This window comes from Sorangium sp. So ce887 (assembly GCF_051521455.1).
Lineage (GTDB): Bacteria > Myxococcota_A > Polyangia > Polyangiales > Polyangiaceae > Sorangium.
Window position 1 is genome coordinate 9,006,840 of sequence record NZ_CP150354.1, and the last position, 57,671, is coordinate 9,064,510.

38 protein-coding genes (2 of these 38 cut by a window edge) are annotated in these 57,671 nt (G+C 71.4%); 17 read left to right on the top strand and 21 right to left on the bottom strand.

What is annotated here, in order from left to right; all coding sequences use genetic code 11:
* Positions 1 to 463, top strand: partial view of a DNRLRE domain-containing protein gene (locus WMF36_RS33655; RefSeq protein WP_437574881.1) — the 3' portion only. 2,705 nt of this gene lie to the left of the window's left edge; 463 of the gene's 3,168 nt are visible here — the last part of the coding sequence; the start codon falls outside the window, past its left edge; the stop codon is at positions 461 to 463.
* A 705-nt stretch (positions 464 to 1,168) separates the two neighbouring features.
* Positions 1,169 to 4,042, top strand: a complete 2,874-nt coding sequence (locus WMF36_RS33660) for a Kelch repeat-containing protein (protein WP_437574882.1) — start codon at positions 1,169 to 1,171, stop codon at positions 4,040 to 4,042.
* A gap of 157 nt (positions 4,043 to 4,199) precedes the next feature.
* Here WMF36_RS33660 and WMF36_RS33665 read toward each other — a convergent pair whose 3' ends face one another.
* Positions 4,200 to 5,621, bottom strand: coding sequence for an AAA family ATPase (locus tag WMF36_RS33665; protein ID WP_437574883.1), 1,422 nt, complete (start codon positions 5,619 to 5,621; stop codon positions 4,200 to 4,202).
* A 310-nt stretch (positions 5,622 to 5,931) separates the two neighbouring features.
* A complete protein-coding gene (locus WMF36_RS33670) occupies positions 5,932 to 8,637 on the bottom strand; it encodes a hypothetical protein (protein WP_437574884.1) in 2,706 nt (901 codons plus the stop codon).
* Positions 8,638 to 8,900: 263 nt separating this feature from the next.
* On the opposite strand from WMF36_RS33670, the gene WMF36_RS33675 reads away from it, so the two are divergent.
* Positions 8,901 to 9,842, top strand: a complete 942-nt coding sequence (locus tag WMF36_RS33675; protein WP_437574885.1) for a PEGA domain-containing protein — start codon at positions 8,901 to 8,903, stop codon at positions 9,840 to 9,842.
* Positions 9,843 to 9,852: 10 nt separating this feature from the next.
* On the opposite strand, the gene WMF36_RS33680 is transcribed toward WMF36_RS33675, so the two are convergent.
* The 3 genes from WMF36_RS33680 to WMF36_RS33690 form a co-directional block, all read right to left on the bottom strand.
* A complete protein-coding gene (locus tag WMF36_RS33680) occupies positions 9,853 to 11,382 on the bottom strand; it encodes a serine/threonine-protein kinase (protein WP_437574886.1) in 1,530 nt (509 codons plus the stop codon).
* Positions 11,383 to 11,613: 231 nt separating this feature from the next.
* On the bottom strand, positions 11,614 to 11,811 hold the full coding sequence (locus WMF36_RS33685) for a hypothetical protein (RefSeq protein WP_437574887.1): 198 nt from the start codon (positions 11,809 to 11,811) through the stop codon (positions 11,614 to 11,616).
* On the bottom strand, positions 11,808 to 12,896 hold the full coding sequence (locus tag WMF36_RS33690) for a zinc-binding dehydrogenase (RefSeq protein WP_437574888.1): 1,089 nt from the start codon (positions 12,894 to 12,896) through the stop codon (positions 11,808 to 11,810). The genes WMF36_RS33685 and WMF36_RS33690 overlap by 4 nt, the downstream gene beginning before the upstream one ends.
* A gap of 65 nt (positions 12,897 to 12,961) precedes the next feature.
* Between WMF36_RS33690 and WMF36_RS33695 the strand changes: the two genes are divergently transcribed.
* Positions 12,962 to 13,891 carry a LysR family transcriptional regulator gene (locus WMF36_RS33695; protein WP_437574889.1) on the top strand — a complete coding sequence of 310 codons (930 nt, stop codon included), beginning with the start codon at positions 12,962 to 12,964 and terminating at the stop codon, positions 13,889 to 13,891.
* 169 nt (positions 13,892 to 14,060) lie between these two features.
* Here WMF36_RS33695 and WMF36_RS33700 read toward each other — a convergent pair whose 3' ends face one another.
* Positions 14,061 to 15,311 carry a trypsin-like serine protease gene (locus WMF36_RS33700; protein ID WP_437574890.1) on the bottom strand — a complete coding sequence of 417 codons (1,251 nt, stop codon included), beginning with the start codon at positions 15,309 to 15,311 and terminating at the stop codon, positions 14,061 to 14,063.
* Between the two features lie 52 nt (positions 15,312 to 15,363).
* Positions 15,364 to 17,019 (bottom strand): ricin-type beta-trefoil lectin domain protein, encoded by a 1,656-nt coding sequence (locus WMF36_RS33705; protein ID WP_437574891.1) that lies wholly within the window; start codon positions 17,017 to 17,019, stop codon positions 15,364 to 15,366.
* Between the two features lie 912 nt (positions 17,020 to 17,931).
* Here WMF36_RS33705 and WMF36_RS33710 point away from each other — a divergent pair.
* The 3 genes from WMF36_RS33710 (at position 17,932) to WMF36_RS33720 (ending at position 19,766) form a co-directional block, all read left to right on the top strand.
* Entirely contained in the window at positions 17,932 to 18,273 is a 342-nt protein-coding gene (locus WMF36_RS33710; protein ID WP_437574892.1) for an ADP-ribosylglycohydrolase family protein, read from the top strand.
* A 98-nt stretch (positions 18,274 to 18,371) separates the two neighbouring features.
* Positions 18,372 to 18,767, top strand: coding sequence for a GFA family protein (locus tag WMF36_RS33715; RefSeq protein WP_437574894.1), 396 nt, complete (start codon positions 18,372 to 18,374; stop codon positions 18,765 to 18,767).
* 261 nt (positions 18,768 to 19,028) lie between these two features.
* A complete protein-coding gene (locus tag WMF36_RS33720; protein ID WP_437574895.1) occupies positions 19,029 to 19,766 on the top strand; it encodes a DUF4336 domain-containing protein in 738 nt (245 codons plus the stop codon).
* Between the two features lie 314 nt (positions 19,767 to 20,080).
* Here WMF36_RS33720 and WMF36_RS33725 read toward each other — a convergent pair whose 3' ends face one another.
* Positions 20,081 to 20,692: a Dps family protein gene (locus WMF36_RS33725; protein ID WP_437574896.1), complete on the bottom strand. Its 612-nt coding sequence runs from the start codon at positions 20,690 to 20,692 to the stop codon at positions 20,081 to 20,083.
* A 202-nt stretch (positions 20,693 to 20,894) separates the two neighbouring features.
* Here WMF36_RS33725 and WMF36_RS33730 point away from each other — a divergent pair, with 202 nt between their 5' ends.
* Both WMF36_RS33730 and WMF36_RS33735 read left to right on the top strand, forming a co-directional pair.
* Positions 20,895 to 24,752 (top strand): serine/threonine-protein kinase, encoded by a 3,858-nt coding sequence (locus WMF36_RS33730; protein WP_437574897.1) that lies wholly within the window; start codon positions 20,895 to 20,897, stop codon positions 24,750 to 24,752.
* Between the two features lie 177 nt (positions 24,753 to 24,929).
* Entirely contained in the window at positions 24,930 to 26,588 is a 1,659-nt protein-coding gene (locus WMF36_RS33735; protein WP_437574898.1) for a formylglycine-generating enzyme family protein, read from the top strand.
* A gap of 147 nt (positions 26,589 to 26,735) precedes the next feature.
* On the opposite strand, the gene WMF36_RS33740 is transcribed toward WMF36_RS33735, so the two are convergent.
* Complete coding sequence (locus tag WMF36_RS33740; RefSeq protein ID WP_437574899.1) at positions 26,736 to 28,037, bottom strand: hypothetical protein; 1,302 nt, start codon at positions 28,035 to 28,037, stop codon at positions 26,736 to 26,738.
* Between the two features lie 305 nt (positions 28,038 to 28,342).
* Here WMF36_RS33740 and WMF36_RS33745 point away from each other — a divergent pair, with 305 nt between their 5' ends.
* A complete protein-coding gene (locus tag WMF36_RS33745; RefSeq protein WP_437574900.1) occupies positions 28,343 to 29,566 on the top strand; it encodes a hydroxymethylglutaryl-CoA synthase family protein in 1,224 nt (407 codons plus the stop codon).
* Positions 29,567 to 29,735: 169 nt separating this feature from the next.
* Here WMF36_RS33745 and WMF36_RS33750 read toward each other — a convergent pair whose 3' ends face one another.
* Positions 29,736 to 30,158: a hypothetical protein gene (locus WMF36_RS33750; protein WP_437479433.1), complete on the bottom strand. Its 423-nt coding sequence runs from the start codon at positions 30,156 to 30,158 to the stop codon at positions 29,736 to 29,738.
* A 469-nt stretch (positions 30,159 to 30,627) separates the two neighbouring features.
* On the opposite strand from WMF36_RS33750, the gene WMF36_RS33755 reads away from it, so the two are divergent.
* Complete coding sequence (locus WMF36_RS33755; protein ID WP_437574901.1) at positions 30,628 to 34,296, top strand: DNRLRE domain-containing protein; 3,669 nt, start codon at positions 30,628 to 30,630, stop codon at positions 34,294 to 34,296.
* Positions 34,297 to 34,324: 28 nt separating this feature from the next.
* Here the strand turns inward: WMF36_RS33755 and WMF36_RS33760 are convergent, their stop codons facing one another.
* The 6 genes from WMF36_RS33760 to WMF36_RS33785 all read right to left on the bottom strand — a co-directional run bounded on the left by WMF36_RS33760 (position 34,325) and on the right by WMF36_RS33785 (position 42,615).
* A complete protein-coding gene (locus tag WMF36_RS33760) occupies positions 34,325 to 35,794 on the bottom strand; it encodes an NCS1 family nucleobase:cation symporter-1 (RefSeq protein WP_437574902.1) in 1,470 nt (489 codons plus the stop codon).
* A gap of 84 nt (positions 35,795 to 35,878) precedes the next feature.
* On the bottom strand, positions 35,879 to 37,267 hold the full coding sequence (gene preA, locus WMF36_RS33765) for an NAD-dependent dihydropyrimidine dehydrogenase subunit PreA (RefSeq protein WP_437574904.1): 1,389 nt from the start codon (positions 37,265 to 37,267) through the stop codon (positions 35,879 to 35,881).
* Between the two features lie 3 nt (positions 37,268 to 37,270).
* Complete coding sequence (locus tag WMF36_RS33770; RefSeq protein ID WP_437574905.1) at positions 37,271 to 38,674, bottom strand: FAD-dependent oxidoreductase; 1,404 nt, start codon at positions 38,672 to 38,674, stop codon at positions 37,271 to 37,273.
* A gap of 30 nt (positions 38,675 to 38,704) precedes the next feature.
* On the bottom strand, positions 38,705 to 40,108 hold the full coding sequence (hydA, locus tag WMF36_RS33775) for a dihydropyrimidinase (RefSeq protein WP_437574906.1): 1,404 nt from the start codon (positions 40,106 to 40,108) through the stop codon (positions 38,705 to 38,707).
* Positions 40,109 to 40,294: 186 nt separating this feature from the next.
* Positions 40,295 to 41,167: a nitrilase-related carbon-nitrogen hydrolase gene (locus tag WMF36_RS33780; RefSeq protein ID WP_437574907.1), complete on the bottom strand. Its 873-nt coding sequence runs from the start codon at positions 41,165 to 41,167 to the stop codon at positions 40,295 to 40,297.
* Positions 41,167 to 42,615, bottom strand: coding sequence for a CoA-acylating methylmalonate-semialdehyde dehydrogenase (locus WMF36_RS33785; protein ID WP_437574908.1), 1,449 nt, complete (start codon positions 42,613 to 42,615; stop codon positions 41,167 to 41,169). Before WMF36_RS33785 ends, WMF36_RS33780 begins: the two co-directional genes overlap by 1 nt.
* 664 nt (positions 42,616 to 43,279) lie before the next feature.
* Here WMF36_RS33785 and WMF36_RS33790 point away from each other — a divergent pair.
* Both WMF36_RS33790 and WMF36_RS33795 read left to right on the top strand, forming a co-directional pair.
* Positions 43,280 to 43,708, top strand: a complete 429-nt coding sequence (locus WMF36_RS33790; RefSeq protein ID WP_437574909.1) for a hypothetical protein — start codon at positions 43,280 to 43,282, stop codon at positions 43,706 to 43,708.
* A gap of 73 nt (positions 43,709 to 43,781) precedes the next feature.
* Positions 43,782 to 46,118 (top strand): Rv1355c family protein, encoded by a 2,337-nt coding sequence (locus WMF36_RS33795; protein ID WP_437574910.1) that lies wholly within the window; start codon positions 43,782 to 43,784, stop codon positions 46,116 to 46,118.
* A gap of 60 nt (positions 46,119 to 46,178) precedes the next feature.
* Here the strand turns inward: WMF36_RS33795 and WMF36_RS33800 are convergent, their stop codons facing one another.
* Both WMF36_RS33800 and WMF36_RS33805 read right to left on the bottom strand, forming a co-directional pair.
* Positions 46,179 to 46,559: an STAS/SEC14 domain-containing protein gene (locus WMF36_RS33800; RefSeq protein WP_437574911.1), complete on the bottom strand. Its 381-nt coding sequence runs from the start codon at positions 46,557 to 46,559 to the stop codon at positions 46,179 to 46,181.
* Between the two features lie 86 nt (positions 46,560 to 46,645).
* Positions 46,646 to 48,781 carry a hypothetical protein gene (locus WMF36_RS33805; protein WP_437574912.1) on the bottom strand — a complete coding sequence of 712 codons (2,136 nt, stop codon included), beginning with the start codon at positions 48,779 to 48,781 and terminating at the stop codon, positions 46,646 to 46,648.
* Between the two features lie 468 nt (positions 48,782 to 49,249).
* On the opposite strand from WMF36_RS33805, the gene WMF36_RS33810 reads away from it, so the two are divergent.
* Positions 49,250 to 50,035, top strand: coding sequence for a TerC family protein (locus WMF36_RS33810; protein ID WP_437581989.1), 786 nt, complete (start codon positions 49,250 to 49,252; stop codon positions 50,033 to 50,035).
* A gap of 167 nt (positions 50,036 to 50,202) precedes the next feature.
* The gene (locus tag WMF36_RS33815; RefSeq protein WP_437574913.1) at positions 50,203 to 50,664 is read left to right on the top strand and encodes a response regulator; all 462 of its coding nucleotides are present in this window, start codon (positions 50,203 to 50,205) and stop codon (positions 50,662 to 50,664) included.
* A gap of 68 nt (positions 50,665 to 50,732) precedes the next feature.
* Here the strand turns inward: WMF36_RS33815 and WMF36_RS33820 are convergent, their stop codons facing one another.
* From WMF36_RS33820 to WMF36_RS33830, 3 genes are all read right to left on the bottom strand, one after another.
* Positions 50,733 to 52,847: a S9 family peptidase gene (locus WMF36_RS33820; protein ID WP_437574915.1), complete on the bottom strand. Its 2,115-nt coding sequence runs from the start codon at positions 52,845 to 52,847 to the stop codon at positions 50,733 to 50,735.
* Positions 52,848 to 52,996: 149 nt separating this feature from the next.
* A complete protein-coding gene (locus WMF36_RS33825) occupies positions 52,997 to 53,755 on the bottom strand; it encodes a ferritin-like domain-containing protein (protein ID WP_437574916.1) in 759 nt (252 codons plus the stop codon).
* Entirely contained in the window at positions 53,752 to 54,951 is a 1,200-nt protein-coding gene (locus WMF36_RS33830; RefSeq protein ID WP_437574917.1) for a hypothetical protein, read from the bottom strand. Before WMF36_RS33830 ends, WMF36_RS33825 begins: the two co-directional genes overlap by 4 nt.
* A gap of 274 nt (positions 54,952 to 55,225) precedes the next feature.
* Between WMF36_RS33830 and WMF36_RS33835 the strand changes: the two genes are divergently transcribed.
* Complete coding sequence (locus tag WMF36_RS33835; RefSeq protein ID WP_437574918.1) at positions 55,226 to 56,752, top strand: deoxyribodipyrimidine photolyase; 1,527 nt, start codon at positions 55,226 to 55,228, stop codon at positions 56,750 to 56,752.
* 263 nt (positions 56,753 to 57,015) lie between these two features.
* Positions 57,016 to 57,671, top strand: the 5' portion of a protein-coding gene (locus WMF36_RS33840) for a VTT domain-containing protein (protein WP_437574919.1). The gene runs 19 nt beyond the window's last position; the window shows 656 of its 675 coding nt (coding positions 1–656); the start codon lies at positions 57,016 to 57,018; the stop codon falls past the right edge of the window.

Sequence of the window (57,671 nt, forward strand, 5' to 3'; positions counted from 1 at the left end):
GCAGACGTGCTCCGATCTCCGCGACAGCCCGGGGAAGATCCGGGCGGCCGTCCCGTGCGCGGCCGCGAGCCTCACGCCCATCACCACGAGCTGGGAGCGCTACCACGGCGTCTGCCCGCCGGGGACCAAGGCCCGGTGGGAATACCTCACCTACAGGACGGTCACCCCGGCTGACTCGAGCGTCGAGCTCTTCGTGCGATCGGCTGACGACCCCGCCTCGCTCGACGCCGCGACCGTGACGCTCGCCGCGACCGCCCGCGCCACGCCCGCCGACACCCAGGTGTGCGATGAGACCTCGACGCCGCCGTGCGCGGTCGATCTCGCCGACCTGTTCGGAGAGCTGCCGGAGGCGCAAGCGAATTACCTGGAGCTCCAGGTGAGGCTCAATCCGACGAGCGACGGCACGGGCGGAGTTCAGGTGCAGGATTGGGAGATCGGCTATTCGTGTCCCGACGCGGAATGAGCCGGGGTAGGACCGCGAGATCTCCGGTGGACGCGCGCCACGTCATCCTCTCGCACCAAGCCCTGCGCACTGACCCGCTCCGCCGTCATCGCGTGAGCTGACCGCTCATCGACCCCCCGCGTCCCCTCCCGCGCGCGAGCCGCCTCCCCCGCGCGCCTCTACATCGCCGCCTTCCGCCGGCCTCGCCGCCTCCGTGGCGGCGTCGCCGCCCCGGCGTTCGTCCGCGCTCGCACCGCCCCTGCCCCCACCGCTCGTGCTCGTCGCTCGGCCGGATCCGCCGGAGCGCCGCTTCCCCCTCCTCGGTCACGCGCAGCGTCGCCACGTAGCTCGCCCTGCGCTCCGCGAACCGCTCGCACTACGCCTTCCAGCACGCCGCCAGCTCGAACCTCTCCGGTCGCGCAAACCCCTCGTCCAGAAGCCGCGCCCTCTCGACGCGCGCCCCACGGAACACGCGTCATCGACCGGGCCTCCGCGTGAACCTCGGGTGATCGCCGCGTTCGGCTCGTCGGGCGCGCGAGGCCGGTCGACCGTCCGGCTCCCACGGCCACAGCACTGGAGAGGGCGCGGGGACCGGAGGGGCCCACGATGGCGCGCCAGGCGCCGTCCCCGCGGGGCTTGATACGGACGGAAACTCCACGGTTCCCTGTCCGCCGCGGCGGTCGCTTTTTGTTGACAGCCAAGTCGCTGAGGCCGCTATCGTCTGATGTGCGTTCAGCCTCATTCTTGCATCGCCTCGCCCCCGTCCTGCTCGTCGCGCCGCTCGGATGCACTGGCGCCGATGCCCCGCGAAGCCGCGCAAAGGAGCACGGCATCGGGGCGGCTGTCGCCGCGCTCACCGCGCCACGCTGGGACGCGGCGCCGCCGATGAACGTCGCCCGGAACAGGCACACGGCGACACGTTTGCTCGACGGGAGGGTCCTCGTGGCGGGCGGAGCGAGCGCCACGGCCGAGGTGTACGACCCCGCCACGACCACATGGACGCTCGTCGCGCCGATGAGCACGCCGCACACGGACCATACCGCGACGCTCCTTCCGGACGGCAGGGTCGTCGTGGCCGGCGGCGTGACCGACGCCGTCGAGATCTACGACCCCGCCACGGGCACGTGGACGCTCGCCGCGCCGCTCCTCGCGCCGCGCGAACGCCACACCGCGACGCTCCTGCCGGATGGCCGGATCCTCGTGGCCGCCGGCGAGTACGAAGAGTGGGTGATGAGGTCGAGCGAGATCTTCGATCCCGTCACGAATACGTGGACCGACGCGGGGTCGATGGCGCTGGTGCGCTCCTCCCACACGGCCACGCTCCTGCCGAACGGCAAGGTCCTCGTGGTGGCCGGGGTGGACGCCTCCGGCGAGCCCATCGGCAGCGCGGAGCTCTACGATCCGGCCACGGGCACGTGGACCGCCGCGGGCTCGATCCAGAACCGGGAAGGGCACACCGCGACGCTCCTCGGGAATGGCAAGGTGCTCGTCGCCGGCGGTTATACCGATTACGGCGGTGAGGGGTTCACCTCCACGAACCGCAGCGCGGCGCTCTACGATCCGGCGAGCAACACCTGGACGCCCGCGACGCCGATGAACGTCACCCACCACAGGCACACGGCCACGCCGCTCGCCGATGGCCGGGTGCTTGTCGCCGGCGGCGGCGCGCTCACGGAGGTCTACGATCCGGCGAGCGGGAGGTGGTCGCTCGGCAAGTACCTGAACTCGGGCCGGAGCGGCCACACCGCCACGGCGCTCGCGGACGGACGGGTGCTCGTGGCCGGCGGCGGGAGCACGAGCGCCGAGCGGCTCACCCTCGCGGTCCCGGGCGATTCTTGCCTCTTCGCGGGCGAATGCGCGAGCGGCTTCTGCGTCGACGGGGTCTGCTGCGATGCCGCGTGTGACGCGGGCTCGTGTGACGCGTGCGCGGTGAGCGCGGGCGCGACGGCGAATGGCACCTGTACGCCGCTGAGCGGCGCCGTTTGCGGCAGCGCCGACGGCTGCACGGCGAACGGCGTCTGCCAGGCGGGCGCTTGCGTCGGGGATGCGCCGGTCGGCTGCGTGCCCGCGTGGACGCCGACCGGGGACATGCCCGTGCCGCGACACGACGGCACGTGGGCCGAGCTCGCCGATGGCCGCGTGCTCGTGGCCGGCGGGCACGACAACGACTGGAACGATACCCTGTCCGCGAACCTCTACGATCCGGCGACGAACGCCTGGAGCGACGTCGCGCCGCTCTCGCACGCGCGCCGCAAGTCCGCGTCGATCCGGGTCTCGACCGGCGAGATCCTCGTCGTGGGCGGTGATTCTCCGTCGACGGCCGAGGCCTACGATCCGGCGAGCGATACGTGGACGCTCACCGGCGCCATGGTCGCGCACCACGCTCCGAGCGTCGCTCTCTTGCGGCTCCCCGACGATCGTATCCTCGTCGTGGGCGGCGGGACGGCGGTCGCCGAGCTTTACGATCCGGCGACGAAATCCTGGGCTGCGACGGGCTCGCTCGGCGCCTCGCGGTCGGGGCATTCGGCGGTCCTCTTGCACAACGGGAAGGTGCTTGTGAGCGGTGGCGCGGGCAACCCGGCGACGGCGGAGCTTTACGACCCGGCCACGGGGACGTTCTCCCCGGCCGGGACGCTGACCTTCGCGCATTCCGGGCACAAGGCGACGAGGCTGCTCGACGGCAGCGTGCTCGTGGTGAGCGGCAGCGGCGCCGATCGGTATGACCCGGCCACGAATACCTGGACGCCCACGCAGGCGTTGCTCATGCCGCCCGCCGATTTCACGGCGACGCTGCTCGGTGATGGTCGGGTGCTGGTCACGGGCGCGCCGAACGTCCCGCACGCGCAGGTCTACGAGCCGGCGACGAATGACTGGACGGTGACCGGGCCCCTGGACGTCGCGCGCCGACGTCATACGGCCACGCTGCTCGGAAACGGAATGGTGCTCATCGCGGGCGGCAAGGAATGGACGGGCGGCAGCGAGTGCACCCTCCGCAGCGCCGCTGTGTATAACCCCGTGACGAATGGCTGGTCGACGGTGCAGAACCTGAGCAGGCTACGCGACGCTCCGTCGTCCGTGCTGCTCGATGGCAATCGCGTCCTGGTCTTCGGAGGCTTACGGGCAGGTTGCTCGTCCGGAGACGGCGACCCCGAGGCGCATGGAAGCGCGGAGATTTACGAGGGCGGCGTCACCCCGGAGGGCAGCGGCGGAAGCGGCGGCGCGGGCGGCTCCGGCGGAATGGGCGGCTCCGGCGGAACCGGAGGCGAGGGAGGGAGCGGCGCCGGTGGAATGGGCGGCGCGGGCGGTTCCGACGGAACCGGTGGCGAGGGAGGAAGCGGCGGCGAAGGCGGCGCCGGCGCCGGCTCCGGTGGAATGGGCGGCGCGGGCGGAATGGGCGAGGCTGGCGGCGGCACCGGCGGCATGGCCGGCTCCGGCGGTCAGGGCGGTATGGGTGGCGTGAGCGGCACCGGCGGCACCGGCGGCGGCGAGGAGCCGGGCGGCGGCTGCCGCGCCGTCGGCGGATCCGCGGAGAACGGCGGGCGCGGCTTCGCGGTTCTCGTGGCCCTGGGCGCCGTCCTCGCGCGCCGCCGCAGGCGCTGAAACGCAGAAGGCCCGCGAGGGCCCGCAGTGGCCGCCCTCGTCGTCAATCCGCATTCCCTCGCCACCTACAACGCCCTGAAGACGGACCCAACGCCGCAAGCTCGAGCAGCTCGCGGCCGAGATGCTGCTGTCCGCCGAGCTCGGCGTCTGGGGGTGATCACGCGGGGCAGTGGGCTTGAGCGCCGAGGAGGCTCCGGGTGAGCGGCCCCCCGTCGACGAGGAGCTCGTGCAGCGCCTCCCTGAGGTGCTCCTCGCCGACCGAGATGCCGCGCCCCGCGTCGGCCGCGAACAGCGCCGCGCGCCTCAGGAGCTCGCGAATGAATGCCGCGCTCACCCCCTCGGTCCGCGCGATGAGCGGCGCGAGAGCGTCGCCCCTGAGCGAGAGGCCACGCCCGTAGAACGCGAGCAGCTGCCGCCGGCAGTCGGCGTCCGGCAGCGGGATCTCCACGGCGAGATCGATCCGCCCCGGCCGCGTCGCCAGCGCCGGCTCCAGGGCCTGCGGGCGGTTGGTGGTCAAGAGGAAGATCACGTCGGTGTCCTCCGCGAGGCCGTCCATCTGGTTCAGGAGATCGAAGAGCAGCGGAGAGCGGCAGCTCGAGTCCGCGCTGTCGCGGTCCTGGGCGATGATATCGACGTCCTCGAGCACCACGAGCGAGGGCTGGAGCGACCGCGCCATCGCGCAGGCCTCCCGGAGGAGCTTCACCCCGAGCCCGGTGAGGAGCAGGGTGGTGCGCTCCCGCATCTGGCCCGCCAGGTACATCGCGGTCAGGGTCTTGCCGGTGCCCGGGGGTCCGTAGAGGAGCAGCCCGCGCTTCAGATGTCGCCCCGAGGCGAGCAGGGTCTCTCTGTGCCGGGAGAAGCCGATGGTCGACCGCTCGAGCCGCGCGAGCAGCGCTTCGGGCAGGATGAGCGCGTCGCGCTCGATCCGCGGGAGGCTCTGGAGCTCGATCTTGGTCCCGGGCGAGAAGCCGTCCGTGGTCTCGCTCAGGGTGACGACGCGGCTGCGATAGACGTTGAGCCGGCGCATCAGGACGCGGAGCTCGGCGAGGAGGCGCTGGGCGCGCTCGTTGTCCCCCGCCATCACCTCGACGGTGAGCTGGCTGCGCCGGAACCCGGCGTCGCCGGGGCCGCGCACCAGCAGCGCGAAGCGGTCGCCCCCTTGGCCGAAGAGGTAGATGCCGCTGGCGACGCAGACGATGACGCGCTCCTCGTCGAGGCGGACGTTGCGGTACTGCACGGGCCCCTGCGAGGGCGGCGCTCCGCCGAACCCGGGCATCGCCGCGGGCGGCGAGAGGAGATCGGGGAGGCTCACCCCCCGGAACATATCGCCGCCGGAGACCCCGAGTAGCTCGGAGGTAAACCCGCCGTTGCGGAGGTGGGCCTCGATCGCGAGCTGGAAGTTCGGGTGGTCCGAGGCCGGGAACTCCTCGGCGACGACGGGGAGGGTGCGGGGGTCGGCGCCGAAGTGCCCGCGGAGGAGGCCGAGGAAGAACGGCTCCTGCGCGGCCTGGGCCGCCGCCATCGCGCCCATCAGATCGGTGAGAGAAGGGGTGGGGTTCTGGGGCTTGTCGTTGTCCATGGTCCTGTCGCCAGCGTGGGGTGGACAGGTTATCACGAACGGGTGAAGACGACCGCCGGTCGTCGCGGAAGACTCTTATCGAACTGGCTGAGAAAGCCCCGCAGGATGTGGCATCTGGACGTTCGCGAACGCTGACGTTGGACACCGCAGTTCGCTGGGCGAGCTCCAATCCAGCTATTCAGGAGACCGAAGCGTCTCGACGATTGACAACAACTCGGTGATCCCACAGGCGCCCGCCGTGCCGACGCGCCGCGCTCGCTGCCGGCCGCTCCGCGCGAGCCGCCGCGCGGAGCGCAGCGCCCCGAGGCGCTCAGCCGCTGTTGGCGCGCCGCACGGCGACGCCGACGCCGGCGGTGCTCCAGCAGCCGCCCATCGTCCACGAGAGGGTGGTGTTGGAGTTGGCCACGAGGTAGCCGGCCAGCGCAACCATGGTCGCCGGCTCGGTCAGGCGCAGGTTCATGGTGGAGGTCGCCGCGGTGGGGCTGATGGTGGGGCTGGCATTGCCGGCGCGCGCCGCCATCACCGTGTACACGAACGAGCCGGTCGCGCTGAAGTTGGTGCTGACCCCCCGGGACGCCGTGCCGCCGCAGTCCGTCGCGCTGGCGTGGGTGCCTGTCGAGGTGGCGCTCGCGAACGAATTCGACTGGTGCACACCCTTCAGCTCCACCACGTTGGCGAAGTACACGCCCCAGGTGTTCGAGTTCGCCAGCTGCACCACCACGGGCTTGTTGCCGGTGGCGGCCGGAAGCTGGCTGTCCAGGAGGTAGTAGATGTGCGCCGCGGCGTTGTTCTCGCCCGACACCCGCTGCGTGTTGAAGAGCGTCATCGGCGTGCCGTCGTAGGTGACGCTCACCGGCACGAGCGAGTTCTCGGAGGCGACGACCCCGACAAGGATCATGCGATCGTGGTCCCGCGGCGTCTGCAGGGCGTGGTTCACGTTGATGATGGGCGCCGAGTTCCCGATGGTGCTCAAGGTGCCGGTCGTGCCCGAGTTGACGACCACGATGTCCGGCGAGACGACGCAGTTGCCGTTCGAGCAGATGGTCCTCGTCCCCGAGCACACGTGGCCGCAGTCGCCGCAGTTGCTGGCGGTGCCGAGCTGGGTCGTGCAGCCGGCGCGGGGGTCGCCGCAAGCCTTCCAGCCCGGGTCGCAGGTGGGCACGCAGGTGCCGGCCGTGCAGGCGGTGGCGCTCGCGTTCGCCTGGAGGCACCGGGTGTTGCAAGCGCCGCAGGCGTTGATGTCGCCGGAGGTGTCCTTCTCGCAGCCGTTCATTCCGTTGCCGTCGCAGTTGCGCCACAGGCCGCTGCACACCGGGCTGCAGCCCGACGAGCCGCATTGATTACTGGCGACGTGGGCGCTGGCTCCGCTCTCGCACACGAGGTTGCAGCCGAGGCAGTTGCTCTCGTCGCTCCAGAGGTCGATATTGCAGCCGTTCCTCGGTACCCCGCAGTCGTCGTACTGCGCGCTCGTGCACACCGGGTTGCAGGTGCCGTCGAGGCACTGATTGCTGGTGGTGTGGATTGTGTTGCACTGGGTGCCGCAGGCGCCGCAGTGCCCCTCGTCGGTCCTGACGTTGGCCTCGCAGCCGTCGGTCACCGAGCTGTTGCAGTTGCCGTAGTCCGCCCTGCAGCCGACGAAGGAGCACGCGCCGCTCTGGCAGGTCGCGGTGGCGTTCGCGTAGATGTTGCTGCAGTTGACGCCGCCGGCGGCCGCGCAGGCGCCGCAGTGGGTCTGGTTCGAGTTGACGTTCGTCTCGCAGCCGTTGTCCGGATTGCCGTCGCAGTCGCCCATCCCGCTGTCGCAGGTCCTCACCTCGCAGGCGCCGCCCTCGCACTTGGGGGTGCCGCCGGCGATGGTGCAGGTGTCGCCGCAGCCGCCGCAGTGGCCGAGGCTCGTCTCCGTGCTGGTCTCGCAGCCGTTGTCGTAGCCGCCGCCGCAGTCGGCGAAGCCCTGCTCGCAGCTGTCGATGGCGCAGCCGGTGGCCGTGCATTTGCCGGTGCCGTTGGCGACCGTGCACAGGCCGCCGCACGTGACGCAGTTCTCCGGATCGGCGGCCAGATCCACCTCGCAGCCGTCCTCGGGGTCGCCGTTGCAGTCGCCCCTGCCGGCCGGGCAAATCGTCTCGCCGCACACGCCGTCGCGGCACCAGGGACTGCCGCCCGCCGTGGGCATGCACTCGACGCCGCACCCGCCACAGTTCAACACGTCGCGGGTGGTCGCCCTCTCGCAGCCGTCGCCGACCAGGCCGTTGCAGTCGGTGAAGCCCTCGTCGCACTCGACGTTGCACTCCGACGCCTCGCAATAGGCGTCTCCGTTCGCGGCCGGGCACAGCTCGTCGCACCCGCCGCAGTGGCTCGAGCTCGTCGATGTGTTCACCTCGCAGCCGTTCTCGGGATCGCCATCGCAGTCGGCGTAAGGCGCTTCGCACTCCTTGACCTTGCAGGCGCCGCCCTGGCACTCGGCCGTCGCGCGCGGCAGCGCGCACTCCTGACCGCAGCCGCCGCAGTTGTCCGCGTCGACGCGCACGTTCACCTCGCACTCCCCCTCGGCCAGGCGATCGCAGTTGGCGTAGCCATCCGAGCAGGTGGGGCCGCACACCCCGCCGATGCAATCGTCGCTGAGGCAGTCCCTGCTCGAGCGGCAAATCTCGCCGTCCTCGCAGCCCTCGCAGTCGGCGCCGCAGTCCACGTCGCTCTCGGTGCCGTTGAGCACGCCGTCGGTGCAGGTCGCCCCGACGCAGAGGCCCTCCTGGCACACGCCGCTCTCGCAGTCGCTGGCCTGGTCGCAGCCCTGGTCGGTCACGCACTTCTTGTCGCAGCTGCCGCCGCAATCGACGTCCGACTCCGAGCCGTCGAGGGCGCCGTCGGTACAGTGCGCCGGCAGGTCGGGGTTGGGCCCCGGCGCGAACTCGAAGTCGGGCACGCTGCACGAAGCGGCGGAGATCCCCGCCGTCAGCGCGGCGGCCGAGAACGCGCGGAGCAGCGCGAAGCATCGCAGAAAGCTCGGGGTCGACATGCAACGACAAAAGTATCATTCGCTGGCGGATTTCGCGGCCACAAATCGAGACAGCGTTGGCCTCCCCGCGCGGAGCCCCGCCGGCACGCTCGCACCTCCGACCACGACGCGGCGCGGCGTCGCGCGCGGCGAAGGCCGCGCCGCGCCGCCACGTTGACAGGAGCGGAGGCGGCAAGTCACTATGGCAAGCTCACTATGGCAAGCGTCGCATGAGGAATTTTCCACGAATGTTCCGCGTCGCAGCGGTGAGGAATTTTCCACGAATGTTCCGCGTCGCAGCGGTGCTGCTGCTGCTCGAGGCGCCCGCGCTCGCCCAGGACGCCGACGAGCTCAAGCAAGCTCGCGCGCAGTTCCAGCAGGCGACCGAGCTCGAGCAAGCGGGTAACTGGGCCGCGGCCCTGCAGCAGTTCCGCGAAGTCGGTCAGGTGCGGATGACGCCGCAGGTTCGCTTCCACATCGCCGTGTGCGAGGAGAAGCTGGGGCGGCTCGTGGCCGCGCTCGGTGGCTACGAGCTGGCGCTCGCGGAGGCCGACGCCGTGGGGCCCGATTTCCGGGCCGAGGTCGAGCAGTCGATCGGCCGGCTGCGTGCCCGGATCCCGAGGCTCGTCATCGTACGCGGCAAAGGGGCGGCCTCCGCGGCCGTGGCGCTCGACGGCATCGCCCTCGGCGGTGCGTCCATCGGCGTCGAGGTGCCGCTCGATCCCGGCCCTCACGCGCTCACCGCCAAGGCTCCCAATTACAAGCCGTTTCAAGCGACGGTGGAGCTGAAGGAGGAGGGGGTGACGCGCGTCGAGGTGACGCTCGAGGCGTTGCCGCAAGAGCTGCTGATCCAGGCGGGCGCCTTGCCGGAGAAGCCGCCGTCCAAGGTGGTGCCGTACGTCATCGGGGGCGTCGGCGCCGCGAGCCTGATCGGCTCCGGGGTGCTGTTCGTGCTCCGCCAGGGAGCGCTCCAGGATCTGGAAGACGCCTGCGGCCCGGCCGGCAAGTCGTGCCCGCCCTCCATGGAGTCACGCTACGACGAGCTCAAGTTCTATCATTACGGCGCGCAGGTGGCGCTCGGCGTCGGCGTCGCCGCGGTCGGCACGGCGACCGCGATCTTGCTCCTTCAGAAGAAGAAGCCAAAAGAGCCCGAGAAGACCTCGCTCCAGCTCGTGCCCGTCGCGGGCGGCTCCGAGCTAGGCGCGCGTCTCTCAGGAACATTCTGAGAGAGTCGCGTCAGAACCCCGGATCGTGCTTCCACGACTTGGGCGGCGCGGGATCTGGCGTCGGGCTCGGCGACCGGATCGGCTCGGCGGGCTTGTTCTGACGGCGGGGCGGCGCGCTCGCGGGTGACACCGGGAGCGGAGCCGGCGCCGCGCTGGCCGAGACGGAGGCAGAGGGCTCGCCCGGGGGCGCGCCGAGCTCGGTCGCAGGGGGCGCCGCCTCGGGAGGCGCGGGCGCTGGGACGGCGGGCGCGGCGGGCGCGGCGACGGAAGGAAGAGGGGCGGGTGCGTCGGCGCTCCGGAGCAGCAGTACGGCGAGCACGCCGGCGGCGAGGAGACCGAGGATCACGACGGCGCGCAGCCCGCGGTTTTTGGAGCGCGCGAACGGCGGGATCTCGTCGTCGGGCGTGCTCCTTCCCGCCTCGCCCGGGGTCGCGCCGCGGAGGTTGACGGTCCTGAAGGCGCTCACCGCCGAGTGACCCGTGCCGGTCACGTCGGAGATGCCGAGGTTGTTGCTCAGCTGATTGCGGTCGGCGCGCTCCAGCGCTTCGGAGAGGGCCACGCGCGTTTGCTGTTGCTGCTCCTCGAACAGCTCGCGGATGAACGTGGCGACGTCCTCGTCGGTGGCTCGCTGGCTGGGCGGCAGCGCCTTGTCGAGCGCGCGCAGCAGCTCGTTGGCCGTGGCGTAGCGCTGGTCGCGCTCTTTTTCGAGCGCGCGCAGCAGCACGGCCTCGAGCGACGCCGGGTAGTCGGGCTCGAACTCGCGCGGCGCCAGCACCGGGTCCGGTGACGAGATGGCGAACAGCGTCGCGCCCTCGGATTCCTTGCGGAACGGGTGTTTGCCGGTGGTGAGCGCGTAGAGCACGATGCCCATCGCGAACACGTCGACGCGCCGGTCGATCGCCTCGCCGCGCACCTGCTCCGGCGCCATGTAGCTCACCTTGCCCTTGAGCTGGCCGGCCTGCGTCGTGCTGTCGTTGAGCGCGGTGGCCTTGGCCACGCCGAAGTCCACCACCTTGGACACGCCGTCGTACGTGACCAGGATGTTCTGCGGGGAGATGTCGCGGTGCACCAGGCCGACGAGCGCGCCGCTCTTGTCCTTGAGCTCGTGCGCGGCGTGCAGGCCGGCGCAGGCCTGCGCCACGATGCGCACGGCGATGGGGACCGGCATGCCGTCCCGCCTCTTCGCGGTCTTCATCACCTGGTTGAGCGGAACGCCGTCGAGCCACTCCATCGCCAGGAACAGCACGCCGTCCTGCTCGCCGAGATCGAGGATCTCGACGACGTGCGGGTGGCGGATCTGTGACGCGAGCGACGCCTCCGCGAGGAACATGCGCTCGAACTGGTCGTCCTCGGTCAGCGTCGGCAGCATCGTCTTGACGGCGACGATCTTCTGGAAGCCGCGCGTTCCCTTCAGCCGCGCCGCCCACACCATGGCCATGCCGCCTGCTGCGATCGGCAGCAGCAGCTCGTAACGACCCAACACGGACCCGGGGCCGAGCTCGGCCGGGGAGTTGGGTAGGACGTTTGGCGCAGGATTCACTGCTACTCGGAAGGCTTGCTACGTTCCCTGACTGTACGAGTGTGCGGTCACACCAAGCGAGTGCCTAGCGATAAGAAACACGGCGGAGACAAATTGCGACCATCGCACCAATACCCCCTCTTGCTTACATTCACCGACAGCTGGCGGCGGCGCTTCGCGGGTGGGCAGCTGCCGCCAAAACTTCGCTAAGAAGTCCAAACGCTGTCCGAAAGTCAAGCCTCTCTTATCCGCCTACCATCGTACAGCCTCGTTGTACGCACGGGTGGAGGTAACGCCCATTCTGAGATCCACCTGGTTCCATGAGAGGTGGAACGTCGATGAGCCGCGGCCTTCAGCCTCCGGCACCGGCGTCTCGTACCGTTCACTGTACCTGGCTGAGCTCCTGGATCGCGCGGGCGTGGGCAGGGCGTCGAGGAGATTGAGCTTCATCGCATCACCGTTGCCACGTCCGCTTCGAGCACGATCTTCCCGACGAAGCCGCCCGCGCGGTGCGCCGCCAGCGCCGACGCGGCGTCGCGGAGCGGGATGCGCCGTGCGATCTGTGGCTTCAGCTGATGGGTGGCGAGCAGCTCCACGAGCGCTCCGAGATCGTCGCGGAGCTCTCGCCAGAAGCGGCGAGGCCGGAACATGTGGTCTGCGCCCAGCGTGCCGCGTCCCCACACATCGAAGAACGTCGACCTTCGCCGACCCGGCGTGACGCTCCACATCAGCTTCAGCGCGATGAACTCGAGAAACCCTCGCCACGCGGAGCCATTCGTCCTGCCCAGCGACGCATTGCCATAACAGACGAGGTAGCCACCGCGGCGCAACATCGCGAACGAGCTCCGCAACGACGCAGCGCCTCCCACGTGATCGAACACGGCATCGACGCCGGCCGGTGCCAGCGCGCGAACGTCCTCGGGCACGCGCTCACGCGTGAAGTCGACGACCTGCGCGCCGAGCGCCTCGACCGCGGAGCGCTGTGACGGTCGACACGTCCCGATCACGTGCACGCCTGCGAGCCGCGCGAGCTGCACGAGCAGGCTGCCTACGCCTCCTCCCGCGCCGAGCACGACGACGGTCTGCCCCGCACGAACGCGCGCGACGCGGTGAAGCATCTTGTAGGCGGTGAGCCCATTGGTGATGAGCGCATCGACCTCTGCAGCGTCGAGCGCGTCGGGCACGACGACGAGCTGCTCCGCGCGCAAGACGACGCGCTCGGCCCACGCGCCGAAGCCGGTGAGCGTGGCGACGCGCTTGCCGAGCAGCGCGTCGTCGACGTCCGGACCGAGGGCGACGACACGGCCGACGATGTCGTACCCAGGCACGAACGGGAACGCAGGCTGACCGGGGTACCGGCCGCGCAGCATCTGCACTTCGGCGTAGGAGACGCCGGTCGCTTCGGTGGCGACGAGCACTTCGCCCGCGTCCGGCGCGACCTCGGGTCGTTCGCGTACCTCCAGCCCTTCGGGCTCGATCAGGCCAGGGATGAACAGCGCGAAGCGCGGTGTCGGTGCGGTGTCTGCGTTTTGCATGGTGCTATGGTTCGTCTTGCACGAACGCCTCGCAACGCGGATCGCTGCAACGCAGGAAGGCAAAAATGCAAGACCAGGAGAGCGAGCGATGGGACGACGTTCGCGTGTTCCTCGAGGCGTATCGCCTGCTCAGCCTCGGGATGGCGGCGTCGCGCCTGGGCGTCGACACCTCGACGGTGAGCCGCCGGCTCGCGGCGCTCGAGCGTCGGCTCGGCGTGCGGTTGTTCGCGCGATCACGCGAGGGACTGCTGCGTACGGTCGCCGCCGAGCAGCTGTTCGAAGCGGCGGAGGCGATGGAGGCGGCGCATGCGCGCTTGTCGCGAGATGCGTCCAGCGTGGAGGCGAACGCCGAGGGCACCGTGCGGCTCACGCTCGACCCGGGGCTCGCGGAGTTCTTCGTGGCGCCTGCGCTGGCGCGCTTCCGCGCGAAGCACCCGCGCATCGACCTCGAGCTCGACGCGTCGCCGATCCCGCGCGACCTGAGGCGACGAGAGGCGGACCTCGCGCTGCGATCGTCGAAGCTCGCGGGGTCGGATCTCGTGACGACGAAGATCTCGGTCGAGACCTGGATGGCCGTCGGCGCGCCCACGCTGATCGGCCGGCTCGGAGCGCTGTCGTCGTGGGACGCGGCGCCGTGGATCACCTGGGACCGCGACATGTCGAGCTACGCCCCCGCGCAGTGGATCGCCAAGCATGCGCCGCGCGCGCCGACGCCGCTGAGGACCAGCCACTTCGCATCGCAGATCGTGGCGGCGGAGGCGGGCCTCGGTCTCGCGTTGTTGCCAGCGCCGTACGCGCGGCGTCCGACGCTCGAGCGCGCGCGAACCACACGCGCGTTGGCGGCATCGGTCGAGTCCTGGCCACGCAGCGAGCTCTGGCTCGTCGCGCCGCGCATCCTGCGAGACGTGCCGCGCGTCGCTGCGGTGTGGACCTTCCTCGTGGAAGAGATGCGCGCGATCGTCGGAAGCTCCACGAGCCGTGCGCGCGGACGCTGAGCGCGAAGGCCCTTTACGCTCGCGCCACGAGCCCTATCACCCCTTCATACGGCTCTCCGAGAAGGGGTCGTTCGCGCCACCACCCGAGCTTCCGCCCAAGGCCCCGCAGGCTGGCAGGCTGTGGAGTAAAAGCGGCTTCTCGATGCATGGATAAGTTGCTGCTACAGCGTCACTTTTCCAGGAGAATCTCGGTCGGCCGCCCGCCTCGCCCACGCCCCGAGCGCCGCCTCGCCCACGCCCCGAGCGCCGCCACGACGAGCCATCCGCGCCGCCGGCGCGCGGCCTCGCCGTCGCCGCCGGACGGTCGGAGCGCGCATCCGCCGGGCTCCCCGGGCGCGCCAGCTTCAGGCCCGCCCGCCGCGGCCTCGCCGTCCGGCGGGGGCACGCAATCCGCGTCGATGTCCGGGCAACCCGGGTCGCAGGCCCCGTCGGGGCCGCAGCGGTCCGGGCCGGCGCAGTCGGGATCGACGGGATCGACGCACGCGACCGCGCAGATCCCATCCTCGCCGCAATGCGCCTCTGCGCAGTCCGGATCGGTCAGGGTCGGGCCGACATCGCACGACGCGTCGCAGATCCCGTCGCCGCGGCACGGATCGCCCGCCTCGATGCGGTCGATCTCGGGCTGGATGAACGCCTCGATCGCCGGGGCGTCCGCGCGGGCGCTCACGCCGTCGATCTCGCAGTGGGCGTCGCCGTAGGAGATCACGCCGGCGACGCGCTCGACGCCCCCCCGCGCGAGGAGCACGGGGCCGCCGGAGTCGCCGAAGCAGGTGTTGGCGCCGGGGCTCCGCGCGTAGAGCTGGGTGGCGTCGATGGGGCCGCTGTCCGTGTCCAGGCCGACGTCGTCCGCGGGCCCCACGGCGGCGATCGGGAACGCGGCGACGCGGCGCGCGAGCGAAATGCCCGCCTCGTCGATGCCGTGCCCCACGAAGGCGAGGCGCGGGCCCACGTACCGCGGGCCGCCGTCCATGGTCTCGCGCAGGAGCGGCGCCGGGGCGACCGGCGCCGCGGCGGCGAGCTCGACGATCGCGAGGTCGCTGGAGAAGGTCGCCTCGTCGAAACCCGGGTGCCGCACCGCCGCGACCGCGCGGACGACCGCCGGCGGCCGCGCCGCGCCCGGGCGGAGATCCTCGCCGAAGTAGATCCGGGTGATCCCTCCGCCGGGCTCGGCGCCGGGCTCGAGGCAATGCGCGGCGGTGAGCACCACGCGGCGCGCGACGAGGACGCCGGAGCAGAAGGCGCCGCCCTCGTCCCCGACGCCGACCGCATAGTCGCGCGCCGCATCGAGCGCGCCGCCGAGGATCGCGGCCCGATGCTCGCCGACGCGCTCCGCCGCGCCCTCGAGCGCGTCCCGGGGAGCGCAGCCGGAGAGGGCGGTGAGGGCGAGGAGCGACAGGGGCCAAAGGTGCCTTCCCGACATCGTGAACCTCACCGCCTCTCGCCGCCTCGGCACCTCACCGCCTCTCGCCATCTCAGAAGCCGATGCCGGGCTTCATCCAGCGCTGCGCGCGCGCGCCGTCGCATTCCCAGACCTGGACGTTCGTCCCGAGATCGATCGCGCCGCCGCTCACGTCGAGGCAGAACATGCTTCTGAGCAAGCTCCGCAGCTCGCCCCCCGGCATCCAGAACCACCGCTGGGCGTTGCTGCCGTTGCACACGCCGATCTGGACGTTGGTGCCGGACTGGATGTCGGCGCTTGTGGCGGCGGCGACCTCGAGGCAGCGGTCGTCGGCGACGGCGCTCCGCAGCTCGTTGCTCGGCGAGACGAACCACTGCTGCCCGTTGCCCTCGTCGCAATCCGAGATGGCCACGTTGGTCCCCGGGGTCGAGCTGGCGCCGACGACGTCGAGGCAGCGGTTCCAGTACAGGTCGCTCTGGATCTCGATGTAGTCGCGCCACTTCTGGGCGTCCGAGCCGCTGCAGGTCCCGGTCTGCACGGCCGCGCCCTCCGCGGTGCTGCCGCCGGCCACGTCGAGGCAGAGGTTCGCGGCCAGCGCGCTCCGCAGCTCGCCGCTCGCGTTCCGGGTCCACTTCTGGGCGTTCGTGCCGTTGCACTCCCAGGTCTGCACCTGCGCGCCGGGCGTCGTGTCGCCGCCCGACACGTCGAGGCAGCGGTCCGGGGCCACGCTGCTCCGCAGCTCGCCGCTCGGCGTGAGCAGCCACTCCTGGGCGCTCGTGCCGTTGCAGCCCCAGGTCTGCACCGTCGCCCCCTCCTCCGTGCTGCTGTTCGACACGTCGAGGCAGCGGTCCGCGGCGACCCCGGTCCGGAGCCGCACGCGGCGGCCGTACATCGCCTCCACCGCCCAGATGTCGCCGGTCGACAGCCCCACGCGCTGCGACGAGAAGGTCGACCCGTCCTTCTTCGTGATCGTGGGCTGGCCGTTGGCGGAGAACGCGAAGGCGTCGTATTGCATGATCGAGCCGAGGTCGTACGGCCCGAGATCCACGCCGTCGCTGCGATCGAGGTGCGTGAAGAAGTTGTGTTGGTGGCCTGGATCGATGTTCTCGAAGTGCACCGTGATCGTCTCGTCGCGATCGGCCCTCGTCTGCTCGTGGTACAGGCCGACGGCGTGCCCGATCTCGTGGATGGTGCTGCCGGTCAAGCAGCCGTCGGCCAGGTTGATGAACTGCTGGCCGCCGCTCCGACCCACGCTGGACGAGCACCCGGTGCTCGGCTGGAACGTCACGTAATCGACCTCGGTCGTGCGGAGCTTGAACCGGAGCGGCGTCACGGACTGCACGTGAGCGATGGCGTCGTTCACCCGGGCCTGGTTGGGCAGGCTCGCGTCGATCGTGTACGGGACGACCCCGCCCGGCCACCGGGAGGCGCCGTCGAGCCGCGCCGCGGAGCGCTCCTGCCGGTCCCGCTCGTCGAGGAGGATATCGCCCTCGAACACCGCCACGCCGCCGAACCGCTCGTAAACCACCTTCTGCGGCCCCAGGCCGGGGAGATCGACGATGCGCTCCTCGACGCGGCCGCGCACGCCGGGAAACGCGAGCTCCGTGCGCGCGTCGAAGGAGCTCGCGGCGTCCTCCCCGTCCGCGCCGGGCTCTCCAACGCACCCCGGGAGGAGCGCGAGCCCGAGACCAAATATCGCCTGAACACCGAACCTGTTCCGTATGATCATGAGTCCTCCTCGACGGGCGAACGATGCGCCGAGATCGAGAGATCTCCGCCCTCCGCGCAGCCACGTCGTCCCGGCCCTCGGATCCGAGCGGCGCTCCGGCGAGCCCGGAGCGCCCCCACGGAGGCCTGTGGCGCTGGCCGCGGATCATCGGCTGTCGCTCTCGTCGCGTCCGCGGAGGTCAGCCGGGCTGCTGCGCTGGGCCAGCCGCGGTCCTCGGTCGGACGCGGAGGTCTCCCTGCGGGAGGACCTCGAGAGACACGTCGATGCCCCGCTCGGGCGCGAGCCCGTCCTGGGACCATCCTCTGCGCGATCGTTCACCTGTGCCCTTTGAATGCCGCCGAGCCCGGCCGGCCTTCATGGATTCGAACACGGCACATCGTTTTTTTCTGGAGCGCGTTCCGGGGAGATCTCGGGGCAAGAAACCGGCGCCCGCGCGGCGCCCGGCGGAAGCAGCGGCTCGACTTGACATCGGCCGCCGGCCCCCTTTGACAGTCCATCGGTGGAGCAGATCGATGCCGGGATCGCGGCGCTCGCCGCTATCCTCCGCGAGAACCTCGCGAGGACCACGCCATGCTGCTACCGTGGCTCCGCCGCGCCGCGCGGCGAACAGGGCCTCCTCGGGGCTCGTGAGCTCGGCGCCCAGTTCCGCGCGCCAGGGGTCCGGCCAGGGGTCCGGGAGAGATTTCAACGCAAAGGCGCAATATAGTAGAGACGGTGACAATGGGCCTGATCGGCGATAGGGCTACACTAGCTTTTGACATTGGCGATTACTGCGAGGGGTCGAAGCAGAACCAGCACATGTTAGCCGAAGGGCGAGCGCCGCGACGGGATCGGGCGTATCATCTCCACCGATGACGGGCGTCGGATTACGGGTACGCGCACGGAGCTGCCTCCGCGCAGGCGCCCTCGGCGATGCATGGGGCGGCCCGTACGAAGGTCCGCGACCGGCGCCTCGACCGTTCTGCCTTTCGAGAGTCTCCCGGCGACGCCGCCCTTCGCTTCGGGTGCTCCGGCCATGGGGTCGAGGCCGTGCCGATCGCCTTGTTCGTCGCGGCAACGACCGCGAGGGAACCCCTCGAGTCGGGGATCGCGACGGCGGTCTCTCTGGGCGGTGACACCGACACGATCGCCGCCATCGCCGCCCAGGTCGCCGCCACCTCGGGACGGCCAGTCCCGGGAGGCCTTATCGCGAGGCTTCCGGAGGCTCCGCAGCTCGCTCCGGTGCTCGACCCCTTCATCTCTCTTCTGCAATGACGAGCGGGACCGGCCTCTGCTAACATGCCGGTGCTGCCGGCGGGCGCTACGCGCCCGCGGCAGACCGGTAACGCGTCAGGTGCCCGAGGGGAGTTCACATGCCCGACCGTGTCGCCTCCTGCAGTTGTGGTCAGCTCAAGGCTCGAGTTATCGGCGAGCCCGTGCGTGTCTCCATTTGCCACTGCTTGGCCTGTCAGCGCCGAACTGGCAGCGTCTTCGGGCAGCAAGCCAGGTTTCGGCGCGAGGACGTCTCGCTCTCTGGCGCCTCGTCTGAGTACGTGCGCGTGGGCGACGAAGGCTCTCATAGCAAATTCCACTTCTGTCCAGGCTGCGGATCGACCGTCTACTACGAGTCGGAGGGAATGGAAGAATACTTGGCAATCCCTGTTGGGGCGTTTGCTGACCCAAGCTTTCCAGCGCCGCTCGTCTCTGTTTACGAGGCTCGAATGCACAGCTGGGTCATTCCCCCTCCCGACGCCGAGCACATCCCATGAGCAATCAGGCACCTAACCCGATCCATCGAGCGGACATGCTCCGGCGAGCCGGGTCATGCCGCTCATGTCGAACGTTGGCCCGACACGGAGACGCCGGCACTTCGGTAGCGCTTGAGGTTTTCCCAGGGCCCGCTCGGTGCCATCGAGACAACGTACCTGACCGGCTTCTCACGCCCAGCCTCGCGTGCCGCCCTGCGAATTTTCCGCGAAAGCCCCTCAAACTTCGTGCTCATGCTCACCAAAGGAAGGTAAGCTACTCTAATGGCAACTCCCAGCGTTCTCGAAGTCGTCGTGCCAGACTCCATCTGGGTCATCGAACGTCCGATATGGTTCGGCGGTGTTCGCCTACGAGCGAGAACTACCGTCGTTCGACTCTCGCGTGATGCCCTCTGGGTTCATAGCCCCTGCACGCCCACCGACGATGTATGCGCGGCGCTCGATGCGCTCGGCGAGGTGCGTTGGATCGTAGTACCCAATCGGTTCCATCATCTACAAACTCCAGCTACCGCCGCTCGGTACCCAAACGCACTTGTCGTCGGACCAAAGTCGGCCCAGTCGCGCAACCCGCACGTCAGCTTGACCGTGGGCACGGACGATCCCGCGTATACCGGCTCTACCCCTGAGCTAACCTCTATTCAGCTAAGGGGCGTTCCTTTTCTTGACGAGACAGTCTTCTTCCACGCGGCAAGTGGCTCCCTGATTGCTGCAGATTTACTCATATCCGCCTGCGCACACGACCACTGGACTTGGCGAATTGCAGCGCGCATCTGGGGACGCTACGGAAAGGCCAGGACGCCCCCGGACGTCAGGATGCATACTCGTGCGAGCACGGCGGTGGCTGAATCAATTGCGCAGATGCGCGCGCTGCCACTCCAGCGAATCCTCGTGGCCCATGCCGATCCGATCACGGACCGACCCCTTCAACAGCTCGCCGAAGCCTGGGACTTCGCTATTCCTCCTCACCTGGGGCGCCAGCAACGCGAGGATACGTACAGGTAGAGCGGTAGGCCGGCGTGGAGCCAGCTCACGGGAGAGAGGGCGTCTCGGGGCACGGGCGCGTCGAACACCGCCGCGGCGACGATCGCCACGCCGGAAACCAGGATGCCGACGGTTCTCAAAAGCCGATCTCGGCGCAAGAGCGCGCGTCTGGCGGCGATCCACCGATCCACCTACCCGCTTCGCGCGGCGCTCGCCCTCGCGAGCCGAGGACGAGCGTGCCCCCGCTCACGGCGCACACCATTTCTTCGCGGGACGCAGCGCACGGCACGGAGCGTGCGGTATCGCCCCCCGGGCGGTATCGCCCCCCCCGCCGCCTACCGCGCCCGGACGAGCGGCGTGTCCACGAGGTGCTCGGACAGGAACCACACCTGCATCTCGTTGACGCGGACAATCTGGCTCACGAGCAGGTCGTTCGTCCCGTCGTCGCCGGACTCGGCCGCCTTGCCCGCCGCCTCGCGCGCCTCGATCAAGATCTGCTCGTGCGCCTCGAGCAGCCGCGAGATCTGCACCGGCACCTCCTCGCGCCCCCGCGGCGGCCGCTCGATCTTCGTCATCTCCACGACGTCGTGCGGCATCGCGATCGCGATCCCGCCGAGCGTCTGCGCCCGCTCGGCCAGGTCGTCGACGAGCTTGGCCTGCTCTTCATAGTGCTTGTCGAGCAGCAGGTGCAGCGAATAGAAGGTCGCCCCCGACACCTGCCAGTGGTGCTTCTTGTACATGTCGCGCAGCACCATCGTGTCGCTCAGGATCTGATTGAGCGCCTTGACGCTCGCCGCGCGCACGTCGTCGCTCAGCCCGAGCGGATAGCGCGCCAGCGCCCCGTACGGCTGAATCTCCTCCCCGCGCTGGCGCAGGATGGGTTGCGCCTCGGGCCCCGGCCTGCCGTCCCCGGTCGTCTGTTCACGCACCTGAGTCATGATCGCCATGATCGCTCCTCTCGCCACCAGGCCTACTTCGCGTCCGAACCGCCGGGTGGCAACCCTCCACGAGCGCCGTGAGGCCGCCTGTGCACGCCCGCCGCGCTCACCCCGCCGGCCGCCCTTGCCCCGAATGAGCACTGGACGCAGAGCTCGCCTCGCTGGCAGGCTGGCCGCCGGTGAGGCCCCTCGCCGGGGTCCTCGGTGAGCGATGCAGGCAGGAGACATCATAGACGGCCGGTTCGCCATCGAGCACCTGGCCGCCTCTGGCGGGATGGGGGCCGTCTACCAGGGCCGCGATCAGGAGACCGGCGAGGCCGTCGCGATAAAGCTCCTGACCACCGAGGGCACCCAGAACCTCGGCCGCTTCACGCGCGAGGCGCAGGCGCTCGCGGCGGCCCGCGTCCCCGGCGTCGTGCAGTACGTCGCGCACGGCACGACCGCGTGGGGTCAGCCGTACCTCGCCATGCAATGGCTCGACGGCGAGACGCTCTCCGAGCGGCTCACCCGCCAGGGGCTCACCCTCGAGGAGACCCTGGAGCTCGGCCTGCACGTCGCCAGGACGCTCGGCGCCGTCCACAGGCTCGGCCTCGTCCACCGCGACCTGAAGCCGAGCAACCTGATCCTCGAAGGCGGCTCGCTCGAGCGCGTGAGCCTCATCGACTTCGGGCTCGCGCGCGCCGCCACCGACGAGCCGCTCACGGCCGCCGGCCTCGTCGTGGGCACGCCCGGGTACATGGCCCCGGAGCAGGCGCGCGGAGAGCTCAGCGCCGACGCCCGCGTCGACGTGTTCGCGCTCGGGTGCATCCTCTACCGCTGCCTGACCGGCCACCCCGCCTTCCAGGGGAACGCCGGGCTCGCCGTGCTGATGAAGGTCCTCCTCGAGGACCCACCCCGCGTGCGCGAGCTCCGGCCCGGCACCCCCGCGGCCCTCGACGACCTCGTCGCCCGCATGCTCGCGAAATCCCCGCAAGATCGGCCGGCCGACGGCGACGCCGTCGCGGCCGAGCTCGCCACGATCGGCGGCCCCGAGAGCAGCCTCGGGGGGCCCCGCTCCTTCCCGCCGCGGGCCGTGGAGCTCACCACCGGCGAGCGGCGCGTGATGTGCCTCGTGATCACCCGCGAGCACCCCGCCGAGGGCGACGCGGCGGAGGAGCCGCGCCGGGCGCAGCTCTGGCAGCTGCACGACGTGGCCGAGCAGTACCGCGGCGAGCTCGAGCTCCTCGAGGGCCGCTCGCCGCTCATCGTGCTGTCGGGCGCGGGCACGCCGACCGATCTCGCGGCGCGGGCCGCCCGGTGCGCGCTCGCGCTGAAGGAGCTGCTCGCCGGCGCGCCCGTCGCCCTCGCCACCGGCCGGGCGGAGCTCTCGGCGCGCGTGCCCGTCGGCGAGCTCATCGACCGCGCCTTCCAGATGCTCGCCGACGACGAAGGCCGCTTCCCCCTCGCGGGCGTCCGCATCGACGAGGTGACCGCGGCCCTCATCGGCGCCCGGTTCGACGTCACCGAGGACGCCGCCGGCCGCGTCCTCCACAGGGCGCGCGACGAGCGGACCGCGCAGCTGCTCGGCCGGCCGACCACGTACGTCGGCCGCGAGCGCGAGCTCGCGATGCTCGTGGCGGAGGTCGACCGCTGCATCGACGAGGGCGCCGCCGGCGCGGTGCTCGTGACCGCCGAGGCGGGCATGGGCAAATCGCGCCTGCGCCAGGAGCTCATCCGCAAGCTCCGCGAGCGGGGCGACCGGATCGAGGTCTGGATCGGCCAGGGCGACCCCATGGGCGCCGGCTCGGCCTTCGGCCTGCTCGCGAGCGCGCTCCGCCACGCCCTCGGCCTCGCCGACGGCGAGCCGCTCGAGGCGCGGCAGCGCAAGATCCGCCGCCGCGCGGCGCAGCACGCGGACCTCGACGCCGCCCGCGTCGCGCCCTTCCTCGGCGAGCTCGCCGGCGCGCCGTTCCCCGACGAGAACGACGTGCAGCTCCGGCTCGCGCGGCGCGACGCCGTGCTGATGGGCGACCAGCTCCGCCTCGCCTGGGAGGCCTTCCTCGGGGCGGCGTGCCGCACCGGGCCCGTGCTCCTCGTGCTCGAGGATCTGCAGTGGGGCGATCTCCCCACCGTCACGCTGGTGGAAGGGGCGCTGCGCCAGCTCAAGGACATGCCGCTGCTCGTGCTGGCGCTGGGGCGGCCCGACGTGCGCCGGCTCTTCCCGAGGCTCTGGGAGGGCCGGCTCGCGCACGAGCTCCACCTGACGCCGCTCCCGCGCCGGGCGAGCGAGCGGCTCGTGCGCGAGGCGCTCGGCGCGCACGCGCGGCACGACCTCGTGGCGAGGCTCGTCGAGCGCGCGGACGGCAACGCGTTCTTCCTCGAGGAGCAGATCCGCGCCGCCGCGGAGGGCAAGAGCGAGGGCCAGCCCGAGACGGTGGTGGCCATGGTGCAGGCGCGGCTGGAGACGCTCGACGCCGAGGCGCGGCGGCTGCTCAGGGCGGCGAGCATCTTCGGCGAGACGTTCCGGTCGAGCGCCGTCGCGGCGCTCCTCGGGAGCATCGACATCGCCCCGCTCCTCTCGGAGCTGCTCCGGCGCGAGGTGATCGTGCGGCGGGGCGAGGGGCGGCAGCGGGACGGCGCCGAGTACTGCTTCCGCCACGCGCTCGTGCGCGAGGCCGCCTACGGCATGCTGACCGCGCGCGACCTGCGCATCGGCCACGCGCTCGCGGGCAGCTTCCTCGAGGCGGCCGGCGAGGGCGACCCGAGGGTCCTCGCCGAGCATTTCGAGCGCGGCGAGGAGCCCGAGAAGGCCGCCGAGTGGTACCTGCGCGCGGCCGACAAGGCGCTGCGCGGCAACGACCTCGCCGCGGCGATCGCGTGCGCCGAGCGCGGCATCGCCTGCGGGCCCGGTGAGGCCGCGGTGGGCGCGCTCCGCCTCGTCGAGGCCGAGGCGCTGCTCTGGCGCGGGGAGGCCGCCCTCGCCGAGCAGCGCGGGATCGAGGCGACGCGGCACCTCGCGCCCGGCTCCGTGGCGTGGTTCTCGGCGTTCACGCAGCTCGCCGGGGCGGGGCACAAGCAGCGCCACTACGAGCGCGTCGAGCGCTGGATGATGGTCGTCCTCGGCACCGAGCCGCTCGTGGGCGCGCTCATCGCGAGGAACGCCTGCCTGATCGAGGGGGCGATCGTGCTCCTGCTCGGCGGCCGCTACGCGTGCGTCGACGCGCTGATCGACGCGGTCGAGCAGGCGACGGAGGACGCGTCGGCCGCCGATCTCATGATCGAGGCGAAGCTGCTCTACCTGCACGGGCTGCTCCGGCAGCACAACGGCGATCCGAGCGCCTGCATCGCGAGCATGAGCGCGGCGCTCGCGGCGTTCGAGGACATCGGCGATCGCCGCGAGGCGTGCCGGGCGCGGCTCAACATGGGGCTCTGCTACGTGCAGTTCGGGTACTTCGAGGCGGCGGCGGAGGTCCTCCGCGCCGGGCTCGAGGAGGCGGAGCGGATGGCGCTCGACGACCGGGTGCCGAACGCGCTGCAGAACCTCGGCCTCGCGCTCGCCCACGCGGGCGAGGTCGACGCCGCCAAGGCGGCCCTGCGGAGCTCGATCGAGGCGCTGGAGCGCCGCGGCGACCGGCGCCGGGAGTGCGAGAGCCGGCTCCAGCTCGCGCGCGTCCTGCTGCTCGCGGGCGAGCCCGCGCTCGCCGAGGTGGAGTCGCAGGCGGCCGAGGCGCTCGCGCGGGCGGTGCCGGAGCGGCTCCCCGCGGCCATCGCGGCGCGCGCGCGCGCGCTGCTCGAGCTCGGGCGCGCCGGCGAGGCGCTCGCGGCCACGACGGAGGCGCTGTCGCTGCTCGAGTCCGGCCGCCGCGACGAGGAGGGCTTTCTGGTGCGCCTGGTCCACGCCGAGGCGCTGGCGGCGGCGGGCCAGCGGGCCGAGGCCAAGGGCGCCATCGCCCTGGCCCGCAATGGGCTGCTCGTGCGGGCCGGGAGGATCAGCGATCCGGCCTGGCGCGAGCGCTTCCTGAGCGATGTCCCCGACCACGCGCGGATCCTCGCGCTCGCGCACGACTGGCTCGACGAGGCGGCTCGCTGAAGCGCCTGCGCGCCTGCGCAAAGAGGCCGGCACGACGCGCAGGGGAGCACGTATTCGTCGGCGGTGGTCTCCGCCCGACGGCGGGTGGAATCCTTTTCTCGCGCTGGACAGCCGACATCGCAGGTAAGCTGAGCGCCTTTCCTCTGACCTCGTGATTGAACGCAGGGAGGCCGCTCCATGATCCGGTCGTCTGTCATTCTGATTCCTCTCGCAGCCATCGCCGTGGCCCTCTCGTGCAGCAGCGAGGATGGGAGCCGCCCTCCGACGTCGGGGAACCTGCCCACCGGCAGCGCCACGACGGGCACCGGCGGAGACGGCGGTGGGCAAGGCGGCACCGGCGGGCAGGGCGGCGACGGCGGCGGCACCGGCGGGGACGGCGGCGGCACCGGCGGGGACGGCGGTGGCACCGGCGGGGACGGCGGTGGGCAAGGCGGCGCCGACGGGCAGGGCGGCGGCACCGGCGGGGGCGGTGGTGAGCCCTTGGCAAGCTGTACCAACGGCGTGAAGGACGGCGGCGAGTCCGACCTCGATTGCGGCGGCTCCTGCCCTCCCTGCGTCGACGGCCAGGCGTGCGCTGCGCCCACGGACTGCGTCTCACGGCGCTGCGAGGAGGACGCCGGCGGCGGCAGCGCTGGGAGCGGGGGTAGCGGCGGCAGCGCTGGGACCACGTGCGCGGCGGCGCAGTGCGATAACGGCGTCAGAGACGGCGACGAGACCGACACCGACTGCGGCCGCGGCGCCTCACCGCGCGGCGGCAACCCGGCGTGCCCGCCGTGCGCTGACCTCCAGGACTGCGCGGTGGGCTCGGATTGCGAGTCGCTGAGCTGCGTGGCCGGCAGGTGCCTGTCGCCGAGCTGCAGCGACGGGGTGAAGAACGGCAACGAGACCGGCATCGACTGCGGCGACCTCTGCGCCGGCTGCGCGGCCGGCGAGGCGTGCTCCAACTCGACCGACTGCAGCGACCTCGTCTGCATCGAGCAGGTCTGCCTGTCGGCGAGCTGCAGCGATGGGGTGAAGAACGGCAAAGAGACCGACATCGACTGCGGCGGGACGGTGTGCAGGACCCGGTGCCCTGCGGGGCAGGGGTGCACCGCCGGCACCGACTGCGCGACGTCGCTCTGCAACAGCGCGACCCGTACCTGCGCCTGCCCTCAGGGGATGGTGATCGCGCCCGTGGCGGGCGGCGGGAGCTACTGCATCGATCAGTACGAGGCGACGAAGCAGGAGTACGACGTCTTCATGCAGGCGAGCCCCCCGGCGCCCCCCGGCCTGCCGGCCGAGTGCGCCGGGAACATCTACCAGCCCTCGAACGGGTGGCCCTACACCGAGGGGAGAACGCCCATCAACTACGTCGACTGGTGCGACGCGTACGTGTACTGCGCTTACAGGGGCAAGCACCTCTGCGGCAGGATCGGTGGTGGAGCGAGCTCGCCCGCCGAGCTCGCGAACGCCGAGCAGAACGAGTGGTACAACGCGTGCTCCGGCCAGGGAGTGAACGAATATCCCTACGGCCACGTGTATGAGCCGAAGTGCAAGGTCGACGCTCCGACCGGCGATTTCGCCCTGAAGTCCGTGGGTCCCGCCCCGGTCCCGCCGGTCTCGACGTGCGAGGGAGGCGCCACGGGCCTCTATCACATGAGCGGCAACGCGGCCGAGTGGGAGGACTCCTGCGACACGGAGGGCAACTGCCTTGTCCGCGGCGGCTCGCGGGCCTCCGTGCGCGACGCAGTGGATATCGAGGACGGGTCGTTCAAGGCGGCCAGGTGCGATGCGAGCCTGTCCGCTCCCCGGCGCGACAACACCGATCCGAACATCAGCTTCCGGTGCTGTCTCTGATCGTTCGCGCCTGAAGGCGCGCAGGGCAGCGCGCCGGGCGATCGCCCGGGCGCTGCGCCTGCGCCGGGCTCTCGGGGCACCCGGCGCGCCCCGCGCCCGGATCGCGCGGCGGCGGCGCTCGCCGGCGCCGCCGCCCGGCCGCGGAGCTCAATCCGCCGCTTCGGGGTCGCAGCCGTAGAGGACGTCGATCTCCGCCCCGGCGTCGGCCTGGACCGCCTGGCACGCGTCGGGGCAGAGCTTGATCATGTCGTTCTCGATGAAGAAGGAGCCCGCCGCGCACGCCTCTGCGCTCGGCACCTGATCGAACGACTGCAGCGCGCTCCCGTCGCCGGGCGTGTACTGGACCACCACGGTCGAGAGATTGATGACCTCCCCCGGCGGCGAGTCCGGCACAGCGAAGTCGCACTCGACCACCGCGCCGGTGATGACGCTCTCCGCGATCGCCCGGAACACCACGTCATAGGAGCTCGTCTGGCAGAGCGGGAACCTGAGGCCGCCGGTCCTCCTGCTGAGCGTCTGGTAGCCCGTGCCGGGCGCGACAGCGGTGCCGCACGTCTCCTCGACCACGTCGCTGTCGGGCCCGTATGCGTCGGTGGCGGGCGTGTTCTCGAGGAGCCCGACGATGCTATGGAAGACGTAATTGGGCGCGGTGACGTCGCCGAAGACCGCCGGATCCAGATCGAACAGCAGCTCTTCAAAGTCCGCGGCGACCTCGTCGAGGGGCTGCCTCGTATCATCGATATAGATGTTGCGCGGGAGGTGCGTCGACTGGCAGCCCACGTGATCGTCGGTGATCACCGTGATCACCTTGAGCGAATCGGGGCGCACCCACTCGGACCACCCGGACGGCGCGACGCCGTGCTGGTCGGGCATGACACCGTTGTAGCTGCCGAGGAGGACGCAGAGCGCGTCGTTGCTCCTGATCTCGTGGCTGTAATGGTAGAAGAGGGGCGGGTTGTTCCCGGGCGCCTCCGGGACCGGGTCGCAGCTCGCCGAGCTGAGCGGGGCGCCGACGCAGATCGAGTCGTCGACCCCCGCGGTGCCGTGCGCGGAGATCATGATGACACGGTAGTCGATGCCGCTCTCGCCGATGATCGCGGCGAAGCTCTCGTTGATGTTGTTCTGTACGCTGATGATCTCGTTCGCCATGCTGGGCGAGTTGTCGATGACGAACACGACGTCGACCGGCCGCTTCGTGAGCGTGGCCTCGGCGGCCGTGGCGACGCACTCTTCGCCCGGTTCGACCGGAGAGGCGCCTCCCGTGTTCTGCCCCGAGCCCGCGCCGATGTCGTCGTCGCCGCCCTCGCCGCCGCCGGCGGTGCCCCCGCCGCCCTCGCCGCCCCCGCCGCCCCCCGCTCCACCGCCGCCTCCGCCGCTCCCTCCAGCCGCCGCGCCTGCGTCGCCTTCCGCTCCGGAGCTACAGGAGCATCCCGCGGCGCCGGTCATCATCAGAGCACCCAACCCAAGAAGCGGAACCAACATGGTAGACCGGGAGAGCTTCACATGAACCTCGACCGCAAGGGCGCAAGAACGCGCCATTACAGATTGCACAGTTGCAACGAGATGTGGTGATGAATTTGACCTGAACGCGATTTTTTCTCGCTGGCTGCTCCGCATGACATCGGCCGAGTGAGGGTCGTTGTGCGCGGTTCTCGGCGGCGCGGTGGCGCCGGGTGGCGCCGCGCGCGCCCGGCTCCTCCGAGCTTCCGCGCGGGCTCGATGGTCTCTGCACAATGCTCCCCTAGGATGCAGGCATGAGCCTACGTCATGACTTTCCTCCCATCGGCATCGATGCGATCGCCCTCGCCGTCCCCCGCCGCTACGTCGAGCTCGGCGAGCTCGCCGAGGCCCGGGGCGTCGCGCCGTCCAAGTACCTGACCGGCCTGGGCACCCGCCGGATGGCGATCGCGGCGCCCGAGGAGGATCCGATCACCCTCGGGGCCAACGCGGCCCGCCGCCTGTTCCAGCGCTCGGGCGCGAGCCCGGCGGACATCGGGCTCTGCGTCGTGGGCACCGAGACCGCCGTGGACCACGCGAAGCCGGCGGCCTCCTTCCTCCACGGCCTGCTCGGGCTGCCGAGCGCGTGCCGGGTCTTCGAGGCCAAGCACGCCTGCTTCGGGGGCACCGCCGGCCTGCTCAACGCGGTGGACTGGATCGCGTCCGGCTCGGCCCGCGGCCGCGCCGCCCTCGTCGTCTGCTCGGACGTGGCCCGCTACGCGCTCGGCTCGGCGGGCGAGCCGACCCAGGGCGCCGGCGCGGTGGCGCTGCTCGTGCGCGAGCGCCCGCGTCTCTTCGAGATCGAGGTCGGCCAGACCGGCACCTACGCGCGCGACGTCTACGATTTCTGGCGGCCGCTCCACCACAAGGAGGCGCTCGTCGACGGCCACTTCTCGGTGCAGTGCTACCTCGACGCCCTCGCCGGGGCCTACGGCGAGTGGCGCCGCCTGGCGGGCGACGGCGAGCCGCTCGCGCGCACCTGCTACCACGTCCCCTACGGCAAGATGGCCCGCAAGGCCCACCGCCACCGGCGGACGATCGACGGCCTGACCGAGCAGGCCGCCGACGAGAGCTTCGCCGTCGAGGTGGAGCCCTCGCTCGACCTGCCGGCGCGCATCGGCAACATCTACACGGGCTCGCTGTACCTCGCGCTCGCGTCCCTGCTCAACGCCGAGGCGCGCGTCCTGGAGGGGCGGCGCATCGGGCTGTTCAGCTACGGATCGGGCTGCTGCGCCGAGTTCTTCGCGGGCAGGGTCCGGCCGGAGGCCGCGGCGCTCGTGGCCGATCTCGCGATCGACGCCCCGCTCGACGGGTGCCGCCACGCCTCCGTCGCCGAGTACGAGGCGCTGCGCCAGAGCGACGAGGCCGCCGACCGGCGGCCGGCGCCGGAGGGCGCGGAGCGCGGGGGCGCGAGCCTGAGCCGCCGGGCCGTGTACCTGGGGCTCGACTCGAGCGAGCGGCGCATCTACGCGAACGAGTGAGCGCCGCGCGAGTAAGAAGCGAGGGGGGGGGCCGTATCTGCCCCGGCGTGATTCACATGAAGGCGGGAAGATCATTGATCTTTCTTCGCGCCTTCCCGCCTTCATGTTCAGATCCGGCCACCGCTGAAGCCAGCGCCGGACGCGCCGGCGCGCTGGCGCAGCGGGCGGCTCAGCCGTCCGGCAGGTCCGAGACCTTCACGGTGAAGAGCTCCGCCCCGCCGGCCGCCGCGACGACGACCCGCAACGTGCCGGAGGGGGCCGCTCTCTTCAGCTCCGCGGCGACCGCCCGCGTGACGGGCGACAGCGGGGCGATGATCTCGGCCAGCGCCGAGCGCGCCATCACCCCGGCCAGGACCGGCGCGCGTACGCCCGAGGCCAGGGCCGAGCGGAGCGTGCGCTCGGGCTCGAGATCCGGATCGCGCTCCTGCAGGCCGATCGCGATGAGATAGCCTGTCGGCTCGCGCAAGGAGAGGAGATACCCGGAGAGCGACGCGGTGGCGCCGCCGCGCGGCGGCAGGCTCCGCAGCAAGCGCCCGAGCTCCGGACGGTGGTCGTCGAGCAGCTCGGCGCGCTCGTCGTGATCAGACGACATGCTCGGCCTGCCCTTTCTTCGCGAGGGCGCGCGTCGTGAGACCGCAATTCAGCCGGATTTCCGTCGGTGCGTGTTTCGTGACCATATGCCTCCAGCGAGGGCACCTGCCCTCTCTGTTGTTTGTTCCGGTCACTCCGCCGCGCGTGTCATGGAATCGGTCGCAGCGCTGCGAAGTCCGCGATCCGGCGCCAGCGGGTCCGCGCCGCCCCCCGGGGCCAGGCCCCTGCCCGTGCCCCGCCCGTCGCGCGGCCGGCCCATGGCCGGCCAACGGCCAGGAGCGAGCGGCGAAGGAGTCATCGCGTCGGCGTGGCTCGGCCGGGCGCGTGAGACACCGGCGGCGCTGCGCATCCAGGGTCGGGGGCGCGGTCCTTGCGAGCATGCGCCGCGAGCTCGCTGCCCTTCCGCACGAAACGCTCCGGCGCCCGGTGTGCGCGCGCGAGGGAGCGCCAGCCAGATGGAGAACCAGCCCATGGGATATCGAATGGGGAGGATTGAACAGGTGATGGCGGCAGCCGCCATGGTGGGGGGATGCGCCTCCACGGAGGCGTCGCGAGACCCCTCCTCGTCCGTCGACGGCGCGGCGGCAGCGCCCGCGGCGCCGGAAGCCGCAGCGGCGCCCGCGCACCTGCGGGCGGCGTACATCGCTGCCGTGCAGTCGAGCGCGCCCGAGACCTACCGGGTCCGCGAGGTGTCTCTGGGCGGGAAGGAGCCCGGGCTGCGCGCGCCGAACCCGGCGCACCGGCTCACGACCGATTTCAGCGCGTCGGGCGTGCGGATCGCGCCGGACGACGGCGAGGGGCGGTGGAGCTTCTCGATGGCCCCCGCCCGGTACGGGTGCCCGGGCGATCTGCGCGAGGTGGCGAGCGCGGCGCCGAGCGCCGCGAACAACCGCGTGGAGCTCCGCCGGCAGGGCGCATCGCCGGGCGAGGAGCTCGTGGAGTGGTACGTGAACGGGCCGCTCGGGCTGGAGCAGGGCTTCACCGTGCCCGCGGCGCCGCCCTGCCGCGCGCCCGGGGACCAGGACCTCGTGATCGAGCTCGCCCTGGGCGGTGAGCTCCACGCGACGCCGCTCGGCGGGGGCGAGGGGGTCGCGCTGCGCGACGCCTCGGGCGCGGTGGCGCTCCGGTACACGGATCTCCACGCCAGCGACGCCGCGGGGCGGGCGCTGCCCGCGTGGATGGAGCTCGGCGTCGACAAGCGCATGCTGTCGCTGCGCGTGGACACCGCCGGGGCCGCGTACCCGGTGACGGTGGATCCGCTCGCCGCCTCGGAGCGGACGGCGCTCATCGCGGTCGACGGATCGAGCCAGGTCCACCTGGGCGGCGAGGCGATCGCCATGTCCGGCGACACCGCGGTCGTCGGGGCGCCCGGGAGCGCCGCGTACGTGTTCGTGAAGAGCGGCGGCGCCTGGGCGCAGCAGGCCAAGCTCGTCCCGAGCGACGGGGGCGGGGGCTACAGCGCCTTCGGGCGCTCCGTCGCGGTCTCCGCGGACACGGTCGTGGTCGGGGCGCCCAGGGACCCCTGGGACACCGGCGGCGTGAGCGCCGCCTACGTCTTCGTGCGAAGCGGGGGCGCGTGGTCCGAGCAGGCCAAGCTCGTCGCGAGCGGCGGGGTGTCGGACCGCATCGGCGCGGCCGTCGCGGTCGACGGCGACCGGGCCGTCCTGTCCGCCGCGAGCTCGGTCCACGTGTTCACGCGGAGCGGCGGCGCCTGGAACGAGGAGATCGAGCTCACCACCCCGGCCGGGGAGAACACCTGGACAACCCCGCCCGTCGCGATCGCGGGCAGCACGGTGGTCGTGGGCGCGCCGGGGAACGCGTGGTGGCAGGAGGACGACGGCGTGGGCGCCGCGTTCGTGTTCGACGCGAGCGACTGGGGCGACGTGCGCAAGCTCACGGCGCAGCCGACGGAGGGGCTGTACGATCGGTTCGGCAGCTCGGTCGCTATCTCGGGCTCGCGCATCCTCGTGGGCGCGCCGGGCGTCGTCATCCCGACGATGCCCTGGTACAAGCTCGGGCGCGGCATGGCCTACGTGTTCGACCGCGTGGGCAGCGGCTGGAGCCTGGATTCCAGGCTGATCGGGACCGACGGCGCGACGGGCGACGGCCTGGGAGGGGCGGTGGCGATCTCCGGCGACGTGGCGGTCGCCGGCGCGATCCAGGCCGATCGCTTCGGCCAGCCGGACGCGGGGGCTGCGTACGTGTTCTCGCCGGCGTCCGGCGAGTGGATCGAGACCGAGCAGGCCAAGCTCACCGGCAGCGGCCCGACCTTCGGCGGCTTCGGCAACGCGGTCGCCGTGTCGGGGAGCTCGGTCCTCGTGGGCTCTCCCGCCTACGCGTTCGAGATGGCGCAGGACGGCGACGGGGACGGGGTGGTCGACGCGCAGGACAACTGCCCTGCCGCCGCGAACCCCTCCCAGGTGGACGGCGACGCCGACGGCCTCGGCGACGCGTGCGACCCGCAGTGCGTGACCTTCCGGCGCGGCCTGGACGGCGGGGTGGCCGACGCGACGATCTGGCAGGTATCGCCTTCCTGGAACGACGGCGCGAGCACCACGCTCACGACGGGCACCGGCACGGGCGGCGTCCGGCGGAGCCTCCTCCGGTTCGACCTCGCGGGCGTCCCGGCGAGCGCGGAGATCGCCTCGGCGACGCTGTCGCTCTACCAGACCTACAAGGTCGAGAGCAGCGCCGTGCGCGTCCACCGGGCCACCGCCCCCTGGTCGGAGTCGACCGTCACGTGGGGCAGCTTCGGCGCCGGCGGCCACTTCGATCCGGCGATCGAGGCCTCCTTCGTCACCGGCGGGACCGGCGGCACCACCGGCTTCCGCACCGTCGACGTGACCGCGCTCGCGCAGGCCTGGGTGAGCGGCGCGGTCGACAACCACGGCGTGCTGCTCGAGGAGGCCGCGGTCACCCGGAGCACCCTGCGGAGCAGCGAGAGCGGCAGCGCCGCCGAGCGGCCGGCGCTCACGGTCTGCTACCACGACACCTGCGAGGACGGGATCCGGAACGGCGCCGAGTCCGCCGTGGACTGCGGGGGTCCGAGCTGCGCGCCGTGCGCCCCCGGCGCCCTCCTCTGGAGCAGGCTCTTCGAGAACGGCTGGGGCGAGGGGATGCGCGCGTACACCGTCACGGTCGGCAGCGGGGACAGCGTGATCTTCGGCGGCTACGCCTATGGTCCGATCGACTTCGCCGGGCAGGGCAACCCGACGTCCGTCGACCTGTACACGAGCGGGTTCCTCGCGAAGCTCGACGCCGCCGGGAGCTACGTGTGGGACAGGCGCCTGGCCGGCGACCGCACTTACCTGAGCGTCGCAGAGTCCGGGTCCGGCGAGCTGCTCGCGGGCGCGGATTTCGGGCTGCGGCGGTTCACCGCGTCAGGCAATCTCGTCGCGCAGATCGACGGCCTCGAACAGATCGAGATCGCCCGGGCCGGCTCGGGCGCCGCGCTCGCGGCGGTCATCCGGGACACGGTGGATCTCGGCGCCGGCCCCCTCGGCGGCGGGCCGGGCAGCGAGCTGCTGATCGCGCGGCTCGACGGGGCGGGCGCGCCGATCTGGGCCAAGACCTTCCCGACGATCCCGTACGAGAGCGGCCCCCGGAGCGTCGCCGTGGACGGCGCCGGCAACGTCATCGTGCTCGGCAGCTACGCCGGCATCATCGACCTCGGCGGCGGGCCGCTCACGAGCTCGCCGGCGGAGGACGGCATGTACCTGGCGAAGTTCGATGCGGCCGGCCAACACGTGTGGAGCCAGATCGTCTCCGGCACGCCGCAGGCGGCCGAGGTCGCCGTGGCCCCCTCCGGCGACCTTGTCGTCGCCTTCGGCGGCGCCGTGACGAGGTTCTCCGCCTCGGGCGCGCCCCTGTGGAGCGTCGACACGACCGGCCTCGGCCCGGAAGGCGCCTTTTACAACCTCCATGCTGTCGCCGTCGACGGGGCGGGCAATGCGATCATCAACCCGAACGGCGCGATCGCGAAGCTCTCGCCCTCGGGCGACGTGCTGTGGTCGGTCGACCCGATCGACGAGATGAGCTACGGCGGGATCCTCGATGTGGCCGTGGACAGCGCCGGCAACGTGATCGGCGCCGGCACGTACGACAACGGGGACGCGTTCGTCGTGAAGCTCGCCCCGTGACCCCCCCGCGCGCGGCGCCCCTCGCGCCTCAGCGCGCCGGCGACGCCCGCCGCGCCGCGGCGGGCTCCGCGCGGCCGGCCAGCGAGAACAGCAGGTAGAGCGCTCCCGAGACGAAGAACCCCACGAACCACGCATACGTGTAGATCGAGCGCATCACCTCCGGGACGGCGTCCTTCATCGACGGGATCGCCTCGGCCAGGAAGCCGGGCAGGTTGATGAGCACGCCGATCGCGAGGGCCGCCATCGCCCGCCAGTTCACCCCGCCGTGGTACTCGTAGGCTCCGCCGCGCCGGTACAGGTCGTCCACGTCGAGCTGCGTCTTCCGGAGCAGGAAGTAATCGGCGATCAGGATCCCGCCGATCGGGCCGAGGAGCGCGGAGTAGCCGACGAGCCACGTGAAGATGTACCCCTTCGACGACTCGATGAGCTTCCACGGCAGGATCACCGCGCCGAGGACGGCCGTGATCACGCCGCCCGCCCTCGCCGAGATGCGGTGGGGCGAGAGGTTGGAGAAGTCGTTGGCCGGCGAGACGACGTTGGCGGCCAGGTTCGTCGACAGCGTGGCGACCGACAGGCCCACCATCGCGAGGACCGTGATGAACGGGCCGCCGATCCGGGCCATCAGCTTCACCGGATCCCAGATGAGCTCCCCGAAGATCACCGGCGTGGCCGAGGTGACCGCGACCCCGATGAACGAGAACAGCACCATGGTCGCCGGCAGGCCGAGCGCCTGCCCGATCGCCTGGTCGCGCTGGCTGCGCGCGAACCGCGTGAAGTCCGGGATGTTCAGCGAGAGCGTGGCCCAGAACCCGACCATCGCGGTGAGGCTCGGCGCGAACACGCTGAGGAGCTGCCCCTCGGGGATCTTCGACGGCTGCGACAGCATCGGGCCGAACCCGCCCGCGCTGGCGTACGCCCAGCCGAGCAGCACGAGGCCCATCACGATGAGGAACGGCGCCGCCCACGTCTCGAGGAACTTAATCGACTCCGTCCCCTTCAGGATGAAATGGAGGTTGATCGCCCAGAAGGCGGCGAACCCGAGGAGCTCGCCGGGGTGGATGCCGATCACCCCCTTGAACGCCGCCGAGGTGAGCGGCGCCTCCACCGAGGGCAGGAGCGCGACGAGGAGCTGCCAGAGCGCCTGCCCGCCGAGCCACGTCTGGATGCCGAACCACCCGCAGGCGACCAGCGCGCGCAGCACCGCCGGCACGTTCGCGCCCGTCACGCCGAACGACGCGCGGGCGAACACCGGAAACGGGATGCCGTACCGGGTGCCCGCGTGGGCGTTCAGGATCATCGGGAGCAGCACGATGACGTTGCCGAGCGCCACGCACGCGAGCGCCTGCTGCCAGCTCATCCCCTGATCGATGAGCCCCGAGGCCATCGTGTACGTGGGGATGCAGACGGCCATCCCGATCCAGAGCGCCGCGAAATGCCCGAGCTTCCAGGTGCGCGCCGCCTCCGGGGTGGGCGCGAGATCTTCGTTCGTCAGCGACATCGATGCTCCTCCCTGCCAACTCCGCCGGCGCGTGCGCGTTCGCGATCGTCGCGGGCTCCAGGCCGGCGGGTCAGGAGCCCGGGATCATGAGCTCCGCGCGCGGGCGGTGGCTTCCAGCCCGCCAGGCACGAAGTCTGTCCCCTTCTGGACACGGTCGTTCCACGTCTCAGGCGGCCTGCCTGAAGGCACCTCCCTCATCGTGATGCACCCGGAGACCGGGCACACCAGCGCGCACAGGTTGCAGCCGATGCACTCTTCTTCGTCCACGAACGGGACGCGCGACGGCGCGGCGACCCCGCTCGGGTTCGCCGTCACGGCGCGATCCGGGATCACCTTCGGGAGGTGGGTGTGGCCCGCCGCGCGCGCCTCCGCCTCCGTCCTCCCCGGCAGGTGGATGCACTGGTGCGCCCCGTCCATGCAGGCGACGTAACAGAGCTGGCACCCGATGCACTTCTCGGCGCTGATGTCCGCGACCACGCGGTACGAGAGGTCGAGATCGCCCCACTCCTGCACCTGCGGGACCGCCCTGCCCCGGAGCTCGCTCACCGAGCGCATCCCGTGCTCGTCGAGCCAGTCGCCGAGCCCCTCGATCATCTCCTCGACGATGCGGTAGCCGTGGTGCATCACCGCGGTGCAGACCTGCACGCTGGTCGCGCCGAGGGCGATGAACTCCGCGGCGTCGCGGGCGCTCGAGATCCCGCCGATGCCCGAGATGGGCAGCCGGCCGATCTCGGGGTGGCGCGCGAGCTGGCTCATGAGGTGGAGCGCGATCGGCTTGACCGCGGGCCCGCAGTAGCCGCCGTTGGTCGACGCGCCGCCGACCCGCGGCAGCGGGACCATCCGCTCCAGATCGACGCCCATCAGCGACTTGATCGTGTTGATCAGCGAGATGCCGTGCGCCCCGGAGCGGAGCACCGCCTCGCCCGGCTCGACGATGTCGCCGACGTTGGGCGTGAGCTTCACGATGACCGGCGTCGTCGCGAACTCGACGGCCCACCGCGCGATCTCCTGAAGGACCGCCGGCTCGTTGCCGACGGCCGAGCCCATGCCGCGCTCGCACATCCCGTGCGGGCAGCCGAAGTTGAGCTCGAGCCCGTCGGCGCCCGTGTCCTCGGCCTTGCGGATGATCTCGCGCCACTCGTCCTTCGTCTCGACCATGAGCGAGGCGATGAGCGCGTGGCCCGGATAGCGCCGCTTGACCTCGCGCATCTCCCGGAGGTTCACGTCGAGCGGGCGGTCGGTGATGAGCTCGACGTTGTTGAGCCCCATGAGCCGCATGGTGCCGTAATCGATGCCTCCGAAGCGGCTCGACACGTTGACAATCGGGTTTCCGAGCGTTTTCCAGACGGCGCCGCCCCAGCCGGCGTCGAAGGCGCGCCGGACCTGATCGCCGGTGTTTGTCGGCGGCGCCGAGGCGAGCCAGAACGGGTTCGGGCTCTTGATCCCGGCGAAGTCGATAGAGAGGTCGGCCATCGCTCAGCTCCCTTGCGGTGCGGTCCCGGGCGCCGCGTCGCCCGGCCGCGTCATCATCGCTTCGTGCATCGCGCGCGCGGCGATCTTCGCCTCGGCGACCGCGTTGACGACCTCTTTGCCGCCGTTCACGCAGTCGCCGCCGCTGTAGACCTTCGGGTTGCCCGTGCGGTGCGTCGCCGGGTCGACCACCACGCGCCCCCGCGCGTCGAGCGCCACGCCCTCGAACGCGAGCGCCATCCGCGTCGCCCGGCTCTGCCCGATCGCGACCGCGACGAGGTCGGCCGGCACGAGCGCCTCGTCGACCGGCGCCGGCGCGGGGCCCTGCGCCGCCGGCCGCGCGTCCGCGGGCGCGACCCGCAGCGCGACGACCCGCCCGCCCTCGCGCACCACCTCGACCGGCACCCGGTTCTCGACGAGCCGCGCGCCGGCGACCCGCGCGCCCTCGAGCTCGTGCGCGTAGCCCGACATCTCGGCCTCGGAGCGGCGGTACACGATCGCCACGTCGACCCCGAGCAGCGCGAGCTCGTGCGCGACGTCGAGCGCCGTGTTGCCGCCGCCGACGACGGCCGCGCGCCGCACGCCCGCGAGATCGAGGCGCGGATCGGCCTTGAGCCGCTCGATGAACGCGGTCGCGCCCACCACGCCCTCGCCGTCCTCCCCGGGGATGCCGAGGCGCGCGTCGGCGCCGAGGCCGAGCCCCAGGAAGACCGCGTCGTGCTCCGCGAGCAGATCGCGCGCCGAGACCTCCCCCGGCGCGGTCGCCCGCTCGACCACCGAGACGCCGGTGCGGAGCTCGATGTCCCCGAGCGACAGCACCCAGGAGAGCTCGCGGAGCGCCTCGTCCCCCTTCATCTTGTAGGGCGCGATCCCGAGCGTGTTCAGGCCGCCGGGGATCGACCTCTGCTCGAAGATCACGGCGCGGTGCCCCTCGAGGGCGAGGTAGCCCGCCGCGGCGATCGACGCGGGCCCCGCGCCCACGAGCGCGACGCTCCGGCCCGTGGGCGGCTTCGCCCGGAAGAGCCGCGGATCGCGCGCGAGCGCCGACTCGACGGCGTGGCGCTGGAGGCGGCCGATCGCGATCGGCTCGCGCCCCCACGCCTTGTACACGCAGTCGCCCGCGCAGAGCACCTCCACGGGGCACGCCTGCCCGCACGACTGGCCGAGCAGGTTGGCCGTGAGGATGGTGCGGGCGGCGCCCTTCACCTGGCCCGTCGCGATCTTCCGGATGAAGCTCGGGATATCGATGGAGGTCGGGCACGCCTTCACGCAGGGCGCGTCGACGCAGTAGAGACACCGGTTCGCCTCGGCGATCGCCTCGGACTCGGTGTAGCGCGGGCTCTTGTCCTCGAATCGCTCTTCGATCCGGCCGGACGGGAGGGCTGAGAGGCGGGTCGGGGCTCGGGTCATGCTCGTGCTCGCGCGATCCTGCGGTTTCGACTACGCGGCCCGGGAGCCCTGGGTCGGGCCGAGCCGGCGCGGCAGGTAGCGCCCGGCGCCGCGCTCCACGTCGAGCTTGCCGTCCGAGCACTGCACCCGGCCGTTCACGACGACGTGCGTCGGCCTCCCCTTCACCTCGAAGCCCTCGAAGATGCTCCGGTCGCACCGGTGATGGTGGGTCTTGGCGGAGATCGTGCTCGTCCCCTTCGGGTCGAACACCACGAGATCCGCGTCGCCGCCCGGCACGATCGAGCCCTTGCGCGGGTACAGCCCGAAGATCTTGGCCGGCTGCGTGGAGAAGAGATCGACGAAGCGGTGGACGTCGATCCGCCCCTCGAGCACCCCGTAGGTCCAGAGCAGCGCGAGCCGGTGCTCGATGCCGGCGGCGCCGTTCGGGATCCGCGAGAAATCGTCCTTGCCCATGTCCTTCTGGCCGACCTGGTTGAAGGGACAGTGATCGGTCGCCACGGTCTGGATGAGCCCCGTCGACAGCGCGGCCCACAGCGCGTCCTGGTGGCCCTTCGGCCGGATCGGCGGGCTCATCACGTAGGCCGCCCCCTCGAAGCCGGGCTTGTCGTAGACCGAGTCGTCGAGCAGGAGGTACTGCGGGCACGTCTCGGCCATGACCACCTGGCCCCGGCCCCGCGCCTCGGCGACCGCGGCGAGCGCCTCCTTGCAGGTGAGGTGCACGATGTAGATCGGCTCGCCGAGCACCCGGGCGAGCATGATCGCGCGCCCCGTCGCCTCCCCCTCGATCGGCGGGGGCCGGCTCTCCGCGTGGTGCCGCGGGTGGGTCTTGCCCTGCTTCAGCAGCTTCTTCTGGAGCGCCACGACCGCGTCGCCGTGCTCGGCGTGGACGGTCACGAGCGCGCCGAGGCCCTTGGCGGCCTCCATCACCTGGATGAGCTCCGGGTCGTCGACGCCGATGGCCCCGCGGTAGGCCATGAAGGTCTTGAACGACGGGATGCCGTGCTCGCGCGTGCAGACGGCCATCTCCTTCAGGGTCTCGTCGCCGAACCAGGTGACGGCCATGTGAAAGGCGTAATCGGACACCGCCTTCTTCGCCTTCTCGTTCCACATCGCGAGCCCGTCGAGCAGCGGCTGCCCGCGGCTCGGGATCACGAAATCGATGATCGACGTCGTGCCCCCGGCCACGCCCGCCGCGGTGCCTGTCTCGAAGTCGTCCGAGCTCTCCGTCCCCATGAACGGCAGCTCCATGTGCACGTGGGCGTCGACCCCGCCCGGGAAGACGAGCTGCCCCGAGGCGTCGATCACCGTGTCTCCCGCGCGCTCCTTCGCGAGCCCCGCGCCGACGGCCGCGATCTTCCCGTCCTCGCAGTAGACGTCGCCGATGAACCGGTCGCTCGCTGTGATGATCTCGCCGTTCTTGATCAGGATGCCCATGTTGCTCCTCCGCGGGTGCGCGCCGGGCGGCGGGTCCCCTCCGGGGGACGGCGCCGCCATGGCGAGGGAAACGCCGGGGGAGAGTGCCGGCCGCGACCAGCGCCCCGGCGCTGCTGGTGCCTTCGCGGTGGACGTCGCATGGCTCGGCTAAGCGCTCGCCGTCCTCATCGCCGCGGCCGAGGGCCCTCAGGGCAGCTGCTTCGTGAGCTCACCGTAGCTCTCGGGCCGGCGGTCCCTGTAGAACTGCCACGTCCGCCGGACCTCCTCGATCAGGTCGAGGTTCATCTCGGCGACGACGAGCTCGTCCTTGTCCTCGCTCGCCGTCGCGAGGAAGCTGCCCCGCGGGTCGCAGAAGTAGCTCGTGCCGTAGAACTTGCCGATGTTCCACGGCGCCTCGGTGCCGACGCGGTTCGAGGCGGCGATGAAGTAGCCGTTGGCCACGGCGTGCGCGGGCTGCTCGAGCTTCCAGAGATACTGGGAGAGCCCGGCGACCGTGGCCGAGGGGTTCCACACGATCTCGGCGCCGTTCAGGCCGAGCAGCCGCGCCCCCTCCGGGAAGTGGCGATCGTAACAGATGTACACGCCGATCCGCGCATACCGCGTCTGGAACGTGGGATACCCGAGATTCCCCGGCTTGAAGAAGAACTTCTCCCAGAACCCGTTCGTGTGCGGGATATGCGTCTTCCGGTACTTGCCGAGGTACGTTCCGTCGGCGTCGACCACGGCCGCCGTGTTGTAGTAGACGCCCGCCATCTCCCGCTCGTAGATGGGGATGATCATCACCATCTTGTACTTCTTGGCGTAGGCGGCGAGCCGCTCGACCGTCGGGCCGGGGACGGGCTCGGCCACGTCGCACCAGATCGCGTCCTGCGAGGGACAGAAATAAGGCGTGTTGAAGACCTCCTGCAAACAGAGGATCTGCACCCCCTTCTTGCCCGCCTCGTCGATGAACGGGAGGTGCTTCTCGAACATCGCGTCCCGGATCGAGAGGACCGAGGCGCCCTCGTCGTGGATCGGGGTCGAGCACTGGATGAGCCCGCCAAGTACGTTTCGTGCCATCAGAACCACCTCGTGATGACGATCTTGCGCTCCGTGTAGAAGTCGATGGCCGTCGGGCCGTGCGCCTTCAGGTCGCCGAAGAAGCTGCCCTTCTGGCCGCCGAAGGGGAAGAAGGCCATCGGCGCCGCGACGCCGATGTTCACGCCGACCATCCCGGCGGCGACGCGGTGCTGGAACTCGCGCGCGGCGCGGCCGCTCGACGTGAAGATCGACGCCGCATTGCCGTACTCGCTCCGGTTCGCGATCGCGATCGCCTCGTCGAGGTCGTTCGCGCGCATCAGGCAGGCGACCGGGCCGAAGATCTCCTCGGTCGCGATCACCATCCCCGGCCGCACGTCGTCGAAGACCGTGGGCCCGACCCAGTTGCCGTCCGGATACCCCTCGACCCGCGCGTCCCGGCCGTCCAGGAGGAGCGTCGCCCCCTCCGACACGCCCTTGGCGATGTACGAGACCACCCGGTCCCGGTGCGCCGCCGAGATCACCGGGCCCATGGTCACGCCCTGCGTCGCCCCGTCGCCCAGCACGATCGCCTTCGCGTAGCGGACGAGCCCCTCGCGCATGGCCTCGTACGCGTCGCCGACGCACACGACGACGCTGCCCGCCAGGCACCGCTGGCCCGAGCAGCCATAGATCGACTCGGCGATGTTGCCGATCGTCTTCAGCCGATCGGCGTCCGGCATCACCACGAGGAAGTTCTTCGCCCCGCCGAGCGCCTGGACCCGCTTACCCGCCTCGGCGGCGCTCCTGTACACGTGGCGCGCGACCGTCGACGAGCCGACGAACGAGACGCCCGCGATGTCCCTGTGCGCGCAGAAGGCGTTCACGACGTCGCGGCCGCCGTGGACCAGGCTCACGACCCCGGGCGGCAGCCCGACCTGCTCGATCAGCTCGAAGATGCGCTGCTGCGAGAGCGGGACCTGCTCCGACGGCTTGAGGACGAAGGTGTTCCCCGTGGCGATCGCGTAGGGCAGGAACCAGAGCGGGACCATCGGAGGGAAGTTGAACGGCGTGATCGCCGCGAAGACGCCGAGCGGCTGGCGGACCGTGTGGCAGTCGATCCCGGACGCCACGTCCTCGAGGGCCTGTCCCATCATGAGGGCCGGGATGCCGGCCGCGTGCTCGATGTTCTCGACGCCGCGGCCGAAGTCGTTCCTGGCCTCGACCAGCGTCTTGCCGTGCTCGGAGGTGCAGATGGCCGCGATCTCGTCGCGGTGGGCGTCGAAGACCTCGCGCATCTTGAAGAGGTAGCGCGCCCGCTGCACCGGCGGCGTCGCGCTCCAGCCGGGGAACGCCGCCTGCGCGGCCTTCACCGCCGCGTCGACGTCCGCCGCGGTCGAGAGCGGGACCTTCGCAAGAGATTCCCCGGTGGCCGGGTTCTTCACCTCGAGGTGCGTCGTCCCCGAAGAGCGAGACCAGGCGCCGCCGACGAAGTTTTCCAGCACGCGCATCGCGAAACACCTTTCCCCCGGCGAGGTGGTCACATTGACATCCGCAGCAAGCAGGGCGCCGGCCCTGTCCGCTGGACAATACAACCCACCGATCGAGCGCTACATGCGGTGGGGGTCCTCCGTCAAGCCTCGGTGCGACGTGCCCGCGCCGCAGCCGCCGTGCGAAAGACCCTCCACGCACATTCCGTAGTATAGACCACAGCGTAGCTGACAGCCCCCGGTGCAACTGCCCAGCAGCACGTCATGAAATCCATTCGAAACAACTCAGGTACGCCCTGGTCGCGCACGCGATCGGCGCGATCGGCGCGACCGGCGCGACCGGCCAGCACACGCGCGCGTGCGCGCTGGCGCCAGCGGACGTCGCCTCGTTCGGGCGGCGTCAGCAACCGCGGCCTTCCAGACCGAGCCGGCCCGACGCCGCGGCCGCGCGGATCGGCGCCGCGGGCGCGCGGATCGGCGCCGCGACGCGCGCGCCGCATGGCGCCAGCACCGCGTCGAAAGTCGCTCCCGATCGTTGCTGCGTCTATCGAACCGTCCTAGGTGCAACGACATGGATCTCGCAAACCCTAGTCCCCGCCGCGCGGCGGTCCCAGGAGACGACGCCTGCGCGATCTGGCGGCTCGGCGGCGCGAGGACGTAAGCTCTGCGTGCGCTCGGTGAGACGATGACCCGACCCACCATGATGTTCGACATGACGGAGCAGGTGCTCATCGCCGTCCATGGCAGGGAACCGCCGAGCGATGAAGAGTGGGATTCGTACATGCAGGCCGCAGGCACTCTGCCCCCCACCTGCACCAAGACGATCGTCGTGACCGCCGGCGGAGGCCCCAACGCGAAGCAGCGCGCATCCATCAACGATTTCGTGAGCAAGAACACGCTCACCGTGGCGATCTGCACGGACGCGCTGCTCGTCCGGCAGATCGGGACTGCGCTGAGCTGGTTCAACCCCAGGGTCAAGGCGTTCCGGGGCAACGACATCGCGGCCGCCCTGCGCTATCTGGACGTCACCGGGCCCGAGGCCGCCCTCGTGCACCAGAAGGTCGCGAAGATGCGGCTGGAGATCGAGGGCAAGACGGCCCGCGCGACGCGCTGATCCCGGGCGCGCTCGGGGCCGCGGCGATGCCAGCACCCTTGCGCCGGGGCGAAGGAGAGGCCGGAATACAACGATGAACAAACCCGTCTGGCAGCAGCTCATCGGCGAGCACCAGGAGCGGGGGGCCGCGTCGCTCGAGTGGAAGCCGCGGCTCTTCCGCCCGTCGCGCGAGGACGACGCGGAGCGGCTCGGGCGCGCGCTCCGCGACGACGCGCGCCTCCAGGTCTTCGACGCGATCGACCGGCAGCTCGCGGACCTGATCAAGACGCGGCACCCGCGCGGGCCCCTCGGGGAGCGAGAGGCGGCGCGGCTCGTGGGAGAGCACCTGAACGGCGTCCCGCGCGAGGCCTATGGAGTCTGGGTTTACTATCCGTGGTCGCACCGCCTCGTGCACCTGCTCGACGAGGCCGAGTTCGTCGAGCTCAGGACCAACCGCAACCGGTACAAGATCAGCGGCGAGGAGCAGGAAGCGCTCGCCCGCCGGCGGATCGGCGTCGTCGGGCTGTCGGTGGGGCAGTCGGTCGCGATGACCCTGGCGCTCGAGCGGAGCGCCGGCGAGCTGCGCATCGCGGACTTCGACCACCTCGATCTCTCGAACCTGAACCGGATCCGGACCGGCGCGCACAACCTCGACCTGCCGAAGGTCGTCGCCACCGCGCGCGAGATCGCCGAGCTCGACCCGTTCCTCGAGGTGAAGTGCTTCCCTGAAGGGGTCACGGAGGACAACGTCGAGCGGTTCCTGCTCGAGGGCGGCAAGCTCGATGTCCTGGTGGACGAGTGCGACAGCCTCGATGTCAAGCTGCTGCTCCGCGCGAGCGCGCGCGCTCACCGCATACCGGTCCTGATGGAGACGAGCGACCGGGGGCTCATCGACGTCGAGCGCTTCGACCGGGAGCCGGATCGGCCGATCCTCCACGGGCTCGTCGGCGACCTCAGCCCCGAGCAAGTCCGCGGCCTGTCGACCGAGGACAAGGTGCCTTATGTCATGCAGATCATCGGGCAAGACGCGATCTCGACCCGGCTCCGCGCCTCCCTCATCGAGGTGCAGCAGACGCTGAGCACGTGGCCCCAGCTCGGATCGGCGGTCGTCCACGGCGGGGCGGCGGCCGCGGACACGGCGCGCCGGGTCGCCCTGGGGGAGCCGGTGCGGTCGGGCCGGTATTACGTCGACCTGGAGCAGCTCATCAGCGGCCCTGAGGCGGAGCCGCCCGCCGCGGCCGAGCCCCCCGCGCCGGGAGCGGCGCGCGTGTCCGACGCGCGGAGCCCGGCCCTGGCCGCGGCGTCGCTCGCGCCGCTCCCCGCCGGCGAGGCCGGCGCCCTCGCGCTCGGCCCGGAGCGGCTGCGGCGGCTCGTCGAGGCGGGCATCGCGGCGCCCTCGGGCGGCAACTGCCAGCCCTGGCTCTGGGTCCACGAGGGTCGCCGCCTCGGGCTGTTCCACGACCGCGCGCGCTCCGAGTCGCTCGCCGACTTCCAGGGGGCGGGCGGCGTGGTCGCGCTCGGCGCGGCCGCCGAGAACGTCGTCCTCGCCGCGCACCGCGAGGGCCTGAGCGTGCGCGTCTCGCCCTTCCCGCACGGCGAGGACCATGACCTCACGGCGACGTTCGAGTTCTTCGACGCGCCGGTGAGCGGCGCGGAAGAGCACGCGAGGGATGGCCTGGCGGAGGCCATCGGGCGCCGGCACACGAACCGGCGCCGGAGCCAGCGGGCGGCGCTCGCGGACGAGCACCGGGCCGCCCTCGACGCCGCGGTGCGCTCCGTCCCCGGGGCGGCGCTCCACCTGATCGAGGCGCCGGCGGAGCTCGACGAGATCGGCGCGCTCATCGGCGCCGGCGACCGCCTCCGGCTGCTCTCGAAGCCGACGCACGCCGACATGATGAAGGAGATCCGCTGGACCGAGGCCGAGGCCGAGGCGCACCGGGACGGCCTGTTCGTCGGCGCGCTCGATCTGTCGCCGGGCGAGCTCGCCGGGCTACGGGCCTGTCGCGACTGGCGCGCGATGGAGCTCGTGCGGCGCTGGGGCGGCGGCCGAGGGCTGGAGAAGATGGCGCAAAAGGCGATCTCCAGCGCCATGGCCGTCGCGCTGATCACCCTGCCTCGCGCCGGGCTCACCGATTATTTCCAGGGCGGCAGGGCCCTCGAGCGAGCGTGGCTGGCCGCGACGCAGCGATGCCTCGCGGTCTATCCGATGGCGACGCTGCCTTACCTCTTCGCGCGGCTGATCCGCGGCCGCGGCGCGGGGATGGATCCGGAGACGATCGAGGCCGGGCGCCAGCTCCGCGCGCGGTATCTCCAGCTCTTCGACGTGACCGACGCCACGGCGGAGATCCTGCTGTTCCGGCTGTCGCTCGCGGGCCCCCCGGCGACGCGCTCGCTCCGCCGCCCCGCGGAGGACGTGCTCCTCCTGCGCTGACCGCGCCCGCGCCGTCGCGGCGGCGCCGGCCGGGCCCGCGGCGCGCCCGGCCGCGGCCCGTCACGGCGAGGCGCGGTCGCCGAGCAGCCAGCTCCGCGCCGACCCCTCGTCCTTGAAGATCCGCACGGCCTGCCCGGTCCCCGCCTCGCGGGCGATCCGGCCCGCCTGCAGCGCCGCGAGATCGCTCTGGACGAGCGCCGCGGCCCTGACGACGCCCATGGCGGCAGAGCTCACCTCGATGTCGCGAAGGAGCTCGGTCGCCTCCTCCGAGGCGATGGAGAAGCCACGGAGATCCATGAGGACACGGATCCTCCGGCCGTAAAGCGAGCCCAGGGCCTTCCTGTACTCCGCGGCGTACGCGTGCGCCTCTTCCGTGCGCACGACGCCTTGAAACGCGACCTCGATGAGCGCGTTGATCTTATCGATCTTGATCTTGTACATACCGCCTCGCCTGGGGGGCCGGGAGCGGGAGGCGGCGACGTCCCGCCGTGGCGCGCGGGCTCAGGACGTCATCGCCCTCGCCGACCTCAGTGCCGCTTTGGCTCGGTGAGCCTGTAGACATGCTCCACGAACTCCGGGATGAGCTCCCTCGCGAGGATCCACAGCCTGCCTTCCCCGAGGTCGTTCAGGCTGGCCCGACCGGCGTAGGCCGGCCGGCCGTGCTCGCGGAAGTGGATGAACGACGTCCGGTGAGCCCGCTGGAACCAGCCGCACGCCGCGTCGAGCAGCGGACCGAACGCGGCGTCTCCGCCGGGGCGCATGGGGATGAGGCGGACCGAGTCGAGCAGCCGGAAGAGGTTGGTGCCGAGCTCGCCGAGCTCGAGGATGGCGGCCGCGACGGGCGCGCCGCCGCTCCGCGCGACGAGGAACGCGCGCTCCCGATCGAGGCCCGCGCTGCGCCAGCGCTCGATGCACGGCCCCATCGCGAACCTGCTCGGCACGAGGTCCAGCGCTTCGGCGTACATGCGCGGCGACGCCTCGCAGAGCTGGCCGAGCAGCTCCGCCTGCTCGGGCGGGGTCGCCGCGCCGATGTCGAGGTGCCCGCCCGGGGGGTCGTTCGCCCGAGGCGCGCCGCGCGCGTCCACGCCCACCAGGTGGAACGGCAGCGACAGCACGAGCCCCGTCCTCTCGTGCACGCGGGCGAACTCGAAGAGGGATCGCTCGTTCCACGCGACGTGCGCCTCGGCGTAGGCGATGATATGGCGGCACTCCGGGTCCGCCTGCGCGTGCTCGAAGCACCGAGTGAACATGTCGCGGAGCACCTGCCGGGAGGTCAGGTTCGACGCGCTCTTCGGCCTCTTCGCGAGCTGATGAATCATCCACGTGCTGTGGTATGGCTTCATGATCGAGAAGTTGCCCTCGATGCCGTGCTCGGACAGACACGCCACGTTGTACAGGAGGTGCGGTATGGCAGCGGCCTTCTGCGCCATGGTCAGGAAGCTCGGTTTGATGGCGTCGAAGTGCTCCGGGCGCCTCCCGGAGAGGCTGAAGTAACCCGACGAGTCGAAGAGATCCCAGAGCTGCGCCTGCCAGGCGGCCCCGCCGTAGGTGGTCGCGTGCAGGATGCGGGACACGAGCCGCAGCCAGCGCCGCTCGTCCTCGCGCCTGGCGGCCACGACCTGCATGCTGCAGAGCTGGGCGGCGCCCTCGGCGGCGGACAGCGACTGCACCTCCCCGCGCAGGTGGATCACCCCGTCGTCGCCGTCGGGGAGCTCCAGGGCGAGCTTGAGCCGCGGGCTCAGCGGCGGCTGCCCCTCCCGGAGCACGAGGCGCAGGATCGAGAACGACACGTCGACCACCTCCGCCTCGACCGGCGGGAGGTGGAGCCACTGCGGGTGGAGGAAGCGCGCGGTGAGCTCGACCTCGACGCCCCGCTCATGGAGGCTCTGGCGGAGGCGCTCCACCCGCGCCGGCAGCGCGGAGACGAGCTCGCCCGGGCGCACCTGCTCCGCCCGGATGTTGAACCGGAAGACGGAGCTGTGCCCGGCGATCTCGACCGCGGCGGCCTCGTTCCAGCCCTCGATGCCGAACCAGCGGACCGTCCCGGGCCCCACCTCGCCGAGCATCACGCACAGCGACGGCGCGCTCTCGGCGGCGCGGCGGACGATGCCCTTCTTGCGCAGGAGGACGCTCAGGATGTCGCGCACCCGCCGCGGGTCGTCGATGACCTCGCGCACGTGCCCGGCCTCCGCGGCCGAGGACCTGAAGAGGCTCGAGGCCGCGGCCTTCGCCGCGCCGGCGTCGACGAGGGCGCGCAGCGCCTCGCGGATCTGGCCGCTCGCGCGCGCGGACACCTCCTGGAAGGAGAGCCCGATGAGCGGGCCCCGCAGGCCCATCGACTGCAGCACCAGCAGGGCGGGGAGCGGGCCGATCTCGACGCCGCGGAAGTACAGGCGCACGGAGGCCACGCTGCCGAAGGGGAACGAGGTCTGGTAATCGGGCTCGATCCAGGCGCCCATCGAGCCGAGCAGGACGACCGGATAGCTCGGGTCGAGCCCCTCGATACGCAGCCAGACCTCGTCTCCGTCCAGCCAGCACGCCTCCGGCTCCTCGGCCGGCGCATCGTCCCCAAAGAGCGCTCGCCCGAGCGATAACCGGTCAGCGCCGCCCCGGGCAGCCCAGCTCGCCTCCTGCCCGAATCCGACCTTCGGAACCAGCGTCACGAGGTCGTCCCCCCCTCCATGAGACTACCTGTTCCAGGTGGAGAACAGGCGACCACGCCGCTTCGCCCGTGTGGCGAAAAGGCACAGCCCCCCTCGGCGAGCTCGCCAACACCCCTCAGGAGCTCACCTGGAAGCCAGGAAGAAGGCAGATCCACTTGATCGTACTTCCATAACATCTGTACCGGATGTCAACAACCTGCGTCAAGCGGCCCATGGCGCTCGCGTCGGTTCGCGTCGGTTCGCGTCGGCTCGCGTCGGTTCGCGTCGGTTCGCGTCGGTTCGCGTCGATCACCTGGATGGGCGCGCCCACAGCGACGCTGGCTTTTACCCTGCGCGCTGCGCCCCGCCCCCGCGCCCTGAACGCGGAAGCAAGATCACCCCGGAACCAGCGGGGAGCGGGCGATGCACAGGAGACGTCGCGGGCATTCGCACCGCGTCATGCTACAAAGGGCCACCCCGATGCCCGACATGAGCGCCTTTCTGCACGCCGATGGCTGGATCACACTCGCGACACTCAGCGCGCTGGAAATCGTCCTTGGAATCGACAACATCGTCTTCCTCTCCATCATGACGGCGAGGCTGCCGCCGGAGCAGCAGCCGCTCGCCCGCCGCATCGGCCTCGTGCTCGCCCTCGGCATGCGGCTGCTCCTCCTGCTCGCGATCTCGTGGGTGATGGGGCTCAAGGCCACCCTGTTCAGCCTGCTCGGACACGACTTCAGCGGGCGTGACCTGATCCTGCTCGGCGGCGGTCTGTTCCTGATCGGCAAGGCGACCCACGAGATGTTCGACAAGCTCGAGGTCGAGGAGCCCAACGAACAGCAGACGAAGGCCAGGGCGTCGTTCCCCTCCGTCATCACGCAGATCGTGCTGCTCGACATCGTCTTTTCGCTCGACTCGGTCATCACCGCGGTCGGCATGGCGCAGCACGTCTCGATCATGATGGTGGCCATGTTCATCGCGGTGGGCGTGATGCTCGTCTTCGCCGGCACGATCGGCGCGTTCATCCAGCGCCACCCGAGCATGAAGATCCTCGCGCTGAGCTTCCTGCTGCTCATCGGCGTGGTGCTCGTGGCCGACGGCATGGGCCAGCACATCAGCAAGGGCTACATCTACTTCGCCATGGCGTTCTCGCTCAGCGTCGAGCTCGTCAACATGCGCCTCCGGCTGCGCCAGAAGCCCGTCCAGCTGCACACGAGGATGGGGAGCTCTCCGGACCTCCTGCAGGCGCCCGGACAGGCCCCGCCGAGGAGCTGAGGCCGCTCGGGGTCGCCCGCGGGAGCGCCGATGGAGGGCGGAGCCGGGGCCGCCGGAGCGAGCTCCGGGAGAGCCTGTAAACAATTCGCACAGACGCTGTGTCCGAGGGTAGACGGCGACAGCAGCCGGTCCCAGAAGTGACACCGGGGTTCTCCACCGAGGTGAGCGTGAGCGACGAGCAGGGAGACGTAGCAACAAGGGGAAGGCGGCGGCGCATCGTCATCGTCGACGACGACGACGCCATCGTCGAGACGCTGGAAGAGGTGCTGCTGGCAGAAGGGTATGAGGTCGAGGGGTACACCGACCCCCTCGAGGCGCTGGAGCGGCTGCGCTCCCAGGCGCTGCCGGACGTCATCGTCCTCGACTGCGTGATGCCGTTCCTGGACGGGCCGCGCCTCATGGAGACGCTCGCGGCCGAGGGGAGAGCGGTGCCGGTCGTGCTCGTGACCGCGCTCAGCGATCCCGGCTTCTGCATCGACCCGAACCACCCGGACGCGACGCGGATCATCAACAAGCCGTTCGACCTGGAGCAGCTGCTGGAGACGCTCGACGACCTCTCGAGCATGCCCCCGGTGAACGAGCCCGGGGCGCGGCGGCGCGCGCGGGCCGCGTCGACGCAGCAGACGTAGCGGCGCGGGGCGGGGGACGCGGCGAGGCCCGCCGCGCGCGGCGCAGGCGGGCCTCGGAAGGCGGGGGATCAGGGCCGGGGGAGCGCCGCAGCGAGGCCGTGGACGACGTCGGCGCCGACGGGGACGGTGACGCTCGCCCCCTGGAAGTCGCTGCCGATCGGCTCGTAGGAGCCGCCGAGGCACTGCGCGAGGAAGGTCTCCGCGATCGCGTTGAACGACATGGCGTTCTCCGGGCGGGCGAAGCCGTGGCCCTCGTCGGGGTACAGCGCGTACGTCACCGGGATCCCCTTGCTGCTCATCGCCTTGACGATCTGATCGCTCTCGGCCTGCTTCACGCGCGGATCGTTGGCGCCCTGGCCGATGAGGAGCGGCCGCTTGATCTTGTCGGCGCGGTGGAGCGGCGAGCGCTGGCGCAGGAGCTCGCGGCCCGCCTCGGTGCGGGGGTCGCCGACCCGCTTGGCGAAGAGCTCGAGCATCGGCGCCCAGTAGGGCGGGATCGACTCGAGCAGGGTCACGAGGTTCGACGGGCCGACGATGTCGACGCCGCAGGCGAAGGTCTCGGGCGTGAAGGCCAGGCCGACGAGCGTCGCGTAGCCGCCGTAGCTGCCGCCCATGATCGCCACGCGATCCTTGTCGGCGATGCCCTGCGCGACCGACCACGCCACCGCGTCGAGCAGGTCGTCGTGCATCTTGCCCGCCCACTCCAGGTCGCCCGCGTTGACGAACCTCTTCCCGAACCCCGTCGAGCCCCGAAAGTTGGCGCTCAGCACGGCGTAGCCGCGGTTCGCGAGCCACTGGTGCATCGGATCGAGGCGGAAGGAGCTGCGCGCCCAGGGGCCGCCATGGACGAGGAGCACGGTCGAGAGCGGCCGGTCCGGCTTGCCGTCCCCGTCGGGGTCGGCGGCGCGCGGGAGCGACAGGTAGCTCACGAGCTCGAGCCCGTCGCGCGCCTTGATGAGGACGGGCCGCATCTTCACGAGCGGCTGCGACTCGAGCGCCGTCCGGTTCGTGAAGAGGAACGTCGCCTTCTTCGTTCCGCGCTCGTAGAGATAGTACCGGGCCGGGCCGTCGGAGACGGTGTAACCGACGGTCCAGCGCTTGTCGTCGAGCGAGCGGCTCAGCACGTCGAGCTCGCCGTCGGCAACCGCACGGAGGGCGTCGAGGTCCGGCTGGATGCTCTTGTCGACCACGTGCCAGCGCTTGCGCTCGTGCTCGGAGGCCGCCGCCTGCACCTTGCCCGTCCTCGGGTGGACGATCACCGCGCTGACGTCGGCCTTCGCGTCCTCGGCGAGCACCGCGGGCTTCGCGGTCCTCGGGTCGAGGGCGACGAGCGCGGAGGTGTCGCGGCCGCGGCTGTCCCGGAAATAGAGCGTCTTGCCGGTCGCGTCGAAGCCGATCGCGTCGCTCGTGGCGGCGTCCTCGTGCCCGAACGCGACGAAGGGCTTCGGCTCCTTGCCGGTGATGTCGAGGTACTCCTGGCCTCCGTCGGCCGTCATCCGCACCGCGAGCCGCGCCTTGAAGTCGTCGTCGGCGACGAACCCCGCGAACCCGTCGTTCTGCCGCACGAGCTTGCGCTCGCCGGTGCGGACCGAGACGCGGTAGAGGTCGTGGAGCTTCTTGTCCCGATCGTTCATGCCGATCAGGATCTCGTCCGGGATCTTCGAGCTCACCCCCTCGAACGTCGCGGCGATGCCCTCGAAGGGCGTGAGATCCTTGATCTGCCCGGTCTTGAGCTCGACGGCGTAGATATGCCAGTTCTCGTCGCCGCCCTTGTCCTGGCGATAGAGGACGTAGTCGCTCGCGTAGGGGAACAGGAAGGTGCGCACGCCGCGGCTCTGTTCCTTCGTGACCGGCCTGGCCGCCGCCGGATCGCGGGCCGGGCCGACCCACACGTTGAGCACGCCCTCCGAGGGCGCGAGGAACGCGAGCCGCTGGCCGTCCGGGCTGATCTTGGGAGACGCGCGATCGGGGTTGCCGAAGAGCATGCTCCGCGGCAGGAGCGTCGCGTCGGCGCGCGGCGCGGCCTTCGCCGGCGCGGCCGGCGCCGCGGCGGCCGGGGCTGCCGGGGTCGGCGCGGCGGCCTGCTGGGGCGGCGCGGGCGCGGGCGCCGGAGCGCCGCCGCAGGCGAGCGGCGCGATGAGGGGCAGCAGGAACAGCGATCGGAGCTTCTGGGGTAGGTCCATGGGTTCATCCGGGGCGCGGAGCCGCCGGCTGCACCCCGCATGCGCCGCGCCCGCGCCCCGAGCGTCATACCCAGATCCCGGAGGCCGGTCTACGGCGGCCGCGCCCCTTCCACCGCCCCCGATCGCCCGCGGAGCACGCCGGGCCGGCGTCAGGCGGCTTGCTGCGGCGTCGTGGTGGTGGGCTCGCCGCGCGCGTCCAGCGCGAGCTTGCAGGACAGCCACCCGCGCACGAGCTCGAGGTGGCGCACCTCGTGCTGCTCGGCCACGCGGAACTCGGCGGCCATCTCGTCCTGACCGTAAGCGGTCGCCAGGTCGATGAGCATCCGCCAGCTGTCGTTGTCCGTGAGCTCGGCGACGAGCAGCGCCTGCAGGCTCTGCCCGAAGTTGATCCTCGGCTCGACGGCGACCGAGAGCACGCCGGCCGACGCCAGGCCGATCATATCGGCGCTGGGCGTCATCGCGGTCGGATCGGCCCCGAGCCGCTCGATCGCGCGCTTCAGCAGCGCGAAGTGCCGGAGCTCGTCGTCGCGGATCGCCTCGAGGTCGGCGCGGGTCGGGCCTCCCTCGAAGCTCCCCTCCGCGTCGTACTTGGCGATCAGCGCCTCGTAGAGGCGCGTGCCCGAGCGCTCGAACTGGAGGCGCTCGCCGAGCTTGTCGATGAGGAGCGCGGGCGGCCTGCCCTGGATGAGCTCCCCGGCCGCCTTGACCACGCCCTTGAGGCTCACCGGCGGCGGCACGCTCCCGACGGTGCCCGACTCCCGCGCGTACTCGCCCCTGACCGCCGCGGCGTCGGCCTCGCTCCCGGGGGAGCTCGGCGGGATCGCCTGCGCGAACTCGATGAGCTCCTTGCTGTCGATGGGCGAGGTCGCGATACCTGTGGTGTTCGTCCCGATCGTGATCTGCTTCATGGCGTCGCCTCCTTCTGTCCGTCGATCTTCTCGGCGCGTCGCGAGAGCTCGGTGCCCGGCGTGAACTGGTAGCCCGCGGCCACGATCTCGGAGGGCGAGCCGGCGGAGTTCATCTGCTGCCGGTAGGCGAGCGTCGCGGCGCTCTCCGGGACGACGTTCGGGTCGACGATGGCCTCGCCGACGGCGCGCAGGTGCACCTCCCTGGAGAGCACGTCGCGCACGAACTGGCGGTGGCTCTTGTGCGAGACCGGGTCCGGGAGCGAGGCGGGAAGGATCTCGGCCGCGTCGCGCCGCTCGATCCGATTGAAGTGGTCGATGGCCACGTGGAGCTGCCCGAGCTCGTAATCGAGGAACCGCTCCCAGATCCGCTTCACGCGGGCGTTCTGCTCCTGCTGGAGGCAGCTCCAGTAGTTATAGACCTCGTTGGCCTCGTGCAGGACCCACTTCTCGAGCCAGGTCTCCTCGGGGTCGATCATCGCCTCGTACTGGGTGACGTGCTGCTCCTCGATCGAGGCGATCTCGGCGTAGAGCAGCCGCGCCACCGGGTCCGCGAAGAACGGACCGACGTTGACGTAGTAGTTGTGCGTCTGCTGCTCGGCGGCCATGATGGTGAGCGCGTTGAGCTTCGTGATCGCGCTCGCGGTCCGGCGGTCGTAGGGCGCGCGCACGTCGTCCTCGGGGGCGCGGTGCTCCACCGCGGTCGGGCGGCCGACCGTCACGTCGGTGTACGATTGCAGGATGTTGTTCGCGTCCTTGCCTTCCAGCCGGTCCAGGAGCGCCGAGTAGCGATACAGGTGGTCGTAGTCCTCGAGCATGCCGAAGCGATAGACCTGCGCGAGGTACGGGTCCGGCTCGGAGAGCGCCGCGTGCGCGGTGATCTCGATGGCGACCTGCTCGTATCCGATGGTGGTCTCCAGCGGCGATTGATCCGGCGGGTTGAGCCAGTTCACCACCGTGGTCTGGTGGTGGTCGACGCGCCGCACCTGGGCGAGCACGCGCCGTAGATCCCGGTTCATACGCGCGAAGCTGTGCAGGAACCGCACGCTCTCGAGCTCGATACCGTTCATCAGGATGACGCGGACCCGGGTGAAGGCGTCGTCGTCGAGCTTGCTGAACGGCACCTGGACGAGATCACGCCAGTTGAACGACTGGCGGTCGAGCGGTATCCCCCGCTCTTTCAGGATATCGAGCGCCATGTTGCCCCCCTCCTCGCGCGTCGTGCTCGTGCGCCGAGGCCTCGTGCGCCGAGCCATGACGGCTGCGGCGGTACTTGAGGCCGCCCTCCTTACAGCGCAAGCGCGGGCGACGCCCGCGAGGCCGGGCCCGCGCGCGGCCTCTTCCAGGTGATCCTGCCAGGTGATCCTGCCAGTTCCAGGTGATCCTGCCAGGCGGTGTCCTGCGCGCCTTGGTCGGGCTGTGCTAGAGCACCCATCCACCTTCGCCGGAGGGGCCGGCCGTGGAGGAGGTCCCGTGATCTCGAGCAGCGTCCCCGAGCTCCGGCTCCGCACCCGCAACGCGATGCCAGTCCGCGAGGACGGCGACTACGTCCTTTACTGGATGATCGCGAATCGCCGGACAAGGTACAATTTCGGTCTGGAGCGCGCCGTCGCCTGGTCGATGGAGCTCGATCGGCCGCTCGTCGTGCTGGAGGCGCTCCGGTGCGGCCACCGCTGGGCGAGCGACAGGATCCATCGCTTCGTGATCGACGGCATGGCCGACAACGCGCGCCGCCTCGCGGCGGCGGGCGTCATGGCTCACCCCTATGTCGAGCCCGCCGCGGGGGCCGGCAAGGGCCTGCTCGGCGCGCTCGCGGCGCGGGCGTGCGTGGTGGTGACGGACGACTACCCGTGCTTCTTTCTCCCCCGGATGGTCGCCTCGGCGGCGCGGCAGGTGCCGGTCCACCTGGAGCAGGTGGACTCGAACGGCCTCTTGCCGATCCGCGCGGCCGATCGGGTGTTCACGACCGCGCGCTCGTTCCGCATCTTCTGGCACCGGGTGATCGGCGAGCACCTCGGCGCGCAGCCGGCGGTCGATCCGCTGAGGAAGGCGAAGCTCCGACCGGCGGCTCCCCTCCCCCGCGCGATCGCGCGGCGGTGGCCCGCGGCCTCGCCGGCGCTGCTCGGGGGCGACCCTGCCGCGCTCTCGGCGCTCCCCATCGATCACGCCGTCCCGCCGGTGCCGCGCCGGGGCGGCCCGGAGACGGCGGGCAAGGAGCTCGCGCGCTTCGTCTCGGAGCGGCTCCCGCGCTACCTGGACGAGCGCGATCACCCCGACGCCGGCGCGGCGAGCGGCCTGTCGCCGTACCTGCATTTCGGCCACCTCGCGGCGCACGAGGTCTTCGCCGCCGTCGCCCGGCGCGAGGGCTTCCGCGCCGAGCGGCTCGGCCGCCCCGACGACGGCGTCCGGAGGCCGAGCGGCAGCCGCGAGGGGTTCTGGGGGATGAGCGCCTCGGCCGAGGCGTTCCTCGAGCAGCTCGTCACCTGGCGGGAGCTCGGGTTCAACGCCTTCGCGCTCGGCGCGAGCGAGGGAGACGGGCCGCGCCTCTCGTGGAAGCGCGATCCGACCGACTACGAGTCTCTTCCGGACTGGGCGCTCGCGACGCTCGAGAAGCACGCGCGCGACAGGCGCCCGCACGTCTACCCGATCGAGGCGCTCGCGGCCGGGGCGACCCACGACCGGATCTGGAACGCGTCGCAGGTCGAGCTCCTCCGCGAGGGTCGAATCCACAACTACCTGCGCATGCTCTGGGGCAAGAAGATCCTGGAGTGGTCGCGGACGCCGCGCGAGGCGCTCGAGGTCATGATCGAGCTCAACGACCGGTATGCGCTCGACGGCCGCGACCCGAACTCCACCTCGGGCATCTTCTGGGTGCTCGGCCGCTACGATCGGGCCTGGGGTCCGGAGCGCGAGATCTTCGGCACGATACGTTACATGTCGTCCGAGAACACCGCCCGGAAGCTGCACCTCAAGGAGTACCTGGCGCGCTATGCGCCGTAGCGCGCGCGGCCACCGCCGGCGCGGTCAGCCGGCGCGGCCGCGCGCTCGCCCCCCGGTGGATTTCCGGGGAGCGAGGCCGGGGAGCTCGCCCCCGGGGCGCTGGAGAGGCCCGGCGAGGCGGCGAGGCCTCCCGCGGCGCGCGGAGCTGCCGCGCGGGCCGGCGGCGTCCGTGGGAACGACGGCGCTGGACGCCGGCGGCGGGCGCCCTGGCAGGGGTGCACGCGGGGTTCGACGCGGCCGTCGAGGTGAGCTATCGAGCGGGCGTGGAACTCCTCCGTGAATTTTTCAGCAGGCTGAGGGAGCTCGAGTCGCTCCTCGAGTGGGGCGGCTACCCCGTCCTGATGATCATCATCTTTGCCGAGACGGGGCTGCTCATCGGGTTCTTCCTCCCGGGGGACTCGCTGCTCGTCACGGCCGGGGTGCTCGTCAATGCGGGGCTCATCAACCCTCTCAATCTGACGAACTTCCAGAACCTGCTCCTGATGAACGTCACGCTGATGGCGATGGCGATCATCGGCGACGCGGTGGGCTTCACGATCGGGCGGCGCGCCGGGCCGAAGATCTTCACGCGCGAGCAGTCGCTCCTGTTCCGCAAGGATCACCTGATCGCGACGCAGAAGTTCTACGAGAAGCACGGCGGCAAGACGATCATCCTCGCGCGCTTCATGCCGTTCGCCCGGACGTTCGCCCCGGTGGTGGCGGGCGTGGGGCAGATGGAGTACCGGCGCTTCGCGATGTTCAATGTCGTGGGCGGCGTTCTCTGGGTCTTCTCGATGACCTTCCTCGGGTACTTCCTTGGCAAGGTCTTCGACGCGAAGCAGATCGAGCGGGTCGTCTACCTGATCATCTTCGTCTCGGTGGCGCCGGTCATCTTCGGGGCCGTCAAGCACCGGCTCCAGCAGAAGAAGGCCGCCGAGCG

Bases quoted from the DNA above. Each gene is read 5' to 3' on its own strand.
- WMF36_RS33755 (WP_437574901.1), top strand. From the start codon at position 30,628: ATGGGATATCGAATGGGGAGGATTGAACAGGTGATGGCGGCAGCCGCC.
- WMF36_RS33685 (WP_437574887.1), bottom strand. From the start codon at position 11,811: ATGAAGCTCAATCTCCTCGACGCCCTGCCCACGCCCGCGCGATCCAGG.
- WMF36_RS33800 (WP_437574911.1), bottom strand. From the start codon at position 46,559: ATGTACAAGATCAAGATCGATAAGATCAACGCGCTCATCGAGGTCGCG.
- WMF36_RS33695 (WP_437574889.1), top strand. From the start codon at position 12,962: ATGCAAGACCAGGAGAGCGAGCGATGGGACGACGTTCGCGTGTTCCTC.
- WMF36_RS33725 (WP_437574896.1), bottom strand. From the start codon at position 20,692: ATGGCGATCATGACTCAGGTGCGTGAACAGACGACCGGGGACGGCAGG.
- WMF36_RS33830 (WP_437574917.1), bottom strand. From the start codon at position 54,951: ATGGCGCTCGATATCCTGAAAGAGCGGGGGATACCGCTCGACCGCCAG.
- WMF36_RS33670 (WP_437574884.1), bottom strand. From the start codon at position 8,637: ATGTCGACCCCGAGCTTTCTGCGATGCTTCGCGCTGCTCCGCGCGTTC.
- WMF36_RS33690 (WP_437574888.1), bottom strand. From the start codon at position 12,896: ATGCAAAACGCAGACACCGCACCGACACCGCGCTTCGCGCTGTTCATC.
- WMF36_RS33820 (WP_437574915.1), bottom strand. From the start codon at position 52,847: ATGGACCTACCCCAGAAGCTCCGATCGCTGTTCCTGCTGCCCCTCATC.
- WMF36_RS33780 (WP_437574907.1), bottom strand. From the start codon at position 41,167: ATGGCACGAAACGTACTTGGCGGGCTCATCCAGTGCTCGACCCCGATC.
- WMF36_RS33740 (WP_437574899.1), bottom strand. From the start codon at position 28,037: ATGATGACCGGCGCCGCGGGATGCTCCTGTAGCTCCGGAGCGGAAGGC.
- WMF36_RS33810 (WP_437581989.1), top strand. From the start codon at position 49,250: ATGAGCGCCTTTCTGCACGCCGATGGCTGGATCACACTCGCGACACTC.
- WMF36_RS33675 (WP_437574885.1), top strand. From the start codon at position 8,901: ATGTTCCGCGTCGCAGCGGTGCTGCTGCTGCTCGAGGCGCCCGCGCTC.
- WMF36_RS33770 (WP_437574905.1), bottom strand. From the start codon at position 38,674: ATGACCCGAGCCCCGACCCGCCTCTCAGCCCTCCCGTCCGGCCGGATC.
- WMF36_RS33720 (WP_437574895.1), top strand. From the start codon at position 19,029: ATGGCAACTCCCAGCGTTCTCGAAGTCGTCGTGCCAGACTCCATCTGG.
- WMF36_RS33730 (WP_437574897.1), top strand. From the start codon at position 20,895: ATGCAGGCAGGAGACATCATAGACGGCCGGTTCGCCATCGAGCACCTG.
- WMF36_RS33705 (WP_437574891.1), bottom strand. From the start codon at position 17,019: ATGATCATACGGAACAGGTTCGGTGTTCAGGCGATATTTGGTCTCGGG.
- WMF36_RS33785 (WP_437574908.1), bottom strand. From the start codon at position 42,615: ATGCGCGTGCTGGAAAACTTCGTCGGCGGCGCCTGGTCTCGCTCTTCG.
- WMF36_RS33745 (WP_437574900.1), top strand. From the start codon at position 28,343: ATGAGCCTACGTCATGACTTTCCTCCCATCGGCATCGATGCGATCGCC.
- WMF36_RS33795 (WP_437574910.1), top strand. From the start codon at position 43,782: ATGAACAAACCCGTCTGGCAGCAGCTCATCGGCGAGCACCAGGAGCGG.
- WMF36_RS33700 (WP_437574890.1), bottom strand. From the start codon at position 15,311: ATGTCGGGAAGGCACCTTTGGCCCCTGTCGCTCCTCGCCCTCACCGCC.
- WMF36_RS33710 (WP_437574892.1), top strand. From the start codon at position 17,932: ATGCATGGGGCGGCCCGTACGAAGGTCCGCGACCGGCGCCTCGACCGT.
- WMF36_RS33760 (WP_437574902.1), bottom strand. From the start codon at position 35,794: ATGTCGCTGACGAACGAAGATCTCGCGCCCACCCCGGAGGCGGCGCGC.
- WMF36_RS33715 (WP_437574894.1), top strand. From the start codon at position 18,372: ATGCCCGACCGTGTCGCCTCCTGCAGTTGTGGTCAGCTCAAGGCTCGA.
- preA (WP_437574904.1), bottom strand. From the start codon at position 37,267: ATGGCCGACCTCTCTATCGACTTCGCCGGGATCAAGAGCCCGAACCCG.
- WMF36_RS33750 (WP_437479433.1), bottom strand. From the start codon at position 30,158: ATGTCGTCTGATCACGACGAGCGCGCCGAGCTGCTCGACGACCACCGT.
- WMF36_RS33665 (WP_437574883.1), bottom strand. From the start codon at position 5,621: ATGGACAACGACAAGCCCCAGAACCCCACCCCTTCTCTCACCGATCTG.
- hydA (WP_437574906.1), bottom strand. From the start codon at position 40,108: ATGGGCATCCTGATCAAGAACGGCGAGATCATCACAGCGAGCGACCGG.
- WMF36_RS33735 (WP_437574898.1), top strand. From the start codon at position 24,930: ATGATCCGGTCGTCTGTCATTCTGATTCCTCTCGCAGCCATCGCCGTG.
- WMF36_RS33825 (WP_437574916.1), bottom strand. From the start codon at position 53,755: ATGAAGCAGATCACGATCGGGACGAACACCACAGGTATCGCGACCTCG.
- WMF36_RS33790 (WP_437574909.1), top strand. From the start codon at position 43,280: ATGACCCGACCCACCATGATGTTCGACATGACGGAGCAGGTGCTCATC.